This window comes from Chloroflexota bacterium (genome assembly GCA_020850535.1).
Classification (GTDB): domain Bacteria; phylum Chloroflexota; class UBA6077; order UBA6077; family JACCZL01; genus JADZEM01.
In genome coordinates this window covers 57,672-115,342 of record JADZEM010000135.1, presented here as the reverse complement: position 1 = coordinate 115,342, position 57,671 = coordinate 57,672, and the positions used below count along the sequence as shown (strand labels likewise).

General features: G+C 69.8%; 43 protein-coding genes (2 of these 43 cut by a window edge). 22 read left to right on the top strand and 21 right to left on the bottom strand.

The features are described from left to right. Nucleotides 1-770: the 3' portion of an urea ABC transporter ATP-binding protein UrtD gene (urtD, locus tag IT306_20065; GenBank protein MCC7370727.1), read on the top strand. The gene continues 130 nt to the left of window position 1, outside the view; the window shows 770 of its 900 coding nt (coding positions 131-900); its start codon lies beyond the left edge, outside the window; its stop codon occupies nt 768-770. Then, nucleotides 770-1,504 carry an urea ABC transporter ATP-binding subunit UrtE gene (gene urtE / locus IT306_20060; GenBank protein ID MCC7370726.1) on the top strand — a complete coding sequence of 245 codons (735 nt, stop codon included), beginning with the start codon at nt 770-772 and terminating at the stop codon, nt 1,502-1,504. The genes urtD and urtE overlap by 1 nt, the downstream gene beginning before the upstream one ends. Nucleotides 1,505-1,756: 252 nt before the next feature. On the opposite strand, the gene IT306_20055 is transcribed toward urtE, so the two are convergent. Next, the gene (locus IT306_20055) at nt 1,757-2,896 is read right to left on the bottom strand and encodes an SMP-30/gluconolactonase/LRE family protein (GenBank protein MCC7370725.1); all 1,140 of its coding nucleotides are present in this window, start codon (nt 2,894-2,896) and stop codon (nt 1,757-1,759) included. Between the two features lie 843 nt (nt 2,897-3,739). On the opposite strand from IT306_20055, the gene IT306_20050 reads away from it, so the two are divergent. Further along, nucleotides 3,740-5,566 (top strand): EAL domain-containing protein, encoded by a 1,827-nt coding sequence (locus IT306_20050; GenBank protein ID MCC7370724.1) that lies wholly within the window; start codon nt 3,740-3,742, stop codon nt 5,564-5,566. 1 nt (nt 5,567) lies between these two features. Here IT306_20050 and mutS read toward each other — a convergent pair whose 3' ends face one another. The 6 genes from mutS to IT306_20020 all read right to left on the bottom strand — a co-directional run bounded on the left by mutS (nt 5,568) and on the right by IT306_20020 (nt 14,102). Then, nucleotides 5,568-8,213, bottom strand: a complete 2,646-nt coding sequence (gene mutS / locus IT306_20045; GenBank protein ID MCC7370723.1) for a DNA mismatch repair protein MutS — start codon at nt 8,211-8,213, stop codon at nt 5,568-5,570. A 2-nt stretch (nt 8,214-8,215) separates the two neighbouring features. After that, the gene (locus tag IT306_20040; protein ID MCC7370722.1) at nt 8,216-10,903 is read right to left on the bottom strand and encodes an AAA family ATPase; all 2,688 of its coding nucleotides are present in this window, start codon (nt 10,901-10,903) and stop codon (nt 8,216-8,218) included. A 237-nt stretch (nt 10,904-11,140) separates the two neighbouring features. Then, nucleotides 11,141-11,863, bottom strand: a complete 723-nt coding sequence (locus IT306_20035) for a hypothetical protein (protein ID MCC7370721.1) — start codon at nt 11,861-11,863, stop codon at nt 11,141-11,143. A gap of 122 nt (nt 11,864-11,985) precedes the next feature. Then, on the bottom strand, nt 11,986-12,165 hold the full coding sequence (locus IT306_20030; protein MCC7370720.1) for a hypothetical protein: 180 nt from the start codon (nt 12,163-12,165) through the stop codon (nt 11,986-11,988). 58 nt (nt 12,166-12,223) lie between these two features. Beyond that, nucleotides 12,224-13,261, bottom strand: coding sequence for a Gfo/Idh/MocA family oxidoreductase (locus tag IT306_20025; protein ID MCC7370719.1), 1,038 nt, complete (start codon nt 13,259-13,261; stop codon nt 12,224-12,226). Beyond that, complete coding sequence (locus IT306_20020) at nt 13,245-14,102, bottom strand: IclR family transcriptional regulator (GenBank protein MCC7370718.1); 858 nt, start codon at nt 14,100-14,102, stop codon at nt 13,245-13,247. Before IT306_20020 ends, IT306_20025 begins: the two co-directional genes overlap by 17 nt. Before the next feature lie 273 nt (nt 14,103-14,375). On the opposite strand from IT306_20020, the gene IT306_20015 reads away from it, so the two are divergent. The 4 genes from IT306_20015 to IT306_20000 are packed head-to-tail and all read left to right on the top strand — an operon-like array spanning nt 14,376 to nt 19,102. After that, complete coding sequence (locus IT306_20015; protein MCC7370717.1) at nt 14,376-16,145, top strand: ABC transporter substrate-binding protein; 1,770 nt, start codon at nt 14,376-14,378, stop codon at nt 16,143-16,145. Between the two features lie 9 nt (nt 16,146-16,154). Continuing rightward, a complete protein-coding gene (locus IT306_20010; GenBank protein MCC7370716.1) occupies nt 16,155-17,051 on the top strand; it encodes an ABC transporter permease in 897 nt (298 codons plus the stop codon). An 18-nt stretch (nt 17,052-17,069) separates the two neighbouring features. After that, nucleotides 17,070-18,020: an ABC transporter permease gene (locus tag IT306_20005; protein ID MCC7370715.1), complete on the top strand. Its 951-nt coding sequence runs from the start codon at nt 17,070-17,072 to the stop codon at nt 18,018-18,020. 41 nt (nt 18,021-18,061) lie between these two features. Continuing rightward, nucleotides 18,062-19,102, top strand: coding sequence for a PD40 domain-containing protein (locus IT306_20000; GenBank protein MCC7370714.1), 1,041 nt, complete (start codon nt 18,062-18,064; stop codon nt 19,100-19,102). Between the two features lie 47 nt (nt 19,103-19,149). Here the strand turns inward: IT306_20000 and IT306_19995 are convergent, their stop codons facing one another. Together IT306_19995 and IT306_19990 are read right to left on the bottom strand one after the other, a co-directional pair. Further along, nucleotides 19,150-20,076, bottom strand: coding sequence for a class I SAM-dependent methyltransferase (locus tag IT306_19995; protein MCC7370713.1), 927 nt, complete (start codon nt 20,074-20,076; stop codon nt 19,150-19,152). Nucleotides 20,077-20,326: 250 nt separating this feature from the next. Further along, nucleotides 20,327-20,974 carry a RidA family protein gene (locus tag IT306_19990; GenBank protein MCC7370712.1) on the bottom strand — a complete coding sequence of 216 codons (648 nt, stop codon included), beginning with the start codon at nt 20,972-20,974 and terminating at the stop codon, nt 20,327-20,329. A gap of 465 nt (nt 20,975-21,439) precedes the next feature. Here IT306_19990 and IT306_19985 point away from each other — a divergent pair, with 465 nt between their 5' ends. The 3 genes from IT306_19985 to IT306_19975 all read left to right on the top strand — a co-directional run bounded on the left by IT306_19985 (nt 21,440) and on the right by IT306_19975 (nt 25,066). Then, nucleotides 21,440-22,411, top strand: coding sequence for a mannonate dehydratase (locus IT306_19985; GenBank protein MCC7370711.1), 972 nt, complete (start codon nt 21,440-21,442; stop codon nt 22,409-22,411). 160 nt (nt 22,412-22,571) lie between these two features. Further along, the gene (locus IT306_19980) at nt 22,572-23,540 is read left to right on the top strand and encodes an LLM class flavin-dependent oxidoreductase (GenBank protein MCC7370710.1); all 969 of its coding nucleotides are present in this window, start codon (nt 22,572-22,574) and stop codon (nt 23,538-23,540) included. A 95-nt stretch (nt 23,541-23,635) separates the two neighbouring features. Then, a complete protein-coding gene (locus IT306_19975) occupies nt 23,636-25,066 on the top strand; it encodes a beta-lactamase family protein (protein MCC7370709.1) in 1,431 nt (476 codons plus the stop codon). Between the two features lie 79 nt (nt 25,067-25,145). Here the strand turns inward: IT306_19975 and pucL are convergent, their stop codons facing one another. Beyond that, complete coding sequence (gene pucL / locus IT306_19970; GenBank protein ID MCC7370708.1) at nt 25,146-26,108, bottom strand: urate oxidase; 963 nt, start codon at nt 26,106-26,108, stop codon at nt 25,146-25,148. A 229-nt stretch (nt 26,109-26,337) separates the two neighbouring features. On the opposite strand from pucL, the gene IT306_19965 reads away from it, so the two are divergent. Further along, nucleotides 26,338-27,273 (top strand): nucleoside hydrolase, encoded by a 936-nt coding sequence (locus IT306_19965; protein ID MCC7370707.1) that lies wholly within the window; start codon nt 26,338-26,340, stop codon nt 27,271-27,273. 629 nt (nt 27,274-27,902) lie between these two features. Here the strand turns inward: IT306_19965 and IT306_19960 are convergent. The 5 genes from IT306_19960 to IT306_19940 form a co-directional block, all read right to left on the bottom strand. Next, the gene (locus IT306_19960) at nt 27,903-28,700 is read right to left on the bottom strand and encodes an inositol monophosphatase (GenBank protein ID MCC7370706.1); all 798 of its coding nucleotides are present in this window, start codon (nt 28,698-28,700) and stop codon (nt 27,903-27,905) included. Between the two features lie 111 nt (nt 28,701-28,811). After that, nucleotides 28,812-29,264 (bottom strand): 4Fe-4S binding protein, encoded by a 453-nt coding sequence (locus IT306_19955; protein ID MCC7370705.1) that lies wholly within the window; start codon nt 29,262-29,264, stop codon nt 28,812-28,814. 86 nt (nt 29,265-29,350) lie between these two features. Further along, nucleotides 29,351-30,793 (bottom strand): amidase, encoded by a 1,443-nt coding sequence (locus IT306_19950; GenBank protein ID MCC7370704.1) that lies wholly within the window; start codon nt 30,791-30,793, stop codon nt 29,351-29,353. Nucleotides 30,794-30,944: 151 nt separating this feature from the next. Further along, the gene (locus IT306_19945) at nt 30,945-32,219 is read right to left on the bottom strand and encodes a Gfo/Idh/MocA family oxidoreductase (GenBank protein ID MCC7370703.1); all 1,275 of its coding nucleotides are present in this window, start codon (nt 32,217-32,219) and stop codon (nt 30,945-30,947) included. A 128-nt stretch (nt 32,220-32,347) separates the two neighbouring features. After that, the gene (locus IT306_19940) at nt 32,348-33,148 is read right to left on the bottom strand and encodes an IclR family transcriptional regulator (GenBank protein MCC7370702.1); all 801 of its coding nucleotides are present in this window, start codon (nt 33,146-33,148) and stop codon (nt 32,348-32,350) included. Between the two features lie 589 nt (nt 33,149-33,737). Here IT306_19940 and IT306_19935 point away from each other — a divergent pair. From IT306_19935 to IT306_19915, 5 genes are all read left to right on the top strand, one after another. Further along, nucleotides 33,738-35,228 (top strand): extracellular solute-binding protein, encoded by a 1,491-nt coding sequence (locus IT306_19935; protein MCC7370701.1) that lies wholly within the window; start codon nt 33,738-33,740, stop codon nt 35,226-35,228. Between the two features lie 3 nt (nt 35,229-35,231). After that, a complete protein-coding gene (locus tag IT306_19930) occupies nt 35,232-36,137 on the top strand; it encodes a sugar ABC transporter permease (protein MCC7370700.1) in 906 nt (301 codons plus the stop codon). Then, nucleotides 36,137-37,048, top strand: coding sequence for a carbohydrate ABC transporter permease (locus tag IT306_19925; protein MCC7370699.1), 912 nt, complete (start codon nt 36,137-36,139; stop codon nt 37,046-37,048). The genes IT306_19930 and IT306_19925 overlap by 1 nt, the downstream gene beginning before the upstream one ends. 22 nt (nt 37,049-37,070) lie before the next feature. After that, nucleotides 37,071-38,573 (top strand): CoA-acylating methylmalonate-semialdehyde dehydrogenase, encoded by a 1,503-nt coding sequence (locus IT306_19920; GenBank protein ID MCC7370698.1) that lies wholly within the window; start codon nt 37,071-37,073, stop codon nt 38,571-38,573. Nucleotides 38,574-39,359: 786 nt separating this feature from the next. Further along, nucleotides 39,360-40,577 (top strand): cysteine desulfurase-like protein, encoded by a 1,218-nt coding sequence (locus IT306_19915; protein MCC7370697.1) that lies wholly within the window; start codon nt 39,360-39,362, stop codon nt 40,575-40,577. A 299-nt stretch (nt 40,578-40,876) separates the two neighbouring features. Here the strand turns inward: IT306_19915 and IT306_19910 are convergent, their stop codons facing one another. Beyond that, nucleotides 40,877-41,524 (bottom strand): DUF2306 domain-containing protein, encoded by a 648-nt coding sequence (locus IT306_19910; protein MCC7370696.1) that lies wholly within the window; start codon nt 41,522-41,524, stop codon nt 40,877-40,879. Nucleotides 41,525-42,182: 658 nt separating this feature from the next. Here IT306_19910 and IT306_19905 point away from each other — a divergent pair. From IT306_19905 to IT306_19895, 3 genes are all read left to right on the top strand, one after another. Further along, complete coding sequence (locus IT306_19905) at nt 42,183-42,905, top strand: uridine kinase (protein MCC7370695.1); 723 nt, start codon at nt 42,183-42,185, stop codon at nt 42,903-42,905. Further along, nucleotides 42,905-43,564 (top strand): HAD family phosphatase, encoded by a 660-nt coding sequence (locus IT306_19900; protein ID MCC7370694.1) that lies wholly within the window; start codon nt 42,905-42,907, stop codon nt 43,562-43,564. Before IT306_19905 ends, IT306_19900 begins: the two co-directional genes overlap by 1 nt. 132 nt (nt 43,565-43,696) lie before the next feature. Continuing rightward, a complete protein-coding gene (locus IT306_19895) occupies nt 43,697-45,073 on the top strand; it encodes a TrpB-like pyridoxal phosphate-dependent enzyme (GenBank protein ID MCC7370693.1) in 1,377 nt (458 codons plus the stop codon). 186 nt (nt 45,074-45,259) lie between these two features. Here the strand turns inward: IT306_19895 and IT306_19890 are convergent, their stop codons facing one another. The 5 genes from IT306_19890 to IT306_19870 form a co-directional block, all read right to left on the bottom strand. Next, nucleotides 45,260-46,975: an alpha/beta hydrolase fold domain-containing protein gene (locus tag IT306_19890; GenBank protein ID MCC7370692.1), complete on the bottom strand. Its 1,716-nt coding sequence runs from the start codon at nt 46,973-46,975 to the stop codon at nt 45,260-45,262. Nucleotides 46,976-47,198: 223 nt separating this feature from the next. Continuing rightward, complete coding sequence (locus tag IT306_19885; GenBank protein ID MCC7370691.1) at nt 47,199-49,280, bottom strand: methyl-accepting chemotaxis protein; 2,082 nt, start codon at nt 49,278-49,280, stop codon at nt 47,199-47,201. A 229-nt stretch (nt 49,281-49,509) separates the two neighbouring features. Next, the gene (locus IT306_19880; protein MCC7370690.1) at nt 49,510-51,597 is read right to left on the bottom strand and encodes a methyl-accepting chemotaxis protein; all 2,088 of its coding nucleotides are present in this window, start codon (nt 51,595-51,597) and stop codon (nt 49,510-49,512) included. A gap of 674 nt (nt 51,598-52,271) precedes the next feature. Further along, nucleotides 52,272-52,493, bottom strand: coding sequence for a hypothetical protein (locus IT306_19875; GenBank protein MCC7370689.1), 222 nt, complete (start codon nt 52,491-52,493; stop codon nt 52,272-52,274). An 82-nt stretch (nt 52,494-52,575) separates the two neighbouring features. Continuing rightward, complete coding sequence (locus IT306_19870; protein ID MCC7370688.1) at nt 52,576-53,367, bottom strand: SDR family oxidoreductase; 792 nt, start codon at nt 53,365-53,367, stop codon at nt 52,576-52,578. A 320-nt stretch (nt 53,368-53,687) separates the two neighbouring features. Between IT306_19870 and cysD the strand changes: the two genes are divergently transcribed. From cysD to IT306_19855, 3 genes are all read left to right on the top strand, one after another. After that, on the top strand, nt 53,688-54,614 hold the full coding sequence (gene cysD / locus IT306_19865; protein ID MCC7370687.1) for a sulfate adenylyltransferase subunit CysD: 927 nt from the start codon (nt 53,688-53,690) through the stop codon (nt 54,612-54,614). A gap of 224 nt (nt 54,615-54,838) precedes the next feature. Then, nucleotides 54,839-56,191 (top strand): 50S ribosome-binding GTPase, encoded by a 1,353-nt coding sequence (locus IT306_19860; protein MCC7370686.1) that lies wholly within the window; start codon nt 54,839-54,841, stop codon nt 56,189-56,191. 237 nt (nt 56,192-56,428) lie between these two features. Then, nucleotides 56,429-57,671: the 5' portion of a universal stress protein gene (locus IT306_19855; GenBank protein ID MCC7370685.1), read on the top strand. Its footprint extends 218 nt past the window's final position; 1,243 of the gene's 1,461 nt are visible here — the first part of the coding sequence; the start codon lies at nt 56,429-56,431; its stop codon lies beyond the right edge, outside the window.

The following is a 57,671-nucleotide window of genomic DNA, read 5'->3' as shown; positions in this document are numbered from 1 at the left end:
TCGAGACGCCGGAGGGCGTCCGCCTGGAGCTGCGCGAGATCACCGTCAGCTTCGACGGCCTGACCGTGCTGGATCACCTGACGCTGACCCTCGCGCGCGGCGAGATGCGCTTTCTGATCGGGCCGAACGGGGCCGGCAAGACGACGCTGCTCGACGTGATCACCGGGAAGACGCAGCCCCGCGGCGGGACGGTGCTGTTTGAGGGGTACGACCTGGCCGGCTGGCAGGAGCACGACATCGCCCAGCGGGGCATCGGGCGCAAGTTCCAGACGCCGACAGTCTTCCCCAGCCTGACGGCGCGGCAGAACATGGAGATCGCCGTTGGGGCGAAGGCAGGATTTCTGGCGGCGATGAAGCGGATGGCCGCGCCGGATCGGGAGCTTGTCGGCGAGACGCTCCAACTGATCGGGCTGGAGGGCCGTGCGAGCCAGCAGGCCGGGCAGCTCTCGCACGGCGAGAAGCAGTGGCTGGAGATCGGCATGCTGATCGTGCAAGAGCCGAAGGTCCTGCTGCTGGACGAGCCGGTTGCCGGGATGACGCGCGGCGAGCGCGACCGGACCGTCGCGCTGCTCGGGCGCATGCAGGCGGCCCACCCCGACCGCACCACGCTGATCGTCGAGCACGACATGGCGTTCGTGCGGCAGCTTGCGAAGACCGTCACGGTCCTGCATCTCGGCAGCGTCCTCAGCGAGGGCACGATGGAGGAGGTCCAGAGCGACCCGCGCGTGATCGAGGTCTACCTCGGACACGGCAAGAAGAAGGTGGCCTGATGAGCGCAGGGGAAGCCAGCGGACAGTCGCTGCTGTCCGTCGAGTCGCTGACGGCCGGCTACGGCGAGAGCCAGATCCTGACCGAGCTGACGTTCAGCGTCCCGGCGGCCGGGGCGGTCTGCCTGCTCGGGCGGAACGGCGTCGGCAAGACGACGACCCTCAAGAGCATCGTCGGGCTGATCCGCCCCCGCTCCGGCCGGGTGCTGTTCGACGGCAAGGACGTCACGACGAAGGGGCCGCACGAGCGGGCGCGGTTGGGCATCGGCTATGTGCCGCAGGGCCGAGGCATCTTCCCGCACCTGTCGGTCTTCGAGAACCTGCTGATGGGCTTCGAGGCGAATCCGAAGATGTCGGCGGGCAACCGCGGCACGACGCTCGACGAGATGTACACGCTGTTCCCGGTCCTGGCCGAGATGCGCGGCCGGGCGGGCGGCATGCTCAGCGGCGGCCAGCAGCAGCAACTGGCCATCGCGCGGGCGCTCGTGGCCCGACCGAAGCTCCTGCTCCTCGATGAGCCGGCCGAGGGCATCCAGCCGAACATCGTGCACCTGATCGAGGAGGCGGTGGCGGCGCTCCCGGCGCGGGGCGTGGCGGTGCTGCTGGTGGAGCAGTTCGTCGATTTCGCGGTAGCCGTCTGCGACCAGTACTACATGGTCGAGCGCGGGACGGTTGTGGCACAGGGCCCGACGACGGCGCTCGGACAAGAGGTCATCGACGAGTACCTGGCGGTGTGACGGCGAGGGTTCTGGGGAAAGGCCCTCACCCCCGGGGAAAGGCCCTCACCCCCCGACCCCCTCTCCCGCGCACAGGGAGAGGGGGAGTCCGCACAGGTGTGCGCCACCCTACCCAACCCGGCAGCGCGGTGAATTGCCGTCAAGCAGCAATCTGGCTCCCCCTCTCCCGCGCACAGGGAGAGGGGGTCGGGGGGTGAGGGCCATTCCCCGGGGGTGAGGGCCATTCCCCGGGGGTGAGGGCCTTCTGCGCCGTCAGCTTGGGGCGGCGCCCTGCGTGTTCGTGTACACCGCATACAGCGACTGGCTGGCCGCCATGAACAGGCGGTTTCGCTTTGGCCCGCCGAACGTGATGTTCCCGACGACCTCCGGAATGCGGATCCGGCCGATCAACTGCCCCTGCGGGTTCCAGCAGGTCGCGCCGCTGTAGCCGACGTTCCGCCCGGCGTTGCTGGACGCCCAGACGTTGCCGTACACGTCGCAGCGCAGGCCGTCAGGACCGCAGCGCACGCCGTTGACCATGCAGTCCGTGAAGACCTGCTGGTTGACGACCTTGTTGTCCGCCGTCACGTCGAAGCTGTTGATGAACCCGCCGCCGTTGACGACGTACAGCTTCTTGTAGTCTGGCGAGAAGCAGATGCCGTTGGGGTTCGGGATCTGATCCTCGTTGATGACGAGGTCGAGCCGACCGCTTGGATCGAGCCGGTAGACGTTCGTCGGCAGCTCGCGGGTGTACGAGCCAAGCTCCGGCGGCTGCCCCACGCGCGGGTTGAGCGCCCCGGTCGGGTTGGTCCGGCCGCCCGGTGCGTCCACCGTGCCCTCGTAGAGCTGGCCGCCCCATGGGGGGTCCGTGAACCAGATGCTGCCGTCCGGGTGGTGGGCCATGTCGTTCGGGGAGTTCAGCCGCTTGCCGTCGTAGTGACTCGCGAGCACGGTGATGGTGCCGTCGTGCTCGTAGCGGACCAGCCGGCGGGTGACGTGCTCGGCCGAGACCTGCCGCCCCTGAAAGTCGAACGAGTTGCCGTTGCTGTTGTTGGACGGATCGCGGAAGACGGTGACCTCGCCATCGTCTTCCAGCCAGCGCATCTGCTTGTTGCTGGCGATGTCGCTGAAGATCAGGAAGCGCCCAACGCTGTTCCAGGCCGGCCCCTCGGCCCAGAGCGCGCCGGTCCAGAGGCGCTTGATCGAGGTGTTGCCGACCCGCAGGTTGTTGAACGACGGGTCCATCGTGATGATGTCTGGGTCCGCGAAGTAGGTGGTCGGCGCGCCGTCCGGCCCGAAGTCACGCGGGGGGTTTGTGACGGTGGTCGGCGGCTGGACCGGCGGCTCGTTGCCGGTCGATCCGGGGGTCTGAGCGTGGGCGGCCCCCGGCAGCAGCGCCGGGGCAACGGTCATCGCGCCGGCGACGGCGATGATACCCTTGATCAGGGAGCGGCGGGACACCGGGCCGTTGCCCGCGAGATTGTCCGCGTTCCGTGTCATGCCATGAGCCTCGCTTTACACAAACGTCTGGGGTGTGGTGTGCGCTCAGGCGTCACAGGGACGCCCGTCGCGGCAGACGGTCCTGGAGGGCGGCCGGCCAGATGGTGGTCTGGCGGCGTGCCGGAACGACGGGAGAAGGTGACGGTCACGGCGGACGCCAGGGCTGGCCGACCAGCGATCCTCGGCTGGCGTTGCGGCGCGCGCGGCGGCGAGTCGACGCGGCGTTGGGCAGGGGCGCACGACCGGGAGCGCGGCACGGCGAGGTCGCCGGTCGTCGCGTCGCCATGCCAGTATCCGCTGCGGGCCGCATCTGCCAGTTCCTCGTCGTCGAGATCCCGCTCAGGCGTCGAGCGGACCTGCGCCGTCAGTCGATCGTCACGAGAGCGCTACGTCATGTCGCGCTGCCGTGGCCTGCCAGCCTCGCCAGTACACACGAGTCGTCGCGACTTGTCAATCCCTGTGATGGGACTGTGCGCGCAAAGGGTGCATGCGGCTGGCCGTCCGGCACTGATGCAGTGGCGCGCACGCCGGCGGATCGGGCAATGAGATGGTCGGCAGCGGGCGAAACCGGCCGACGATGGCCTCTGAAACTGTCACCCTGGCCGCGATCAATGCGTTGCACTAGGTAAGCTGATCGCAGCAGCGCAACGCCCGACGAGTCGCGGCACGGGACATCCAGCCGGCTCGAAGGGCAGCGCGGCGCCGGCGTGACCGGGGCAGCGGCGGCGCAACACGGGGGAGAGGGATCTGCTGGCGATGACGTCACGGCCGCCGCACGATCTGTTGCAGTCAACAACGTCCAGGACCGGCGCGGCCGACGACGCTCCGGGACGGATCGCCGCCTTGCAGGAGGAGCGCCGGCAGCTGCAAGCTGCGCTGCGGAGCGCCTCGCGCGAGCTGATCCAGACCAGGGCGGAGCTGCGCGCCCTGGCATCGGCCTTCCCCGACCTGCTGATTCGCCTCGACCAGTTCGGGACCGTGCTCGAATGCCGGGTGGGCGAGGCGGCCAGCCCCTACGCCATGATGACCTCGGCGGTCGGGCAGCGGCTCTCCGATTTCCCGCACCGCTCGATCCCGGCGAGCATCGAGACGGCCAGCGGACGCGCCAGGCAACTCGGGACGATGGTGTCCGTCGAGTGTGCCCTGATGACCCACGAGGGCGAGCGCTTCGCCGAGGTGCGCGTGCTGCCGCTGCCCAACGGTCAGCTGATCGTGATCGTGCGGGACATCAGCGAGCGTAAGCGGTCCGAGGAGGAGCTGACGCGGCTGGCGTTCCACGACACGCTGACCGGTTTGCCGAACCGGGCGCGCTTCATCGTGCGGCTTCAGGAAGCGCTCTCGCAGGCCGGGACGGACGGTCGCCCGCTGGCGGTGATGTTCCTGGATCTCGACAACTTCAAGGTGGTGAACGACAGCATCGGGCACGAGGCCGGCGACCAGCTCCTGATCGCCGTGGCCGAGCGGTTGCAGACCAGCCTGCGGCCAGGAGACACCATCGCGCGGTTTGGCGGCGATGAGCTGGCGGTCCTGGTGGAGGGGCTGGCCGATCCCGGCGAGGCCGTGCGGGTGGCCGAGCGCATTCGGAAGGTGCTCCGGCCGCCGATCAGCCTGTCCGGCCACGAGGTGTTCGTGACGGCGAGCGTGGGCATCGCCATCGGCACGCCCGGCGAAGAAGAGCCGGCCGGCCTGTTGCGGAAGGCTGACCTTGCGATGTACCGCTCGAAGGCGGCGGGCAAGGCCCAGTACACCGTCTACGACCCGAGCATGAACGCGGCGGCGCTGGAGCGGCTGCAACTGGGCAGCGACCTCCACCTCGCTATCGAGCGGGGCGAGATGTCGGTGATGTACCAGCCGATTGTCACGCTCAGCACCGGTGTGATCGAGGAGCTGGAGGCGCTGGTGCGCTGGCAGCACCCCATCCTCGGGACGATCTCGCCGGCGCGGTTCATCCCGATCGCCGAGGAGAACGGGCTGATCGTGCCAGTCGGGCGCTGGGTGCTGCGTGAGGCGTGCCGTCAGCTCGGGCTGTGGCGGGATGCCGTCCCCGACCTTGACGATCTGGTCATCAGCGTCAACCTGTCGGCGAAGCAGCTCAACGACCATGAGCTGGTGCCGGCCATCGCGCAGATCCTGGATGAGTCGCGGCTGGACCCCACCTGCTTGAAGCTGGAGCTGACCGAGAGCACGGTCATGACCGACGTCGCGACGACAGCCGGCCGCCTCCGCGATCTGAAGGCGCTCGGGCTGTCGCTGGCCATCGACGACTTTGGGACCGGCTACTCGTCGTTGAGCTATCTGAAGCGTTTGCCGCTCGACACGCTCAAGGTGGATCGTTCGTTTGTGGACGGGCTGGGGACCGATCCGCAGGATACGGCCATCGTGCGGACCGTCATCACGCTGGCGAAGAGCCTGCACCTGAAGACGACGGGCGAGGGCATCGAGACCGCCGAGCAGGCCGATCATCTGCGCGACCTCGGCTGCGACCGTGGCCAGGGCTACCTGTTCTCGCCGCCGTTGCCGCCGGCCGCGCTCGGGACGTTGCTCACGGGTGGCAGCAGCGGGGGCCTGCGGGCGGCGGGCTGACCTACGTCGAGGTCTGAGGTCCGCCGGGCGGTGACGCTCGACTGAGGCGGCTGGCGACTTCCGCGCTCAGCGGCTCGACGGCGTCCGCGACCTCACGTGCGCGCGCCAGCAGCGCCGGGGGCAGGCCGGCCAGCCGGGCCACCTCGATGCCGAAGCTGCGGTCCGCCGCGCCCGCCTCCACGACGTGCGGGAAGGCGATGCCCTCAGGCCGCTCCTCGACCGTCGCGCGCAGCAGCGTCACCTGGGGGTGCACGTCTGCGAGCGCGGCAAGCTCGTGGTAGTGGGTGGCTACCACGGCGCGCGGGCGGACCGGGCCGGTCGCCAGGTACTCGGCTACCGACCACGCGATGGCCATGCCGTCGTGGGTGCTGGTCCCGCGCCCGATCTCGTCCAGCACCAGCAGGCTGCGGTCGGTGGCGGCCCGGAGGACGGTGGCCGTCTCCTCCATCTCGACCATGAACGTCGAGCGCCCGCCGGCCAGGTCGTCTACGGCCCCGATGCGGGTGTAGATGCCGTCCACCAGCCCGATCCGGGCCGCCCGCGCCGGCACGAACGAGCCAGCCTGGGCCAGCAGCACGATCAGCGCCAGTTGGCGCATCCAGGTGCTCTTGCCGGCCATGTTCGGGCCGGTCAGGATGACGAGCTGGTCCCCGTCGCCGCGCGCGACGAGCCGGGCGTCGTTCGGCTGGAACGGCCCGAGCGCCTCGACGACCGGGTGCCGCCCGCCGACGATCTCGATCAGGTCGCCGGCGTCGATGGTCGGCTGGACCCAGCCACGCTCGGCGGCCACCAGCGCCAGCGCCAGCAGGGCGTCGGCGGCGGCCAGATGGCGTGCAAGATCGCGGGCCGCGCCGGCCGTGGCAGCGGCAGCCTCGCGCAGATCGGCCAGCAGCACGCGCGTCTCGGCGGCCACCAGCGATTCAGCATCGCTCAACTCCTGGGCGTGCGCGTCAAGCTCCGCCGTCGAGTACCGCTCGACCTTCTGGAGGCCGCCCCGCCGGATCCAGTCGGCGGGGACGCGGGTGTTGAGGGGAACCTCCAGGAAGAGGCCCTGCGTGCTGTTCTGGTCGAGCTTGACCCGGGCCAGCCCCGGCAGCCGCCGCAGTCGCTCGACATAACTCCCCTGCCAGCGTCGCGCGCGGCGAAGCTCGCCGAGTGCCTCCGCCAGGGCCGGGCTGGCCGAGGCGCGGAACGGCCCGTCCCCGTTGTCTCCTCGGTCGCCGCGGGCGTCGACGTCGGCTGGCCCGGCCGCCAGCGTCGTTCGCGCCTGCTCCGCGAACCGGGCCAGCGCCGGCCGCGCCCGCCCGAGCGCCCGCAGGAACGGGCTTCGGCAGGCGGCCGTCGTCTCGGCCAGCAGGGGCAGGGCGCCGGCCGCCTCGCCCAGGGTGCGGAGATCGTCGAGGGTCGCTTTGCGTGCGCTCGCGCGCCCGGCCAGCCGTTCGAGATCGGCGACGGCGGCCAGTCGCTCGGCCAGCGACGCGCGCAGGGCCGGATCGCCCACCAGCTCTGCCACGATGGCCTGCCGGACGGCGATCTTCCGCACGTCCACCAGCGGCCGGAGCAGCCAGCCGCGCAGCATCCGCCGGCCCATCGGCGTCACGGTCCGGTCGAGCGTCCCGAGCAGGCTGCCGGTGCGCTCGCGCGCGCGCTCCGTCTCGACCAGCTCCAGGTGGCGCTGGGTCACAGCATCCAGGCGCATCGTCTCGTCGGCGGCGGCCGGGGTGGGCGGGTCGAGCACGGGGACATCCGCGCCCTGGGTCTCCTCCAGGTAGCCGACGATCAGCCCGGCTGCGATCTCGGCGGCCGGCAGCTTCGTCAGGTCGGCTTCGGGGAACGCCCGCTGGAGTGCGCCCACGGCGCTCTCGCTGGGGCCGACGGGCGTCACGGATCGCTGCGCCAGGAGGCCGTCGGGGGCTGGCCGGTCGACCGAGACGATCACCTCGGCCGGCTCCAGCCGCTGCAGTTCGGCGGCGGCCTCTTCGAGGCTCAGCTCGGCGGCCTTGAACTCGCCGGCCGCCACGTCGGTCCAGGCCAGCCCGAGCCGGTCGTCCAGGGGCGCGACGGCCACGAGGTAGGTCGGACGGTCCTCGCGGAGCAGGCGCGGATCGGTGACGGTGCCCGGCGTGAGCGTCCGCACGATGTCGCGCTGGCGGACGCCGCCGCTGCTGCTACCGGGGCCGGGTCCGCTGCTGGCGGGTGGGCTGCCGCCCGCGTTGCCCATCGGCGGCTCGTCGTCGGCGGCGTCAGGAGACGGCGTGGCGGGTGGCCGCGGCTCGTCTTCCCGCTCTTCGCAGACGGCCACGCGGTAGCCGCGGGCCAGCAGCCGCGTCAGGAAGGTGTCGAGGGCGTGGTGCGCGAAGCCGCACTGCGAGACCGGCGGCGCGGCCCCGCCGGACGGCCGCTCGGTCAGCTTCAGGCCAAGCTCGCGCGAGACCAGCTCGGCGTCTTCGAACAGCACCTCGTAGAACGAGCCGACCCTGAACAGGATCAGCACGCCCAGATGGTTGTCGCGCAGGTCAAGGTACTGGCTGACCAGCTCGCCGTAGAGCGGCCGGCGGGGCGTCGGCGGTGGGGCCGACGGGGCAGTGGCCGGGCGGCCCCTGGCGCTGCTGCGTGCCTGGGCGCGTGGTTGTCGCGGTTCGGCCATCGTCAGTCGTCCGGCCAGTCGTCGGGCATCGGCTCATAGGGGGCGTCGTCGCCGAAGACGGGAGCGTAGCGGCCGGCGTACGGATCGTCGGGCGGCTCGGTGGGCGGATCCATTGGCGGACCAGCGCCCGCCGCTCCGCTCACCCCTCTGCGCGCCCTGGGGAGGCCCGAAGGGTTGTCGGCACTGCCGATGGTCGTGCCGCGCAACGGGGGCCTCGGCGCTGGCCGGGCAGAAGGGGGGCGAGGGGGTGAGGCCCTCTCCTGCACCTGCTCCGGCGCGGAGAGGGGGGCGTCAATGCCGGAAGCGGACGCCGTTGCGCCGGCACGGAGGAGCACCGGCAGCCCGGTCACCCGTTCCTGGTCGCGCGTCCTGCCCACCGCTCCGATCACCGCCGCCTCGTCCCCGACGATCACCACGGCTTTCCGCGCCCGGGTGATCGCCGTGTAGAGCAGGTTGCGGCTGAGGATCGGGCCGTACGAGGACGACGCCAGCACCACCACGCCCGGCCACTCGCTGCCCTGGGCGCGGTGGACGGTCAGCCCGTAGGCGTGGTCGAGGTCGAGCAGGTCGGCTGGACCGAACGTGACCGTCCGTCCGTCGCCAAAATCGACCGTCAAGCCGCCGTTCGCCTCCATCTCAAGGATGGTACCGGTGTCGCCGTTGAAGACGCCGAGCTGGTAGTTGTTGTGGGTCTGGATGACGCGGTCGCCGACGCGCAGCGCGAGTGCGCCGTGTGGGCGCTCTGGCTGGCCGCGCCCGGGGTTCAGCCGCTGCTGCAACGCCTCGTTCAGGGTCTGGCAGACTCGTACCAGGGGCGCGATGGCCTGGATCTCGCCCGGCGGCGCTCCGAGCAGGCGCGGCAGCCGCTCGGCCGCCCACTCCGTGGCGACGGCGGCCACCCGGGCCGGCGGGGCCGGCACGAAGATGCAGTCCGATGGGGCCGGGCCGCTCGCGCCAGGCGCGCCCTTCCCGAACAGCCGGTAGAGGTCGGCAGGCGCGCCCAGATCCGGCCGCAGGCCTTGCCGAATGCGGTGCGCATTGGTCACGATCTGGCTCTGGGCGGCCTGCCTGAACACCGTTTCGAGGCGCGTCGACGGGATCCGTCCGCTCGCCAGCACGTCGCGGAGCACCTGTCCGGGACCGACGCTCGGGAGCTGATCGGCGTCGCCCACCAGGATCAGCTGCGCGCCGGGGCCGATGGCCCGGACAACCGCCCTGGCGAGCTGCGTGTCAAGCATGCTGGCCTCGTCCACGATCACCACGTCGAACGGGAGCGGATCGTCGGGACCGTGCCGGAAACCGCCCGGCCCGGCCCCGAGCAGTCGGTGAAGCGTCCGCGCCTCCAGCCCGACCACCTCGCCCAGCCGTCTGGCGGCCTTGCCGGTCGGGGCGGCCAGCGTGACCGAGCGCCCGAGGGCTTTCAGGCAGCGGACCAGCGCCCGCGTGGTGGTGGTCTTGCCGACGCCCGGCCCGCCCGTCAGCACGAAGCAGCCGCTGGTGGCCGCCGTGGCGACGGCCTGCCGCTGCTCGTCCGAGAGCGTCTGCGCCTCGCGGTCGGCGGCCAGCCAGCGCTCGACGTGGGCGGCGGGCAGGCCCGGCCGCCGTGACAGCCCGAGGAGCCGCCGCGCGAGGTCTTCCTCGGCCCGCACCAGCCCCGACAGCCCGATCCCGAGGCCGGCGTCTGGGGCATCGTCGGTTGGTGCAGCCGGCGGCTCGGGCAGTCCCGGCGTGAAGATCCGCACCCGGCCGACGCGCTGCTCGGCGGGCGCGGGGGCGACCGGCTGTCCGCCGCCCAGTGCGCTGCCCGACTGCGGCGCGTCCATCCGTCGCACGGCGATGCTGCCCGACGCCAGCAGCTGGGTCACGCCGTCCTCGATCAGCTCAGGCTCGACCTCGGCGACGGCTGCTGCTGCGGCCAGGAGCATCGGGCGGTGCTGTCGAGTGTGGCCGTTCTGGCCGGCGTTGATCAGCGCGGCCTGCACGGCAGCCTGCAAGCGCGACGGGGCAGTGTGGCGGACGCCACGGTCCTTGCCGATGCGGTCCGCCGAGGGGAAACCCAGGCCCGGCACGTCGGCGACCAGCCGGTAGGGGTTGGCCCCGAGGATCTGGGGCGCGTCCGCGCCGTATGCGGCGACCAGCCGTGGCGCGAAGCGGGTGTCCAGCCCATGCTCGGCCAGGAACGCCATGATCTCGCGGAGGGCGCGGTGCTCGGCCCAGGCCGCCGCGATGCCCTGCGCCCGCTGCGGCCCGATCCCGGGCACCTCGCGGACGCGCTCCGGCGTGGCATCGAGCACGTCCAGGGTGCGCTCGCCAAAGACCCCCACGATGCGCTTCGCCAGCACCGGCCCGATCTGCCGGACCAGCCCGGACCCGAGGTAGCGCATGATGCCGTCGGCGTCAGACGGGGGCCGGACCTCGGCGGAGGTTGGGCGGAACTGCGCGCCGTGGCGTGGGTCGGTCTGCCAGCGGCCCCGCAGCGCCAGCACCTCGCCGGGCTGGGCGGCGGGCAGCGTCCCGACGACGGGGATCGGGTCGCGCCGGCCACGCACGCGCAGGCGCACCACGCTGAACCCGTTCGTCGGGTTGTAGAACGTCACCCGCTCGACGACGCCGTCCAGGGCGATGTCTGCGCCGGCCGGGCCGCGGCCGGCCGGGCCGCCCTGCGATGCTGCTGGAACGTCTGAGGGCACGATGAGATCCGGGCGAAATGTGGTTTCCCTAAGGGTAGCGCAGGTTGTATCGCCAGAGATGTATGTGCTGCGAACCGACCCCGGACCGGGGCGATCGCATGCTGGTTGGTGTTCCCGCAACGCCATGAAACGTGCGGTCAGGGACTGATGCAGATTGACGAGTTGCTGCGGTCATAGCCCCTCACCCCCCGACCCAGTCGGGGGGTGAGGGCCTGCGGTTCTCAAGTTGGGCCTGGGTTAGCGCCGCCTGCTGACCTCGATCTGCTCCGCGATGAAGCGGCCCTGCTCCTCGCGACCGCCCTGCTCGCCGTCGGCCGTCAGGTAGTCACCCACCCGCGGCTCGGGGCAGTCCGGCGGCGAGCCGCGGTACTCGACCACCAGCGTCTCGCCCCGCCCCAGCGCGAGCGTGATCAGCAGCGCCGCGCCGTCCGCCGACCGCTCGATGGCCGCGATGTTCCCCTCGGTGTGGTACTGGTCCAGGTTCGACTGGTTGGTGTGCTGCTGTTGCTGCTGTTGCAACTGGCTCGGCGGCTTCTGGGCGTCGCTGTCCTTGTTCTTGCCGCTGCTACGGCCCCCGCCGCTGTCGTCCGGCGTCGAGACCGGGGCCGCGTCGTCGTTCTTGATCGTGCCGGCGCCGGCCGCCGTGCGGCACAGCGAGAACTCGGAGGTCTGGTTGCTCGGGTTGGTGTCGGTCGCCGTGGTGCTGGCGCCGACGGCCCCGCCGGTCACGTCAAACGAGAACGCCCCGTCGTTGCCGACGGTCGTCACCGCCGCCGAGCCGAGGAGGGTCCGCCCTTCGCCGTAGCCGGTGGCATCGCAGGCTGGGTTGCTGTAGACGTCCACGGTGAAGGTGGTGTCGGCGAGGCTGTTGAGCGTCCCCGTCACCCGGGTGGCCCCGCCGAAGGCGATGGCCTGGGTCAGGACCGGGAGATTCTGGCGGTTGTCGGCGTCATTCGTCACGACGCCGTTGGTATTCGTCGCGCTCGACCCGCCGCCGCAGTCCCTGGCTCACGAGCGTCGTGGGAACACCGACGAACAGGCAATCGCGCTGCCGTCAGCGGTCAGCCGCCAGCGCCTGTCGGTCAGCGCCGCTTCCGCCGCTTCGTCAGCTTCGCGACGCGCTCGACCGTCACGGGCCGGAGTGTGTCCGGCCGCGCGCCGACGCGCATCCCATGCTGCGCCTTCCGCCGCTGCTGCTCGCGGCGGTCGGATCGGCGCAGGCCGGGATGCTGATCTTCGTCTCGGGAGCGTTCGTCTCGCATGGCATATGTTGTAACGTCCGCCAGACGAGGAATGTTCCCGGCCGCCCCGCTCCCGCGTTCAGGCCAGCACGACCTCCCGGCCCGTCCGCGCCGACTCGTAGATTGCCAGTACCACTTCCAGCGATGCCCGGCCCTCCTCGCCGCTCACGGCCGGCGGCCGGCCGTCCCGGATCGCCTCGATCATGTCCGCGATCTGTGCGTTGTGGCCGATGGTCTCCAGGTTGCCAGCGCCCGGCAGCAGCCGCTGCTCCTCGGCCTCGACCTCGGCTGGCCAGCCCTCAGCGCCCGGCACACTCCAACTGGCGATCCGGTAGCTCGACAACTGCACCGAGCCCTTCGTGCCGTGGAACTCCAGCCGGTCCGGCAGGCGCGGCTCGACGGAGGTCGTCGCCTGCATCACCCCCATCGCGCCGTTGGTGAAGCGGGCCACCGCTGCCGTCGTGTCGTCGGCCTCGATGTCGCGCCGCAGGTGATCGGCGTACCCGAAGATCCGCGCCACCGGCCCGGCGATCCACCGCACCAGGTCGACGCCGTGGATGCCCTGGTTGATCAGCGCCGCGCCGCCCTCCTGCTCCCAGGTGCCGCGCCAGCCAGAATCGTCGTAGTACTCCTGCGAGCGGTAGCTCTTGTAGTACATGTCCGCCACCAGCAGCTCGCCGAGCAGCCCCTCCTCCATCGCCCGCTTCGTCGCCTTGAGGGCCGGGATGAAGCGGCGATTGAAGATCGCAGCGACCTGCACCTTGTGCTCGCGGGCCACCTTGAGCAGCCGGTCGGCCCGCTCCAGGCTCAGCTCCAGCGGCTTCTCGATGACGAGATGCTTGCCGGCCGCCGCCACCCGCTCGGCCACCTCCAGGTGCAGGCGCGTCGGCAGGCAGACCGAGACGATCTGCACATCCTTCCGCTCCAGGATGGCGTCCACGTCCGTGACCGGGATCGCCCCGAACTGCTCGGCCAGCGCCTCGGCCCGGTCCGCCCGCTGGTCGCAGACGGCCACCAGCTGGCCGCCCGGCGTCCTGGCGGCGGCAGCGGCATGGCGCGGCCCCACCAGCCCCGCCCCAATCACGGCATACCCAATCGTCTCAGTCGTGCTCGGCACGTGTCACTCCCAGTATCGTCGTCTCTGGAACCATCGGTTGACAGACCCCCGCCGCTGCCGCCGGCCGCTGCCGCTGCGCCCCAAGCGCCTCGGACAGCTCCCGGGCGATCTCCTGCACCTGCGGCAGCCAGGCGTCTGCGCGTTCGCGGGTCAGGCGGCTCGTCGGGCCGGAGATGCTCAGCGCCGCCACGACCCGCTGGGTGCCGTCCCGGACCGGGACCGCGATGCAGTGCGCCCCTTCCTCAAACTCGCCGTCGTCGTGGGCGTGGCCCCGCCGGCGGATCTTCGCCAGCTCGGCCAGCAGCCCCTCACGAGTGGTCAGCGTCGTCGGCGTGTAGGCCCGCAGCTCCAAGCGGCCCAGGATCGCGTCCAGGCGGACCGGTTCGAGGTGCGCCAGCAGCACCTTGCCGGTCCCGGTGGCGTACAGCGGCGCGCGATTCCCGACCTCCGTGAACATCCTGATCGTGCGGGGCGGGGCAGCATGTACCAGGTAAACCGCCTGGGAGCCGTCCAGGGCCGCCAGGTTGGCGCTCTCGCCCGTGAGCTGCGCCAGCCGGCGAAGAAACGGCTCTGCCCGCGACGGCAGATCGTCCCGCGCCAGGATGCGCCGCGCAAGCTCGAGGGCGTTCGGGCCAACCGTGTAGCGGCGCGTCGCCGGGTTCTGGCGCGCGTACCCCCGCTCCACCAGCGACCCGAGCAGGCGGTGGACCGTGCCGACCGGCAGCGCGCAGGCCTCGCCCAGGTCGCGCAGGCCAAGCTCGCGCTCCGCGCTCACAAGACGCTCGAACAGGTCCAGCGCCCGGCCAACCGACTGCACCCCCTCGCGCAACCTCCGCGCCATTGAGGCCCTTCCAGGCACCACAGGGGTGCAAAGAGCGTCCAGCGTTCCGCCATGCGGAACAACTTGATCCACATCATAGAGCAAAGGTACCATTCCCGCGCCACCGGTGTGGCGGCGGCGTTGCCATTCTCTCCACGGGATGACAGCGCTGTCAACATCCAGTCGGCGTCGCGCGCTCGCCCTGTTGAGCGCCGCGGCATGCGGGACTCGGGCGGGGCCTTGAGCGACGGGTGGCTCAGTGCTCCGCACCACTGAAGGGTGAGGGGAAGAACCATGCAGGTTCGCAGAACGTCCCGGCGGACTTTCCTGTCCTTTGTCGTGATGTCGGGCAGCGCCGCGCTGCTCGCGGCGTGTGGACAGCAGCAGGCCGCGCCGCCGGCCGCCAGCAATCAGGGCGCGGGCGCGGCCTCGAAGCCGGCGCCGGCCGCCACGACCGCGCCAGCAGCGCCAGCGGCCACCACTGCGCCGGCGGCCGGGGCGGCCAGCAACCCGCCGGCTGCGCCCGCCGCGGCGGCTACGACCGCTCCCGCCGCTTCCAAGCCGGCCGCCGCTGCTGCCCCGGCCGGCTCCCCGAAGCGCGGCGGCGCGCTGGTGATGGGGCATCAGAACCCCACCCAGACCTTCGATCCGCACCGCTCTACGGGCACCCCGCCATCGCAGAACCTGATCTACAACACCCTGGTGCGCTGGACGATCCAGCCGGACGGCACCATGAAGGCCGAGCCGGAGCTCGCGACCGAGTGGAAGCTCGAAGGCAGCACGGCCACCTTCAAGCTGCGCCAGGGCGTCAAGTTCCACGACGGCACCGACTGGAACGCCGAGGTCGCCAAGTTCAACCTCGAGCGCATGAACGACAGCAAGTCCCAGGCGCGCGCCTTCGTCACCGGCATCACCTCCACCGAGGTGGTGGACCCGTACACCCTCAAGCTCAACCTGACCGGGCCGCAGGGCTCGCTGTTGAGCAACCTCTCGCAGGCGGCGGATGGCCGCCCCTTCATGATCTCGAAGGCGATGGCCGAGAAGGCTGGCGACAACTACGGCACCTCGCCCGAGACCACCGCCGGCACCGGCCCGATGAAGCTCACCGAGTGGGTCTCCGGCAGCCACAGCGTCTACACCAAGACCGGCTCATACTACGACAAGGGCGCTGACGGGCAGCCGCTCCCTTACTTCGAGTCGTTCCGGGCCCGCTTCATCTCCGACGACTCGGTCCGCCTCACCGAGCTGCGCTCCAGCAACGTCCACCTGATCGACAACGTCCAGGCCAAGGACATCCCCGTTGCGCGGCAGGACGCCAACCTGGAAGTCGTCGAGAACAAGTACCAGAAGAACCAGTACCAGTTCACCTTCAGCGCCAAGAGCGGCCCGTTCGCCAAGGAGCAGCTCCGCAAGGCCGTCCACTACGCCATCGACCGCGAGGCGGCGGCCAAGGTGCTCGGGCAGGGCGTTGGCGAGGCCCAGTACTGGTTCCTGACCCCGGGCTACCTCGGCTACGACGAGAAGCTGCCGAAGTTCTCCTTCGATCAGGCCAAGGCGAAGCAGCTGGTGGCCGAAGCCGGCTTCAAGGACGGCGTGGATGTCGGCCTGCTGATCATCAACCGGCCCGTCGATCAGCAGCTGGCCCAGATGGTCAAGCAGATGCTCGGCGACGTCGGCATCCGCGCGAACATCGAGGTGCTGGAGCGGCTGGCGTTCCTCGCCAAGACCCAGACCCTCGAATTCGACATGAACCTCTACCAGACCAGCGTCCGCCCGGACCCGGACAGCATCCTGGCCGGCCGCTTCCAGACCGGCGAGGGCAAGAACACCGGCGGCATGTCCGACCCGACGATGGACGACCTCCTCGCCAAGGGCCGCAGCTCGTTCGACGACAAGGTGCGCGCCCAGGCCTACGCCGAGGTCCAGAAGCGGATCTACGAGACCGGCTGGTACGGCACCATCTGGATGAAGCAGTGGTTCGATGCCCGGACCAAGAAGCTCCAGGGCATCGCGCCGACCCAGGAGCCCGGCTTCGATCTGCGCGCCGCGTGGCTGGAAGCCTAGCCCGACCTGATGCAGGCCACAACCGCATTCAAGGGCGCTGCGCCGCTGCCGACCGTGCGTCGGCAGCGGCGGGCGGCCACCCTCATCTTTCTCCTGCGGCAGCGGCTGGCGGTCCCGGCGACCGCCGTGCTGCTCGTCGTCGTCTTCTGCGCGATGTTCGCCAACGTCATCGCGCCGTACGACCCCGAGCGCCAGGACTACGCCCACGTCATGGAGGGGCCGTCGCGGGCGCACCTGCTCGGCACCGACGACATCGGGCGCGACGTGCTGAGCCGCATCATCTACGGCTCGCGGACCTCCGTCAGCGTCGGGCTGGTGGCCGTCGCCATCTCGATCGCGTTCGGGGTGGGCCTGGGCCTCGTCGCAGCCTACCTGCGCGGCTGGGTTGACGACATCATCATGCGGATCATGGACGCCCTGGCGGCGTTCCCGGCCCTGGTGCTGGCGCTCGGGATCACGGCGGCGCTCAAGCCGGGCCTGCTCAACGTGATGGTCGCCATCGGTATCATCTTCATGCCGCAGTTTGCCCGGCTGGCGCGCGGCGAGGCCCTCTCGGTCCGCGAGCTGGAGTACGTAACGGCCGCCAGGGTGATCGGCGCTGGCGCGGCCCGCACGATCTTCTGGCACATCTGGCCGAACATCACCGCGCCGATCATCGTGCAGGCCTCGTTGCGGGTGGCTGCCGCCATCGTCACCGAGGCGAGCCTCAGCTTCCTGGGCGCGGGCGTCCCGCCGCCAACGGCCAGCTGGGGTGGGATGCTGCGGTCGAGCTACCAGTTCACCGAGACCGCGCCCTGGCTGGCGCTCTTCCCAGGCGCGGCGATCTTCCTGACCGTCCTGGCGACCAACCTGTTCGGCGACGCCTTGCGGGCGGCGCTCGATCCGCGCATGCGCGGTCGGGTCTAGGAAGGAGGGCCGGACTCGATGCTTCGCTACGTGACCGTGCGCATCGTCCAGATGATTCCCGTCCTCTTCCTGGTCAGCCTCGCCTCGTTCGCGCTGACCTACGTGCTGCCCGGCGACCCTGCCCTCGCCATCATCGGCGAGCAGAACGCCCGCGACCCGATCCTCTACGCCCAGCTACGCCAGGACATGGGGCTGGACCGCCCGTTGCTGGTCCAGTACTTCGACTGGGCCGGCCGCCTGCTGCGCGGCGACCTCGGCATCTCCACGTCCACGCGGCAGCCGGTCAGCACGCTGCTCGGGCAGCGCCTCTGGCCCACGCTCCAGCTTGGCACTCTGGGGATGGCGCTGTCGCTGGTCATCGCCATCCCCATCGGGATCATGTCGGCCACGCGCCCCGGCTCCAAACTGGACCTGATCGGTACGGTGGCGTCGATGGTCGCCACCTGCATCCCGCACTTCTGGCTCGGGCTGCTGTTGATCCTGCTGTTCGGGCTGTACCTGCGCTGGCTGCCGCCGTCCGGGTACATCTCGCCGTCGGAAGACCTGCTCGGGAACCTCCGGCTCATGATCATGCCGACGCTCGTCGTCAGCGGCGGGACGGCCGCCGTGATGATGCGGCAGGTCCGCTCGTCGATGCTGGAGATCCTCGGGCGCGAGTACATCACGACAGCCCGCGCAAAGGGTCTCAAGTCGTCCGGGGTGGTGATCGGGCACGCCCTCAAGAACGCGCTGATCCCCGTGCTCACGGTGATCGGCTTGCAGCTGGGCGTGCTGATCGGCGGCGCGGTGGTGACCGAGAGCGTCTTCTCGATCCCCGGGATCGGCAGGCTCGCGGCGGACAGCATCTTCAACCGCGATTTCCCGGTGCTGCAGGCCATCGTGCTGGTCATGGCGTTTGCCGTCCTGCTCGCCAACCTGTTCACCGACATCGCCTACGCCTGGCTCGACCCGCGCATTCGCTACCAGTAGCCCCCAGAACCCGGCACCCATGTATTGAAGAGAGGCTTTCCATGCCGAACGCCCGCTATGACGGTCCGCACGTCCTCGACAACCCGCCGCCGTTTCACCAGAAGCTCCTGGACTACGGCGAGCGCCCGTACTGGTCTCCGGACGGCAAGCGCATCACCTTCATCGAGACCAACTACGGCGAGGCCTGCGAGCTTGACCTGGAGACGCGCACCGTCCGCAACCTGACGAAGGGGCTGGGCGATCATCACAGCTTCCTGCGCGTCCTGTTCATGTACGACGGCAGCTACATCCTGATCGGCCCGAAGGCGTTCAAGGACCGGCACACCAGCCGGCGCGTCGAGTCCGAGATGTGGTGGATGGACCGCGAGGCCAGCCGCCCGCCGGTCCCCCTCGGGCGGACCTTCTTCGAGGGCATGGGCGTCTCGTGGATCGCGCCGCGCATCACCTACGCCGTCAACGACCTGCAGGAGCCGTCCCTCGGGGAGGGTGTCTCAGAGTGCTACGTCTCCGAGGTCGACACCAGCGACGAGCGCCAGCCGCGCCTGGTCAATACCCGGCGCATCTATCGTGTCGAGGATGGCCGCCGGCCCGAGCCGCAGGACTTCCGCCACGACGACCGCGAGGTGCTGCTGGCCGAGTACTCCGCGGAGTCCACCCGCAAGACGCCCCGCTGGAAGTGCACCGTCAAGGGTGTGGACGTCGCCACGCAGGCCGTCCGCTACTACGTCAACGAGCGCGGCGTGCACAACGAGTGCGAGGGCGTCTTCCCGGGCGGGGAGTCCATGTGCCTGGAATCTGGCGTGGACTCCGACGCCGACAACCCGCTGCCCATCGACCTCTGGAAGCTGGCCCTGGACGGCTCCGGCCGCCGCGCCCGCATGACCCGCATGTGCGATCGCAAGCCCTGGCGCGCCACCAACTCCAACGTCAGCCCTGACGGCCGCTGGCTGGCGTTCATGACCAACATCCAGGGCGACGAGGCTGGCTACGGCCGAGGTCTGGGCCTGCTGGACCTCGCGGCCTGGGAGGCGTCACCCGAGGGGCAGCGCTGGGAGACGGCGCCCGTCCTCGACGAGGATTGACGGCCCCATTCCCACCGGCAGGGGCGGAGGCAGGGGCGCGGCCTCCGCTACCGCAGACCCACCACCGCCGCCTCGTCAAAGGCTCGCCAGCCCACGGCTGCGTCGGCAAAGCCGGCCCGCCGGAGCGCCCGCACGTGCGCCTCGGCCGAGAGCCGTGGCCCGGCCCCGTGCATGCGCTCGCGGAGCGTCTCGCGCTCCGCCACCGCCTCGGCCAGGGCCGGGTTCTCCCCGATGGCCTCCCAGAAGCCGTCAGCCGGCGGCGAGCGGCGCCGCCGGATCTCGTTGAAGCGCGTCGAGAGCGGCGCATCCGGTCGGCCGGCCGCCAGTCCCTCGGCGTTGACCAGGATGCCGCCCGCGCGGATCAGGCCCGCCAGCGACGTGTAGATGCCGCCAAGCTCGCGACTGCTGAAGTGGTGGAGCGTCGCCAGGGAGACGACGGCGTCGAACGGCCCATCAGCCGCCAGTTGCTCCGGCCAGCCATCCGCGCGCAGATCGACCTGTCGCCACGCCAGCCGACCGCCGCCGTCGCCCAGCACGCCCCGCCCGATGGCCATCAGGACCGGGTCCAGGTCGAGCGCCACGACCGTCGCCTGCGGGAAGCGTTCGAGGATCGGGCCGGCGAGGCTGCCCGTCCCCGCCCCGATGTCCAGGACGCGCAGCGGGCCGTCTGGCAGCAGTTCGGCCAGCAGGTCGAGGATCGCCGCGATGCAGGCCGACCGCCGCGCGAAGAACGCCTGCATGCGCCCTTCCCAGATGGCAGCCCAGCCCGCCCAATCGTCGCTGGCCGGCCAGACCCTCGGCTCGGCCGTCCGGCTGGCCTCCGCGCCACCGTTATCGTGCCCGCCACCGTGTCCCTGCCCGTGCCCATGGCCGCCGCCGCGCCTGTGTCCGCCACCGCGCCGACCCGTCTGCCGGCCCGGCTGCCCGCCTGCCGCCACGTCCCGCCCTGCCGCCATGTCCCGCCCTGCCGCCATCCGCGCTCCACCCCTACAGACTGAGACCCGAGATCGAGATCAGGCGTGGTTGTACCATCCTGCGTCGTCAATGCATCCTGCCTGGAGGCTCGCTGCGCCGTGAGATGCGGTCGATCGCGTAGGCGAGCGCAAGGAAGCCGGCCCCTCTGCCTGCCTCGGTGATGGGCATCAGGAGTTCGTGGCTCGGTGAGCACGTAGAACTCACGCAGCCCTCTGCTGCCCTCTACTGACCATCGCGAAGCCTGTTGGGCTACAGGCGGAACTCCCGGCGGATGGCGCGGACATCCACCTCAAATTCCAGCCCCACGATCGGCGGCGGGCCGTAGTACCAGTGAAGGCCGTGGACGGCGTTCGGCCCCAGTGACGCCATGATCTCCGCGTCGAGGAACGCGTGGATGTCGTGGTGTGTGTAGATACTGAGCGCCGTCACGTCCGACCAGCCCACTTCGAGCGCGGTGAGGCCGCTGTCCATCGACCGCATGGCGCTCGCCGCCTTCTCGCGCAGGGCGTCGGGGGTCGTCTCGCCGGGGCGCACATCGGCCTTCTCAGGGGCAGCCGAGACAAAGAAGCTCGGCGCTGTTACGTCGGACAGAGCGACATACGAGAAGCCATACAGCGAGATCTCAGCGGGTGGGCTGCCGAGCGGTGCAACGTTGCTCCGAGCGATGGGGACTTGCCCATCCACGAGGACGCCCCATTCACCGAGCAATGCGATGTAGTCGGCATTGAACGAGACGAATTCGTCCATCGTCAGCGGCCTGGGTACTCGAATCTCAACGGCGCAGAGCGCCGTGCGCGGTCTCCCGACGGCTTCCAGGTAGCGCGCGGCGGCGGCGAAGCCCATGAGATACGGCAGCGGGACCTGGAATGTCGTGCGGACAAGCTCGTAGCCCGCCATCGCGCGCACACCACTGGAGAAGGGGGCGGCGCCCGTGATCCTCGGGGCTCTGGCGATAGGCAAGAACTGATAGTTGCCGGTCGGATGATCCGTGAGTGGCATGGTGGAGTCTTTCTTTTCGTTCCCTGTTCTCATCGTGGGGAGCCTTTCCGGCTCTGCCCACTCAGCGGGGAGGGTTGTTACGCGCTCAGCACCGGGATCACAATGGAGCATGTAGCTCAATATTCCCCCGGCCCACGACCTGATCAACCCCTCTACAAAGAGCTCGTCGCACAGGATACCGTCGGTGCCGTTTGCGCCGGGCGTCGTTGGCGTTGCACTACCAGAAGAAGGTGGCGCATGCTGTCAACAGTCAGGTTTGTCGGAGGGCGGGGGGGATCCGGCCCGCGCCGCGCGCTATCCTTCCCCGTCAACCGTCCTGGCCGGGCACTGCCGCCGGCTCGGCCGGCCACGAAGGAGGGGACTGTGCCGGACACCATGCGGATCGCCATCGGCCTCCCGCGCGACGTTACCGACGAGCACCTGATCTACGCCAAGCAGCTCGGCTGCGATGGCGTCGTGCTGGCCACGCCCGAACGGCTCCCAGGAGACACGCTCTGGGAGTACGATGACCTCGTCAAGCTCCGCGAGTGGGTCGAGAGCTACGGCCTCAAGATCGAGTCGATCCAGAACACGCCGCACGAGTTCTGGATGAAGGTCCGCCTCGGCGAGACCGGCCGCGAAGAGCAGCTTGAGAACTACTGCCAGACCATCCGCAACATCGGCAAGGCCGGCATCCCCGTCCTCGGCTACAACTTCCGCCCGCACCCGCTCTACCGCACCGGCCACCGCCAGGGTCGCGGCGGCGCGGTCATGACCGAGTACCGCCGCGCCGACCTCAAGCCAGAGCTGACCTTCGGCCGCGAGATCTCCGCTGACGAGATGTGGGAAGCCCACCAGTACTTCGTCAGCAAGGCCGTCCCCGCCGCCGAAGAGGCCGGCATCCGCCTCGCCTTGCACCCCGACGATCCCAACGACGGCCCCATCGGCGGCGTCGCACGGATCTTCTCCAGCTTCGAGGGCTTCGAGCGTGCTTCCCAGGCCATCAAGAGCCCGGCCTGGGGCCTCCTGCTCTGCATCGGCTGCTGGACCGAGATGGGCGGCACCGCCAACGTCCTGCGCGGCATCCAGCACTTCGGGCCGCAGAACCGCATCGTCTACGTCCACTTCCGAGACATCGCCGGCACCGCCAGCGACTTCTCCGAGTGCTTCGTCGGGACCGGCGACCTGGACGTGACCGCTGCGATGGTTGCGCTGAAGAAGTCCGGGTTCAGCGGCGCGATCATCGACGACCACGCCCCCGCGATGATCGGCGATTCCGGCTGGAACTTCCGTGCACGCGGCTACCAGACCGGCTACATCCAGGGACTGCTGCGCGCCATCAACGACCTCACGTAGAGCATTTCCACGACCCACGACCCACGACCCACGACCCACGACCCACGACCCACGACCCACGACCCACGACCCACCATCGACGGGTCTGCTACGATGCCGCCGGCCTGTCGGGCGTCCGTCGAGTGGGCGCGGCGCGGCTCGGAGAGGAGTGGGGACACCAATGGCGAACGGGAACACGCGGGGCGGGCGGGGCCGCTTGCAGATCGGCCTCATGATGCGGAGCGGCGATCATCTCGTGCCGGGCGCCGGGCGGATCGTGCCCTGGACCGAGCTGCGGGAGATCGCCGTCGCGGCCGAAGAGGCGGGCGTGGATACGCTCTTCGCGCCAGACCACCTGATCTTCCGCAAGTACGGCAGCTTCGACAACATCCCGGCCGGCGAGGAGCGCGGCTGCTGGGAAGTCTGGACCGTCCTCAGCGCCATCGCCAGCATCACCAGCCGCGTGACGCTCGGGCCGTTCGTCGCCTGCACCAGCTTCCGCGAGCCCGCCCTGCTCGCCAAGATGGCCGACACCCTGGACGAGGTCAGCGGCGGCCGGCTGCTGCTCGGGCTGGGGGCCGGCTACCACCAGCCCGAGTACTCGGCGTTCGGCTTCCCGTTCGATCGCCTGGCTGGCCGCTTCGAGGAGGCGTTGCAGATCATCCTGCCGCTGCTCAAGGGTGAGCGCGTCACCTTCCACGGCACCTACTATCAGGTCGAAGACTCGGTGCTGCACCCGCACGGCCCGCGTCCGGCCGGCCCGCCGATCTGGATCGGTGCGAAGCAGCCCCGCATGCTGCGGCTCGTGGCGAAGTACGCCGACGCCTACAACGTCGTCGGCGGGAACAGCCCCGAGGCGTTCGCGGAGCAGCTTGCCGCGCTCGACACCGCTTGCGCCGAGGTCGGGCGCGACCCGGCCTCGCTTCAGAAGACCATCGCCTGCTTCGTGGCGTTCCCCGGCTCGGACGAGTGCCCGGGCGGCATCCATGCCAACGCGCTGGTCGGCACGCCCGACGAGGCAGCCCGGCGCTTCAAGGCGTTCTACGACGCCGGCGTGGATCACATCACCCTGTTCGCCAGCCCGTGGGGACTGAAGGCCGTGGCCGCGCTCGGCCAGACGATCCGCATCCTACGCGACATGGGCATCTGACGAGTCATCAGTCTTCAGTGGTCAGGCGGCCCTCACCCCCCAGCCCAGTGGGCCATATCCGAGTTGCGCGCCCGACGACAAAGGAGCATCCACCGATGACCGCATCCTCCTGGCAGCCGTTGCTCGCCGACATCCTCCGACGGCAGGCCGCCGATCTCGTCGTCGAGCACGGGCTGCCGGGGGCGGTTGTCGGCGTCGTGGCCGGCCGCGAGCCTGACGCCGCCCTGGCCTGGAGCTACGCCTTCGGGCCGCAGGGCGGCCCGGCCGGTCCGAACCAGCACGGCCACACCATCGGCCCGGACACCCTGTTCCGCGTCGCCTCGATCACCAAGACGTTCACGGCAACGGCCATCGTCCAGTTGCGTGACGCCGGCAAGCTCCACCTCGACGATCCGCTCGTCAAGCACGTGCCGGAGTTCGCCGCCGTCGAGAACCCGTTCGGCCCCATCGAGGAGGTGACCCTTCGACGGCTGGCGTCGCACTCCTCGGGCCTGATGGGCGAGCCGCCGCTCGATCACTGGATCTCGCTCCGCTTCCCCACCCGTGACGAGTGGCTGGCCGTGCTGCCCCAGGTCAAGGTGGCGATTCAGCCCGGCTCGGCGTTCAAGTACTCCAACCTGGCGTACACGCTGCTCGGCGAGGTGATCGAGCGCGTCTCGGGCGAGTCCTATCCCGCCTACATGCAGCGCATGGTCTTCGAGCCGCTCGGCCTCGCCTCCACGGGCTACGAGCTGACCGACGCCCTGGCCGGGCGCGCTGCCACCGGCCACCTGCCGCACCCCTACGCCGACGAAGCCGCCATCGCGCCGCCCTCGCCGCTGAACGGCATGGCGGCGGCCGGGCAGCTCTGGACGACGGTCCGCGATCTCAGCCGCTGGGTCTCGGCCCATTTTCGAGTAGACGTGCAGGAGGCGGGCGGCGTCCAACTGCTGGCCGGCCGCTCGCTGGCCGAGATGCAGCGGGCCGTCTACGTCGAGCCGAGCTGGGCCGGCGGCTACGGCTTCGGCTGGCGCATCGTGCGGCACGGCGAGCGGATCTACCACGGGCACGGCGGCAGCGTCCCCGGCTACCGCTCGCAGATCCTCTTCGACGCCTCGCTGAAGGTCGGGCTGGTGTTCCTGATCGACGGCGTCGGGGCTGCCGACGCGATCGCCGGCGAGCTGATGGACACGCTGACGGCGGGCGTGGCCGCTGCCGAGCGGACGCGCCCCGTCGGGCCGCTGCCGGCCACGCCGGCCGACTACCGCCGCTTCCTGGGGCTGTACCGCATGCGGCACATCGGGGACATCCTGTTGCGCGTCGAGTACCGCGACGGCCAGCTCCTGCTCAAGGAGGGCGCGTCGATCTTCCCCACGCCGCCCATCGCCCTCGAACCGACCGCTGACCCGCTGGCCTTCATGGTGCGTGGTGGCCGCTACGCCGGCGAGCTGCTGACGTTCAGCCTCGCCGCCGACGGCGGCGCGAGCGGCTTCCGCGCCTCCGGCTTCAGCTTCGTGCGCCTCACCGACCCCGACCGCAACCCGTAGGGCTTCGTCTTCGAAGAGACACGAACTCCCCCTCACCCCGCGCGGGGTGAGGGGGAGGCCGATTCGCTGGCAGCAGGGGCTACGAGCGCTTCAGCGTCAGGTGAAGGCTGCCGTACGGCGGGTGCGGATCGCAGTACGACTTGATCTTGTCGTTCTCCTGCGACACGACCACCGTGTCCCAGAGCCGGTTCTGCCCGTCGAACCAGACCTCCGAGAGCCGCGGGAAGCGCGCCAGCATCCGCTGCCCCATCTCGTGCATCAGGTGCTGGATCGACATGCTCACGAACTCGTGGAAGACGGTGGCGAGCAGGTCGCGCACCTGCTCGGCGGCCACGTAGCGGCTGTGGTCCGACGACACGGCGTCGGCGGCGTCCGCGTACTTCCAGAAGGCGTCGAGGTAGATGTAGAGCGGCCGATCCTTGACCGACGGCAGCGTGGTGTACTGGTCGCGCACGAAGTCTGCGAACGCGCTGCCCGTCACTTTGATCAGGTGCAGCCCCTCGCGGCCCCCCTGGTGCGCCACGATGCGGGGCGTCGTGCTGGCGCCATCCCGGACGACCTCCAGCATGGCCGAGCCGTAGTCCGCGCGCTGCTCGCCGAAGAGGGCGCCGCTCGGACCAAAGCCCCCCTCCTGCGCCACGATGGCGGCCGGGAACGGCAGCTCCCTGCCCAGCAGACGCAGGCTCGTGACGTGGTCCCAGGTCTCGAAGAAGCGGCGGCCCAGGAACAGCAGGTACTCCTCCAGGGTCGAGCCATCGAACTCGACGGCCACCTGGTGGATGAAGTTCTTCATGGTGTCCGTGGCCACCACCATCGAGTTGTCGCCCACGGTGTAGGCCGGCGCGAGCGACTGATCCAGCACCTGGACTTCCGCGTCATAGGCGAACAGCGTGTTGGACCGCCCCACGAACGCCGACTCAGGGATCGGGGTCAGGCCAGTCAGTGGGCGGGCGTAGGTGCGATAGAACGAGACGTTCGCCTTGCCGTACTTGATGAACGCGATGGAGCCGGGCAGCTCCGTCGATCCAGACGCGTCGCTCATAGCTTCACGATCCTCGCTTGTGGGGCAGGCCGCCCCGGACGTCGGGCCACCCGAAGACGCCGTTGTCACGATGCGCGCGCCGTGCGCGGCCCGATGATGGCAGATCGGCGGCAGACGGCGCACCGGCGCGGCGGGATCGAGGGTCGTGGGTTGTCCTGAAGGCTGTCCCGTTGAGCGACAGCCCCGGTGAGGCATACTCAGCCAGTTTGCAGCCGGATGGAGGGCGACGATGCCTACGCCGATCATCATCGATTGCGACCCTGGCCATGACGACGTCGTGGCGATCCTGCTGGCGGCTCGCGCACCCGAGCTCAAGCTGCTGGCGATCACCTGTGTGGCCGGCAACCAGACGCTTGACAAGACCTCGCTGAACGCCCGCCGGGCGCTGACCGTCGGCAAGATCCACGGCGTGCCGGTCGCTGCCGGGATGGCAACCCCACTGGTCCGCCCGCTGGTCACCGCCCCCTACGCGCACGGCGAGAGCGGCCTCGACGGCTACGATTTCGGCCCGCCGACCGTCGATCTGGTGTCCGAGCACGGCGTTGACCTGCTGATCCGTACTGTCAGGGAGTCGCCGGAGCCGGTCACGCTGGTGCCCGTCGGCCCGATGACCAACGTCGCGATGGCGTTCCTGCGTGCTCCCGAGATCAAGCAGAATATCAGCCGCATCGTGCTGATGGGCGGCTCGGCCCACCTGGGAAACGTCACGCCGGCCGCCGAGTTCAACCTGTACGTCGATCCCGAGGCCGCATCTGTCGTGTTCGAGTCCGGCGTGCCGGTCACCATGGTCGGGCTGGATGTGACCTACCAGGCCCGCATCATGACCGCCGACCGCGAGCGGATCCGTGCGCTCGGCTCGACCGTCAGTACGATGGTCGCGGATCTGCTGACCTGGTTCGCCATCGGGTCTGAGCGGCGCTTTGGCTGGGAAGGCGTGCCCGTCCACGACGCGCTGGCCGTGGCGGCAGTGATCCGCCCGGACCTGCTCCAGACCAGGCACGTCAACGTGGTGATGGAGCTGGGCGGCACGTACACGGCCGGCCGCACCGTCTGCGACATCTGGGGGATGACCGACCGGACGCCGAATGCCGACGTGGCGCTCGGGGTCAATCGCGAGGCGTTCGTCGAGCTGCTGATCGAAGGGCTGTCGCGCTACCCCGACTGAGCCACAGGCGAAACGCCCGCTCACCCCTGCCCGCCTCTCCTGTGGACCGGGCGGGGGACAAGCCCCGCGCTACAGTGCTGCGCTTCTTGAGATGGTCCCGTAGGCGCAGGCTGTGGGCGGGCAGGTTCGGGCAGTGACACGCCGTCATCTCATGCAATGCGCGCGCGAAGCCATGTCATGCTGAGTGCAGCGAAGGACCTCACCCGCTGACCGTCAAGCTCGTGTCATCCGCCGACCGTCATCGTGCGCCCCACCCGCTGACCGTCACCGACCGTTGCCGTGTCATCCTGACTGCAGCGACGAGGCGCCGGCCGAGACGCCGCCGCCCACGCCCGTCACCGACCGTTGCCGTGTCATCCTGAATGCAGCGACGAGGCGCCGGCCGAGACGCCGCCACCCACGCCCGTCACCGACCGTTGCCGTGTCATCCTGAATGCAGCGAGCCTGCGAGCGCAATGAAGGATCTCACCCGCTGACCGTCAACCCCGCGTCAGCGCGTGAGGTCCTTCGCTACGCTCAGGATGACAATTGGAACTCGCAGCGTTGCATCCCTGCTGTCGGTTCATGGCGCGCGACAGGCTGCATCCTTCCACGCTCCACGCTCCACGCTCCACGCCCCACGCCCCAGACTATGCCTCGCGGCTGGCTTCCGTGACCGTCGCAAGGATCTGCCCGTGCAGGGCCGGGTTCGCCACCAGGATGCTGCCCGAGTCCACCCGGAACGGGTTGCCCTTGACGTCGGTGATCGCGGCGCCGGCCTCGATGGCGATCAGCGCGCCGGCCGCGACGTCCCAGGCGTTGACGACGTTCTCCCAGTAGCCGTCGAAGCGGCCGGCCGCCACCCAGCAGCAGTCCAGCGCCGCCGACCCGACGCGCCGCACGGCCTGCACCTGCATGCTGACGGCCGAGAACTGGCGCAGCGCTATCGGCATCAGGGCGCGGTCGTACGGGAAGCCGGTCCCGAGCAGCGCCCGCAGCATCGTGTCGGTCTTCGAGACGCGGATCGGCTGGCCGTTGACCGTCGCGCCGCCGCCGGCCGTGGCCTGGAACAGCTCGTCCTGAGACGGATCGTAGACGGCCCCGGCCGCCAGCGTGCCGTCGCGCTCGTACCCGACCGACACCGAGAAGACCCGCAGCCCGTGGGCGAAGTTGGTGGTGCCGTCCAGCGGATCGACGATCCAGCGGTGGCGCGGGTCGTCGCCGCCCACGGAGCCTTCCTCGGCCAGGATCTGGTGGGTCGGGAAGCGCTCCTGGAGCAGCGCGACGATGGCGTGCTCGGCCCGCACGTCGACCTCGGTCACGAGGTCGGTCGCACCCTTGAAGCGGACGGACTGGACCCGCCCGTACGAGTCGCGGAGGATCTGGCCGCCGGCGCGCGCGGCCTCGGCGGCCACCTCGGCGATCTGCGAGAGGGAGGGATCAGACATCACGGCAGGCCCTTCCAGGAGTCAGGAGAAACGCACAGACGGCACATGAGAAAGGCCCGCCGGGTTTCGGCGGGCCCTCGCAGCAACCGTGCGCCTGAACGGAATCGTGAGCTACTTGTTGAAGCGCGCCGAGGCGGCTGCCTTGACGTTCTCCGGGGCCATCAGCACGATCGCGCCCTTGTCGCACGAGGCCTCGCAGAGGTAGCACGAGACGCACGCCTTCGGGTTGGTCAGTTTCGCCACCGAGGCCCACGGCTGGCCGTTCACGTCCTCCAGACTGAGGCAGTCGAACGGGCAGATGTCGATGCAGTACTTGCAGCCCGAGCAGATCTCTTCGGTGACTTCCGGCTTCGGCCACTCGGTGCGGCGGATCTTCACCGCGAGATCGCCGTAGGTGTCGAGGATGGCATCGTAGGGGCAGGCCCGGCCACAGGCGCCACAGTCGATGCAGATCTTCGGGTCGATGAAGTAGAAGGCCTTCTTGACGCCCGTGATGGCCGTGACGGGGCACACCAGCTCGCAGGCGCTACAGCCAACACACTTGTCAGTGATGAAAAATGCCACGGCGAGAGCACCTCGTCGTCAATACACTGGAAAAACGCAAGCGGGGACGTGTTCGAGTATACCACCATCCTGCTGTGGCGTCCCCGTCAGCCGTGGACCAGTGGCGGGCGTTTCTGATGGTGCGGATGCGCGTCCTCGTAGGCGGCGGCTGCGCGGAGCACGTCGGCCTCGCGCCGCCAGCGTCCGACAAGCTGCACCCCGACCGGCAGCCCCGCGTCGGTGAACCCGCACGGCAGCACCAGGGCCGGCAGCCCGGTGATGCTGATCGCGTAGGTCGTCAGCGACGATTCGAGCGGATCGGCGAACTGGTGACCGTCGATGCTGGTGAGCCGGTCGATCTCCTTCGGGAAGGCGGCTGTCTGGGTGGCCGGCAGGATCAGCAGTTGATACGGCTCGAAGAAGGCGCGCACCCGCTCCCAGAGGGCGGAGCGGCGGGCCTCGGCCCGGCCGATGTCGAGCGCGCCGAGCCGCTCGGCCCGCCCGGCGAACTGCTTGAGAAACGGGTTCTCGACCTCGTCCAGGCGAGCCAGCTCTTTCTGGTGGACGGCCCCCGTCCGCATCGCGCGGAGCGGCCCGACGATCTCCAGGGCGTCGTGCAGATCGGGGCTGGCCTGCTCGACCTCGCAGCCGAGGTCGGCGAACTGGCGGGCCGTTCTCTCGATCAGCCGGCGGACGGCGGGATCGACCCGCAGCAGGCCGCCGAGATCGGGCGTCCAGGCGACCCGCCAGCCTTTGATGCCGTCCGGCCCGGCCTCGCAGGCCTGGGCGAGCGGTGCGCCCGGCTCCGAGATCGAGATCGGGACGCGGTCGTCTGGCCCAGCCATGACGGAGAGCATCAGGGCGGCGTCGCGGACGGTGCGGGCCATCGGGCCGTGGACACTGAAAGGGTCGTAGACCCACGGTGAGGGGTACGCGGGGATGCGGCCGGCGCTGACGCGGAACCCGACGACGTTGCAGTAGGAGGCCGGGTTCCGGAGCGAGCCGCCGTGATCGCTGCCCTCGGCCAGCGCGCACATGCCGGTCGCCAGGGCCACCGCCGAGCCGCCGCTGGAGCCGCCAGGGTTAAGCGCGAGGTTCCAGGGGTTGAGGGTGTGACCGAAGACGGGGTTGTGGGTGTTGCTGCCGGCCGCGAACTCGGGGGTGTTGGTCTTGCCGATGATGATGCCGCCGGCCCCCTTGAGCCGCGTGACCAGCAGGGCATCCTGGTCGGGGACGTTGTGTTCGTACAGCTTCGAGCCGTAGGTGGTGCGGATGCCGGCCGTCTCGGTCATGTCCTTGAGGCCGATGGGCAGCCCGTGGAGCGGCCCGAAGTCGTCGCCGCGCAGGACGGCGGCTTCGGCCTCGTCAGCCTGGATCAGGGCCTGCTCGTAGGTGGGCGTGACGACGGCGTTGACGGCAGGATTGTGCGCCTGATACTGATCGTAGGCGGCCTGGACGGCCTCGCGCGGGGAGATCTCGCGGCGGCGGATGCGGGCGGCCAGCTCGACGGCCGGCAGCAAGGCGATCTCAGTCGACGACGTGGGCGGCATCGGCGGGCACCTCCCGGTGATCGGCAGTATGCACCGGGCGGGAAGCACAAGGTTGGCCCCTCACCCCCCTCTCCCGCGCCCGGCCGCCCCGCGTGATAGTTGGGGTGAGGCGGCCCGCCGGCGAATCAGGCGGGCCGCTGCTCCGCTTGCCTCAGGCCGAGGCCGGCGTCGCCACCAGCCCGAGCAGGGCGTCGACCTCGTTCAGGTAGTCGCAGACGCGCCCGCTGACCAGGTCGTCCAGGCTGACGGGGCCGCCGCGCCGCCCGGACTCGATGGGGGCGTAGGCCAGCGCCACGTCGGCGCGGGCCTCCTCGCCGGTGACCTCCGGCTGCGCGCCCGTCAGCGAGCACGTGCCCAGCTCGTAGTACTCCAGGGCCAGGATGCGGCTGTCGGTGTCGTTGAAGTCGAAGCTGTAGGTCCAGACCCGCTCGCCGCCGAACAGCTCGGCCGCCAGCGGCTCCAGCTGGTAGCTCGGCGCGTACTCCAGGATCTGCTCGTCGGCGATGACCGTGCCATCGTCCAGGTGCAGCTTGACCGGGCGGCCGTTGCGGTCGCCGGGGCACTCCAGGGAACCGGTCGCACCGTAGACGTGCCGCGCCTGGTTGCGGAGACCGTGGCCGGCGTGATCCTGGATCCACTGCCCGGACGCGCCGCTCTCGAAGCCGACGTAGGCGTACATGGCGTCCTGGCCGGTCGGCTCGATGGTGTCCGGGTAGTTGGCGGACCAGCGACCGTAGAAGCCGCCAGGGCCGGTCGAGCCGGTGTTGCGGCGGGTCTTCTCGTGCTGCTGCGAGACGCCGAAGACGGTCTTGAACTCGCCCATGTAGTAGCGGAGGATGTCGGCGTTGTGGACGCCCACGTCCAGGGTGATCGACCCGGTGTGCTTCATGTGCCGCCACGGGGTGATCAGGATGTTGTCGCGCCCGCCGATGCTGGTCTCGATCATCAGGCGCGGCGTGCCGATGGCCCCGTCCGTCAGCAGCGCCTTGATCAGCCGGTTGATCGGATCGCGGCGGAAGTTCTCGGCCACCGAGAGCACTCGGCCGGCCTTCCTGGCGGCGTCGATGATCAGATTCGCGCCGCGCATCGTCACGGCGATGGGCTTCTCGCACTGGACGTTCAGCCCCAGCTCCAGGGCGGCCGTCGCCACCTTATGATGGGACTGCGCGTCCGTCGTGACGCTGGCGGCCCCGAGGTCTGGGATCTCGCGGACCATCGTCTCCATATCGTTGAAGACGCGCGGGCGCGTGCCCAGCAGCTCCTGTGCCTCGTCGGCCAGGTACTGGGCGTTCTCGTCGTTCAGGTCGCAGACGGCGACAAGCTCCAGGTTCGCCATCGACGACTTCGAGAGCCGGGTGATGCCGCGCAGGTGCCGGCGGCCCATCCCGCCACACCCGATCAGGGCCAGCTTGACGCGTTCTGTCATCGATATCCTCCCTGGCGGCCATCCGTGGCCGCGCTCCGCTGTTCTGTACCGGCGGTGAAGGGCTCACCAGCAGTGAGGGTGAGCCTTCCCCGGGCTGCAATCACGATCCTGCTGGTTGAGGGCGGGGGCTACCGCTCCTGGTAGCCAAGGCGGCGCGACAGCTCGCGGGCCGCCGCCAGGACTGCCTCGGCCAACTCCTGGAGGCGGATGTCATTCACCCGCATGGCCGGCGCGAGCAGGCTGACGCCCCCGGCCAGCCGCCCATCCAGATTGAAGACGGGCGCGGCGGCGCACCGCACGTCCTCCAGGTTCTCCTCGTCGTCCAGGGCGTACCCGCACTGTGTCACTTCCCACAACTGCGCCTTGAAGCGGTGCGGATCGGTGATCGTCTTCGGCGTGCGGGCCGGCATGCCCCGCGCCAGGATCCGGTCGACCTCTGGCAGCGGCAAGTAGGCGAGCATCGCCTTGCCGGCCGCCGAGCAGTAGGCCGGCCGCCGCGCCCCGATGTAGGTGCGGAGGGCGATGGGGTGCTCGGCCTCGATGCGGTCCACCGTGACGACCTCCCCCTGGTCGAGCATCACCAGGTGGACGGTCTCATGGGTCTCCGCGCTGAGCGTCTCCAGCACCGGCATGCCGACGTCGCGAAACGAGAGGCCGGCCATCGTCGAGGAGGCCAGCCCGAGCACCTTGAGGCCCACCCGGTAGCGGTCGCTGTTGGCGATCTGCTCGGCGTAGCCGCGCCGGGCGAGCGTCTGCAGAAAGCGGTGGACGGTGGTGCGATGCAGCCCCAGGCGGCGGCCAAGCTCGGCGGTCGTCGCGCCCTGCCGCCCGATGTCGGCCAGCCCTTCGAGGACAGTCAGCCCCTTGTCAAAGGTGCGGAGCGGCGCTTCGTCGAGATCGGCGGCGGAGGCGCGCGGCGAAGAGGTCATGCATGGTCCTGGCACGAAATACGGCGGCGGGCGGCCGATGCAACGCCCGAACACGGGCGCCCACTGGCGCGATTTGGTGCGGATACTGCACAGGCACGGTAGCATCCGCACCGGAAGCCCGTCAACCTGCCCGATAGTTGGACACGGCGTGCACCCCGCTGCCCCGAGATGCGTGCGGGATGCTGGCGAGCCTCGCCTCGTAGGGGCCGCCCTCCCCGCGGCTCGGCCCCCTGTGAGCACGTCACCCCAAGAGAGGGGGCGCTGATTCGTATCAGCACGGACATTCGTTGCGCGAAAGCCTCCGCCACTCGCCTTGACGCCTGCCTGTGCGGATGTTACCGTGTCCGTGCAGCATCCGCACGCCGAGGCGCTGTGCGTGAGGGCCATCGGGCCACGACGGGGAGGCCGTAGACGCCGCCGGAGAGGCCTGGCGGCGTGCGGGCAAAAGGTTTTGGCTGCTGGTGCGTCCGCGCACACGATCTGCGGTGCGCGTCTGCGTCTGCGCACAGCAGTTGGGTGGTTCCTGGGTCGTACCGGGGCATCCGCTCACGTCGTTGGGGCGGATGCCGATCTCCAGGGAAGGGGAATCGTGATGGGTCAAGGGATGGATCAGCGGGAACAGCCACGGACATGGTCGCGCCGGACACTCTTGAAGCTCGGGGCTGGCGGAGCCGGCGCGCTGGTGCTGGCCGCCTGTGGGCAGTCCGCCTCCGCGCCGGCCAGCGGCCCGGCGCCCAGCAAGCCGGCCGAGTCGAAGCCGGCCGAGACCAAGCCGGCCGAGACCAAGCCGGCCGGTGCGGCCCCCGCTGCGCCGGCCGCCGCCCAGGCTGCCAAGCCGGCCGCCGGGGCCTTGACCTCGGACAACATCACCCTGACGTTCATGCACCATGTCGCGGGGGACAAGGAGCAGGCCGCGTACGATCAGATCTACGAGGCCTGGAACAAGAAGTACGCCAACATCAAGATGGAGTCGATGGTCGTCGCGGACCAGGACCGGCTGCCGAAGGCCCAGGCGATGGTCGCGGCGGACCAGGCCCCGGACATGTGGCGGCACGGCAGCAACACGATCCGGCTCTGGGCCTATCAGGGGCATCTGCTGGACCTGACGGACATGCTGCCGGCCGACTACGGCAAGAACTTCCTGCCGGCCCTGGCGGCCTACTGCCAGTTCAAGGGGCGGTTCTTCGGCCTGCCGCACACCACCGACACCTCGGCCCTGTTCTACCGGGTGGACGCCCTCGACGCCATCGGCGTGAAGCCGCCCACCGAGCTGAAGGACTCCTGGACGTTCCAGCAGTTCGGGGAGATCAACGAGAAGCTGTTGGCCGCCAAGCAGCAGCAGTACGCCTTCACCCACAACCAGGGCTACAGCGGGCGCTGGATGCCGAGCTTCCTCTACAGCACGGGCGGCAAGCTGGTGAACGACGACTTCACCAAGATTGCGATCAACAACCCGGAGGGCATCGCCGCCCTCAAGTTCCTGAAGGACTGGACCGAGAAGAAGTGGGCGCCGCCGGCGATCTGGACCACCAAGGTGCCGAACGAGGAGTGCGACCAGTTCATCCGGGGCACCGCCTCGATGGCGATCCTCGGCCAGTGGAACATCAACTACCTGGACTCGAACATCAAGGACAAGTTCAAGTGGGGGGTGACGTTCATCCCCAAGGACAAGACCCAGACGACCTCGCTGGGCGGCACGCCGATTGTGGCCTGGAAGAAGACGAAGTATCCGAAAGAGGCGGCGGCGTTCTTCGAGTTCTTCACGTCGGTGGAGATGCTCAAGCTGTTTGACGAGACGGCGAACTTCATGCCGGTCCGCTCGGACATGATGGCCGGCCAGCAGATGAAGTTCCAGGTCCGTGACGACCTGATGCAGACGTTCCACAAGCAGATCCAGACGATGCCGCCGGCCTACGCCGGCTACGTGGCGCGGTCCTACTCGGCGGGCGTCACCCCGATCGTCCTCGAAGAGACCTCGAAGATGATGCTGGAGAACCAGTCGCCGGAGGACACGGCGAAGCGGCTGGAGGAGCGCGGCAACCAGTACATCCAGGAGAACCCGGACGTCGAGTCGAGGTAACCGATGGCGACCCAGAGCATGGCGCTGCCGCGCGCGCGACGTCGCGTGCGGCAGCGCGACATCGTGCCCTACCTGTTCATCCTCCCGAACCTGCTGCTGTTCATGGTGTTCGTCTTCGGCCCGATGCTCTTCTCCTTCGGGATGAGCTTCACGCGCTGGGACGGCCTGGGCACGCCCGAGCCCAACGGCGTCCGCAACTACCTGAACCTGCTGCGCGACGACCTGTTCATGACCTCGGTGCGGAACACGGTGGTCTACAGCCTGGGGACGGTGCTGCCGTTGCTGGCGTTTTCGCTTGGGCTGGCGCTGGTGCTGGACTCGCCGTTGCGGGGGCGCACGTTCTTCCGCGCGATGATCTACCTGCCGGTCGTGATCTCCTGGGTGGCCGGCGCGCTGGTCTGGCGGCTGATGTTCATCCACCCGGACGGGATCATCAACTCGTTCCTGACCGACTTCGGGCTGCCGGCTCAGCTCTGGACGAGCGATCCGGTCCTGGCGCTGCCGGCCATCGTCTTCATGTCGCTCTGGAAGAACCTCGGCTTCTACACCGTGATCTTCCTGGCCGGCCTCCAGACGATCCCGATCACGGTGTACGAGGCCGGCAAGATCGACGGCGCGAATCGCTGGCAGCTGTTCTGGTCGATCACGCTGCCGCTGCTGCGCCCGACGACCCTCTTCGCGCTGGTGATCGGCATCATCGGCTCGTTCGAGGTGTTCGTGCCGGTCTACCTGATGACGAACGGTGGCCCCGGCTACTCCTCGATGGTCATGGTGATGGCGATCTACCGCGCCGCGTTCCAGCAGTACCAGATGGGGTACGCCTCGGCGATGGCGGTGATCCTGTTCCTGGCGATCTTCGCGATCTCCTGGCTGCAGTTCAAGTTCTTCGGGCGTGAGGTGGAGTACTGATGGCTGCCGATCAGACCTCCGCCACGACGCTCGACGCCGAGCTGCCGCGTGACGCTCGCGCCTACGACACCCCTGGCAAGAGCGTGGCCGCCGCCAGTGCGCTCCAGACCGCCGCGCTGTACGCCATCCTGGTCGTCGTCGCGATCCTGATGTTCTTCCCGTTCATCTGGATGATCGCGACGGCGCTCCGGCCGCAGGGGTACGAGTCCGATCTCTCGGTCATCCCGCGTCCGTACCTGGCGTTCGAGAACTTTTACCGCGCCTGGACCTACCCTCGGACGCAGTTCGCGCAGTACACCATCAACAGCTTCGTCATCGCGACGGTCTCGACGCTCCTGGCCGTGGTGCTGAACGGGCTGGCCGGCTTCGCCTTTGCCAAGTACGAGTTCCGTGGCAAGACGGTGCTGTTCTACGCGGTGCTGGCGACCATGATGGTGCCGTTCCAGATCACGATGATCCCGATCTACGTGACCATCGCCAAGCTCGGGCTGATCAACAGCTACTGGGGGGTGATCCTGCCGAGCACGGCCAGCGCGTTCGGGATCTTCCTGATCCGCCAGTTCATGCAGAGCATCCCGGATGAGCTGCTGGATGCCGCGCGGATCGACGGCGCCTCCGAGCTGGGCATCTTCGTGCGGATCGTGGTGCCGCTCTCGGGGCCGGCGCTGGCGGTCCTGGCGATCTTCACGTTCATGTGGCGGTGGAACGACTACCTGCTGCCGCTGCTGGTGATGAACCGTCAGGCGATGTACACCCTCCCGATCGGCGTCACCAACTTCATCAGCGAGTACCGGGCCGAGTGGAGTCTGGTGATGGCGGCGTCGCTGATCTCGATTGTGCCGACGGTGGCGCTGTTCCTGTTCTTCCAGCGGTACTTCGTACGCGGCATTGCGATGACCGGCATGAAGTAGCCGGTCTGAAGGGGTTACTGTCATGGCGACCACGAGCCGCACCCTGTTGCAGAACTACGTCGGCGGCCAGTGGGTCAACGCATCCGCCGCCGAGACCCGCGAGGTTCGCAACCCGGCCACCGACGAGGTATTGGCCGAGGTGCCACTGAGCAGCGCTGCCGACGTGGACGCGGCGGTCCGGGCGGCGCTGACAGCCTACCCCGGCTGGCGCTCGACGCCGCCCCAGGAGCGGGCGCGCCCGTTCTTCCGGCTGCGCCAGTTGCTGGAGGACGAGCGCGAGTCCCTGGCGCGGATGATCGTCACGGAAATGGGCAAGACGCTGGACGACGCGCGGGGGGAGGTCCAGCGGGGCATCGAGAACGTCGAGACGGCCTGCGGCACGCCGAGCCTGATGATGGGCTACGGTCTGGAGGACGGCGCGGCGCGGGGCATCGACGAGGAGGTGGTCTACCAGCCGCTGGGGGTGTTCGCGGGGATCACGCCGTTCAACTTCCCGTTCATGATCGCGTTCTGGTTCTGGCCGTACGCGGTGGCGACGGGCAACACGTTCATCCTCAAGCCGTCGGAGCAGGATCCGATGGTGCAGCGGCGGGTGTTCGAGCTGATCGAGCAGGCGGGCTTCCCACCGGGGGTGATGAACCTGGTGAACGGCGCGCACGACGCCGTCAACGCGCTGCTCGACCACCCGAAGATCAAGGGGATCTCGTTCGTCGGGGCCACGAAGACGGCCCAGTACGTCTATGCGCGGGCGGCGGCGGCCGGCAAGCGGGTCCAGGCGAGCGGCGGCGCGAAGAACGCCATCGTGGTGATGCCGGACGCGGACCTGGACGCCTACCTGCCGACGATCATGAACTCGGCGTTCGGGGCGGCGGGGCAGCGCTGTCTGGCGAACTCGCTGGTGCTGCCGGTTGGGTCGGCGCACGCGGCGGCGCGCGAGCAGATCCGGAGCGCGGCCCAGGGGTTGCGGCTGGGCAACGGCCTGGATGCGGGCGTGGACATGGGGCCGGTGGTGTCGGCGGCGGCGCGGGATCGGCTGTTCGGCGCGATCGCACGGGCGGTCGATGAGGGCGCCGATCCGGTGCTGGACGGTCGGACGGCGCACGTCCCGGAGTATCCGAAGGGCTACTTTGTGGGCCCGACGGTCCTGGACAACGTCCGCAAGGACTCGGCCACCTACCGCGAGGAGCTGTTCGGGCCGGTGTTGGGGATGTCGGCGGTCGGCAGCCTGGACGAGGCGATTGCCCAGATCAACGCGGCGGAATACGGCAACGCGGCCTCGATCTTCACGGAGAGCGGCGCGGCGGCCCGCCAGTTCCGCTACGAAGTGGAGACGGGCAACATCGGGATCAATGTGGGCGTGGCCGCTCCCGTGGCGATGTTCCCATTCAGCGGCGCGAAGCAGTCGTTCCTGGGGGTGTTGCACCCACAGGGCCGCGACGCGATCCGCTTCTTCACCGAGAGCAAGGTGGTGATCTCGCGGTGGGGTCGCGGCGACCGTGGTCCGGTGAGCGGCGTCGGCCGCTGATTCTCCGTCACCGTCATCCCGAGCGGAGTGACCCTGCACCCGAACCAGGGCGATTGCCTGTTGATGTCGTCGTGCCGCCGCGTCGGGGCTTGAAAGCCCCGCCTACCATCCTGCAGTCGCTGCGCGACGCCCCGGTCTCGCCGGACGACGCTGTTCCCGGCGTCCGTCGCGCAGCGACTGAATGCGTGTAGGCGGGGGTTTCAACCCCCGACTGCGCGTCTCGTCGCGCTTCGGGAACACCAGCGAACATGCAATCGCCCTGGCACCCGAACCTGTCATCCCGAGCGGAGTGAGCGTGCGAACGCAGTCGAGGGATCTTCCCCTTGGTGGTTACACGAGGAAGATCCCTCTCCGCTCGTTCCTCGCCGCGGTCGGGATGACGAGCGGGCGCGCGGTCCTGCTACGGTCGGGTGACGGTCCCCTCATGTCCGGTGCGGTGGACTACTCGACGATCAGGCCGGGGCCGGATCTCAGGCGGGATTCGGCCTCCGCGCCGATCTGCGCCAGCAGGTCGGCAGCCGGAGCCACCGACTCGATCAGCCCGGCGGCATCGCCGACGATCGCGGCCGCCGGCGATGCCTCCCATCGGGGCCAGCACGATCGGGTAGGTCAGGCCAAAGGCGTCAGTCAGCGCGGTGTGAATGGCCATCGTGCCCCATGATGCGGTGCGCTCCGCCGCGGCCAGGGCGATGTGGCAGCCCGGACCGTGGTGGGAGCATACGGCACCGGCCCGCCGGCGTCGCATGCTCGCTATACTCCGCGAAGCCTGAGGAGCATCGTTCACCCATGACGCTTGATGTCGCCGCCCTCCGCGCGCAGTTCCCCTCCCTGGCATCCGGCATCGCCCACTTCGACGGTCCCGGCGGCACCCAGACGCCCGCCGTCGTCGGGCAGGCCATCGCCGAGACGCTGTGCGGCCCGCTCTCCAACCGAGGCACCGTCGGCCTCTCCGAGCGTAACGCCGACGACGCCGTCAACGCCTTCCGCGCGGCCTACAGCGACCTCCTCAACGTGCCGCCCGCCGGCATCGTTTACGGGCGCAGCGCCACCCAGATCACCTACGACTTCTCCCGGCACCTCGCGAAGGCGTGGGAGCCGGGCGACGAGGTCGTCGTCAGCCAGCTCGACCACGATGCCAATGTCCGCCCGTGGATCCAGGCCGCCGAGCACGTCGGCGCGACAGTCCGCTGGCTCACCGTCGACGCCGCCACCGCCGACTTCGACCTCAGCGCCCTGGACGAGATCGTCAATCCGCGCACCCGGCTCGTCGCCGTGACCGCCGCGTCCAACCTGATCGGCACACGGCCGGCCGTCGGCCGGATCGCTGCGCGCGCCCACGCGGTCGGCGCGCTCGTCTACGTGGACGGCGTCCACTACACCCCGCACGCCAGCGTGGATGCGGGGGCGCTCGGGGCGGACTTCTACGTCTGCTCGCCGTACAAGTTCTTCGGGCCGCACTGCGCCGTGCTGGCCGCCGATCCCGCGCTGCTCGAAACCATCCTGCCCGACAAGCTGCTGCCCTCCACCAACGTCGTCCCCGAGCGGTTCGAGTTCGGCACCCTCCCCTACGAGATCATGGCCGGCGCGACGGCGGCAGTCGACTTCATCGCCAGTCTCGCGCCGCCAACGGACGGCGCCCGGCGGGACCGCCGGGCGTGGCTTGTCGCCGCCAACCACGAGATCGACGCCCACGAGACGCGGCTGCTCCACTCGGTCGAGGATGCGCTGCTCACCTGGGAGGATCGCGTCACCCTGCACTCGAAGGCGCAGGATCGCACGCCGACCCTGTTCGCGACCTTCCGCGACCGGCGCAGCGAGGACGCCTCTACCTTCCTGGCCGAGCGCAACATCCTGGCTCCGGCCGGCTCGTTCTACGCCTACGAGCCGTTCGTGCAGCTGGGTGTGGCGGACAGCGGCGGCCTGCGTATCGGCCTGGCGCCCTACAACGACGACCACGAGATCGAGCGGCTGGTGACAGCCCTCGGCGACTTCCTGAACGCCTGAGACGGCCACTGAGCCGGCCACATCTGATCCGCTCGCGCCCGCTATCATCGGGCCATTCCCCACGCCACCGGGCGCTGGCAGACCGCACGCGACAGCGTCCAGGCTGGGCCAGCCTCTTCGCGAAGCAGGGCTTCTACCGCGCCGCTGTACACCGACAGCCGCTGTACGCCGACAAGGTCAGTTCCTACCGTCAGCCATCGTTCGGCTACGGCTACGCCGAGGCCGGCAGCGCCAATCCCCGACGGCTCGTTTCGCGGCGTCGAGGGAACACCGACGCGCAGGCAATCGTTCAGGTCACCTCACCGAGTGGCCGCCGACAGTCGTGACGCTCGCCGGCGGATGGCCCATTCGGCCACGACGACGTTGATCGCCCAGCCCGCGCCCATCAGGAGCGCGCGGCTCAACGCACCGGGCGGGCCGGCGACCATCTCGCCGGCCAGCAGGGTGAGCACCTGCGTGCCCGCGCCCAGCCCGATGGCGTAGCCGCGCATCATCCAGGCACGATGGCGACGGACATCCCCGCGCCGGATCGCGGTGAAGGCGCGGACGATGGCGACGGCCATGAGTGAGCCGAACAGCAGCCGGAACCCGTACAGGAGCGGGCCATCCAGCACCGGAAGCTGATAGAAGTGCGCCATCCAGAGTCCCGACAGGGCGGCGGCGAGCCCGGAGACGACCACGAGCCTGCCGACGCGGCGGTGCCAGCCGGGCCAGCGCTGGCGGAAGCGGGGCGCGAACTGGAACGCGCCCAGGACGGCAAACACGCTCGCGCTCACGATGTGGAGCACCACCGGCAGCGGTGACGCGAAGAAGCGCGCATTGGCCGGTGTGATAGTCGCGCCTGCCGCAAGCTCGGACAGGCGGACGCCGCCAGCGATGAGCGGGATGGCGCTGAGCAGGAGCAGCCCGAGCATGAGCCACCCTGCCGAAGCCGGGTGGGCTGGCATTGTCGTCGTTCGAGATGAGACGTTCCCTGCCCCGTCAGGCCGGGGTGCGTGGGACGCCTGGCCAGCAGCGGAATCGGTCGCACGCACGTTCGGCTCCTTGGATGGGGTCAGATCAGGGCGCCTTCGCTGCTTCACCAGGACGACGCGGCCCTCGCTGGGGCACACGCCCACCGTAACCGCCCCAGCCTACCACGAGTCTGGACGTAACGGCGCGCCGCCCCGGTGAAGCAGCGATGACGGCCGACCGTCCGGTGATTCGGCTGGCTCCAGGGCGATTGCACGTTCGTTGATGTTCCCGCAACGCCATGCAACGCGCAGTGGGGGGTTGAAACCCCCGCCTACACTCACGCCGTCGCTGCGCGACGGACGCCGGGAGCAGCGGCAACAGGTGAGCCTGGAGCGTCGCGAAGCGACTGCAGGATGGTAGGCGGGGCTTTCAAGCCCCGACGGCGCTGCGCGACCCGCTCAACGTGCAATCGCCCTGCGGCTGGCTCCAGGTGCGGGCGTGGCTGGACCGATGGCTCGGTATACTCCCGCCACGCCCCACGCCCCACGCCCCACGCCCCACGCCCCACGCCCCACGCCCCACGCCCCCGTTCGAGCGGCGCCCCTCGCGAGTGAGAATTCGCGGCCTCAGCGACTCGGGACCTGCTACAGCATGTCACCACACGACGCTCGTGAAACCACCCGTCAGACACTCCTCGACTCGTTGGCCGACCGAATCGCCAGTATTCGGCGGCCACATCCGGTCCGCGTCGCGATTGACGGGGTTGATGCCGCGGGCAAGACCACACTGGCCGACGAGCTGGCCGAGGTGATCGGGTCGCGAGGACGGTCGGTCGTACGGGCATCAATCGATGGGTTCCATCGCCCTCGCGCCGAGCGCCAGCAGCGTGGCCCACTCTCGCCGGAGGGCTACTATCACGACTCCTTCGACTACTCCGCGCTGCAGGAGACTCTTCTCCTACCGTTGGGGCCGAGAGGCAGTCGTCGCTACCGCCGGGCGGTGTTCGACTCCCGAGCCGACAGGTCTGTTGAGATGCCCACCGAGATCGCAGATCCTGACGCGGTGCTCCTGTTCGACGGCGTGTTCTTGCTGCGACCGGAGCTGGTGAGCTTCTGGGATCTTCGGGTCTTTGTAGACGTGGATTTCTCCGTAGCGTACAACCGTGCCATGCTTCGCGATCTGGAGCTCTTCGGGACCGCTGCCGCCGTCCATGACCGCTACACACGGCGGTATATCCCTGGGCAGCGCCTGTACCTGGCAGCGGCTCAGCCACGAGAGCGCGCCGATATCGTCGTGACGAACGACGATTCGGCACACCCGGTTCTCATCGTTCGTCGGACTGACTCGATCTCCGACTCGGGATCGGTATGCTGATGGCGCGCTCCGAGCCGCGCGCTGTCATCTGGGACGTTGACGGCACGCTGGTCGATTCGCTCGAATGTCACTGGCAGGCTTGGTGTGAGGCGCTGGCTCATCGCGACTATGTGCTGAGTCGGGAGCGCTTCGAGTCTATCATCGGCCAGAAGATGGACACGGCGCTCCGCAGCCTGCTCGGTCCCGACCTCACGCCGGAGGAGATTCGGCGGCTCGAAGACATCAAGGAGACGAGGTGTCGGGACCTCATGCGGGCCGGAGGCATCGCGCTCCTCCCCGGCGTGACGGAGTGGCTTGACCGGCTCCGGGACGACGGCTGGCGTCAGGGCGTGGCCTCGTCGGCACCAGGGCTGAACCTCACGGTGATGCTCGGCGCCCACCGGCTCGAACGGTATTTCGGGGCCATCGTCTGCGCGGAGGACGTTGCCAGGGGAAAGCCTGACCCGGAACCGTTCGTGACGGCCGCCGAGCGGCTTGGGGTCGACGCACGCCGCTGCATCGTCGTCGAGGACGCGGCTCCCGGTATCGAGGGGGCACGCCGCGCCGGCATGCGCACGATTGGTGTCGGGCCGGGGTACGCCGCGCTCCGCGCCGACGTGACTGTGCCAACGCTCGCTGACTTGCCCGAGGGTGTCTTCGGTTCGCTGCTGGGCGCGTGACGTTTCCAGCACGCGGTGCTGGAGGTCCAGCGGGACGAGGGCTGGCTATACTCCCGCCACGATCCACGATCCACGATCCACGATCCACGATCCACGATCCACGACCCAGGCCGCGTAGCGAGGAGGCTCGGCATGCCCCTGGACGACAAGCAGACCAAGATTGTGCTCGACGAACGCGATCTGCCGACCCACTGGTACAATATCGTCCCGGACCTGTCCAGCCCGCCGGCCCCAGCCCTGCACCCGGGCACCGGACAGCCGCTCGGCCCGGCCGATCTGGCTCCCCTGTTCCCGATGGGGATCATCATGCAGGAGGTCTCGCAGGAGCCCCGCATCGAGATCCCCGACGAGGTCCGGGACATCTACCGGCTCTGGCGGCCCTCGCCGCTGTTCCGCGCCCGCCGGCTGGAGAAGGCGCTCGATACCCCTGCCCACATCTACTACAAGTACGAGGGCGTCTCGCCCTCAGGCTCGCACAAGACCAACACGGCCGTCGCCCAGGCCTACTACAACAAGCAAGAGGGCATCAAACGGCTGACCACCGAGACCGGGGCCGGCCAGTGGGGCACGGCCATCGCCCTGGCCGCCACCATGTTCGACCTCGAGTGCACGGTGTACATGGTCAAGGCGTCCTACTACCAGAAGCCGTATCGGAAGTCGTTGATCCAGGCGTACGGCGCGACCATCTACGCCAGCCCGTCAGAGCAGACCAACGCCGGCCGCAAGGTGCTGGAGGAAGCGCCCGACTCGCCAGGATCGCTCGGCATCGCCATCTCGGAGGCCGTCGAGGACGCCGCCACCCACGACGATGCCCACTACTCGCTCGGCAGCGTCCTGAACCACGTGCTGCTGCATCAGACGGTCGTCGGGCAGGAGAGCATGAAGCAGATGGAGCTGGCCGGCGAGTACCCGGACGTGGTCATCGGGTGCGTCGGCGGCGGCTCCAACTTCGCCGGGATCTCGTTCCCGTTCGTGGGGGAGCGGCTCAAGCACGGCAAGAAGACGCGCTTCGTCGCCGCCGAGCCGCTGGCCTGCCCGACCCTCACCAAGGGCGTCTACACCTACGACCTGGGCGACACCGTCGGGCTGACGCCGCTGGTCAAGATGCACACGCTCGGGCACACGTTCGTGCCGCCGTCGATCCACGCGGGCGGCCTGCGCTACCACGGCGACGCGCCCCTGGTCTGCCAGCTGGTGGACGAGGGGGTCATCGAGGCCGTCGCGCACGCCCAGACGAAGGTATTCGACGCCGCCGTGCAGTTCGCGCGGACCGAGGGGATCATGCCGGCCCCCGAGTCGGCCCACGCGATCCGCTCGGCCATCGACGAGGCGCTGGCTGCGAAGGAGGCCGGCGAGCCGCGCGTGATCCTCTTCCTGCTCTCCGGGCACGGCCACTTCGACATGGCCGCCTACGACGCCTACTTCTCGGGCCAGCTCGAAGACTACGAGTACCCGGAAGCGGCCATCCAGGAGGCGCTGGCGCATCTGCCCCAGGTGGCGGGCCGCTGACCGGCGGCCCGCCCCGCGCTGAGGCCAACACGCTGCCTCAGGGCCATCGCCTGTTCGTTGGTGTTCCCAGAACGTGGCAATACGGGCAGTCGGGGGTTGAAACCCCCGACGACCCTGCACGACGCGCTCAACATGCGATTGCCCTGCGCGCTTTGCAAGCGGCGGCGGGGGGTGAAGGGTATCCCGTCAGCGGGCGGCGACGGTCGCGAACGCCTCCTTGAAGAAGCCGAAGTGCCCGACGCCCAGCCGCACGATCTTGTCGTCGTAGGGGTGCGCCGCGCCCGGCACGATGGTGTACTCGTGCGCGATGCCCAGCTCCAGCAGCAGATCGTGGAAGCGGTCGTTGCGCTCCAGCAGCGAGTCCTGGTCCCCGCAGAAGCTCCGCACCAGCATCCGCCCCCGGATCCGGTCCGCGTTCTGCCGCACCAGCGTGGAGGGATCGTCGGCGTGGAACCGCGCGGCGTCCCCGCCCCAGACCGTCTGCAACACCCGCGACCGTCGCACGTCGTCTGACGGCCGGGCCACGGTGAAGTCGATCAGCGCGCCGGCCGAGATCGAGACCGTCCCGAACAGGTCCGGATACTTGAACCCGAGGTGGGCCGCGCCGAAGCCGCCCATCGACTGCCCTTCGATGGCCCGCCCCTCGCGACCGGCGATCGTGCGGTAGGTCGCGTCGATGTGCGGGATCAGCTCCTCGACGATGACCGTCTCAATCGGCCACTGCCCGCCGGGCCAGTCGCAGTAGAACCCGGCCGGGCCGCCGTTCGGCAGCACCGCGATGGCCGCCGGCGCGATGCCAGCGCGGATCGCCTCGTCCAGCATCCGCACGAACGTGCCGCCGCGCCGTGGGTCGCCGCCCATCCCGTGCAGCCAGTAGATGACGGGGTAGCGGGTGCTGGCGTCGGCGTCGTAGGCGGGCGGCAGGTACAGCGAGTAGCCGACTGGCCCGCCGGCGGCCCGGCTCTCGAACGTCTGGAATGTCGCCAGCGGCGGCGTGGCGTCGGGGTTGACCCACGCGCGCGAGGCGACGGTCACCAGCTGCGGCGCCGTCGGCGTGGCACGGGGCGTCGCGTCGGCCGGCGCGGGCAGCGGGGCCGGCCCGAGATGCCGGTCGAAGAACGCCTCGACGCGGCTCACCACGGCCGGGTGCTCGAAGGCTGGGCCGCCGTGCCCCGCCCCGAGCACCGTGTGGAAGATAGCGTCCCCCGAGCCTGTCGCCTGGTACATCTGCTGGCTCTGCTCGAAGGGGACGGTCATGTCCTCCGCACCGTGGAAGATCAAGAAGGGCGGCTCCGTGCCGTTCGGGTAGCTGACCGGGCTGGCCGAGCGCGCCCGCTCAGGGTGCTCGCTGACGACGCCGCCGAGCAGCTGCCCCTCGGGCGAGTCGGCGTCGTCGTGGTCGAGCGCGCTGGCCTGCCCGACCATCCCCAGCAGGTCGGATGGCCCATAGAAGTCGCAGACGGCCTGCACGCGGCTGGAGTGCTCGGCCCAGCCGCCGTTGCCCTCAAGCTCGGGCCGATCCGGCGCCACGCCGAGCATCGCCACCAGGTGCCCGCCGGCCGATGCGCCCCACGCCCCGATGCGCTCGGGATCGATGCCCAGCTCGTCGGCGTGCGCCCGCAGGTAGCGGACGGCCGCCTTGCAGTCCTCGATCTGGGCCGGCCAGACTGCCTCGCCGCTCAGCCGATACTCGATGCTGACACAGACGTAGCCGCGCCGCGCGAACGGGAACAGCTTCGGGATGCCGCTGTCCTTGCTGCCGTGGCGGAACGCGCCGCCGTGGACCCAGAGCAGGGCTGGCGCGCGGCCGGCCGGCGGCGGGGTGGCGCGGAGCAGGTGCATGATCAGGGGGCGGCCCCCACCAGAGCCGTACGCGACGGTCGAGATCACGACATCGGACATGGGGCGGTCCCCTCCTCACGCGGCAGGCGTGCGTTGCTGTCCGTCCATGATAGTGCGCGCTCCGCCACGGAGCATGGTGAGCGCCCCGGCGTCGCGGCAAAGGCCCCTCACCCCCGCCCCCCGCTCCTGCACGCGGGAGACGATGTCTGTGAAGCCGATATGTGCGCCGCGCAGCGGGGCGGGGGGTCGTCCACGGCGTCCGGACGACCCCCGGCCTCCAGAGCTACGCCGCGCGCCGCCGGCCGGCAGCCCGCTGCTGGCCCGTCTGTCGCTCGCGCTGGCCCGACTGGCGCTCACCCTGGCCGCCCACCTGGCGCGGCTCGGCGGACTGATCGAGCTGGAACTGGGCCACCAGATCCCGCAGCCCCTCGGCGGTCGATGCCAGCTCCTCGGCCTGGGCGTTCATCTCCTCCACCTGGGCCGACATCTGCTCGGCGGACGCCGATACCTCCTCGGTGGCGGCGCTGTTCGACTCCGACACGCTGGCAATCGCGTCGATCGCCGCGTTGACCTGCCCGGCCTGGGCGGCCATCTGCTCGGTCGCTGCCGAGTTCTCCTCGACCACCGCGCTGATGCTGCCCATCGAGTCGACCACCCCCCGCGCGCCGCCGGCCATCTCCTGCGCCGCCGAGGCGATCTGCGTCACCTGGCTGACCGTCGTGTCCACCGCCCGCAGGATCTCCGCCAGCGAGGAGCCGGCCTCGTCGGCCCGCGCGGAGCCCTGCTCGACACGCACCGACCCCTGCTCCATCGCGTCCACGGCCTCGCGGGTGCGCGCCTGCACCTCACGGATCAGCTCCGAGATGGCCCGCGTCTCGCGCTGGGAGCGCTCGGCCAGCTTGCGGACCTCGTCAGCCACCACCGCGAACCCCTTGCCGTGCTCGCCGGCCCGAGCCGCCTCGATGGCCGCGTTCAGGGCCAGGAGATTGGTCTGCTCGGCGATGTCGTCGATGGTCTCGACCACCGCCCCGATCTTCTCGCCCAGCCGGCCGAGGTCGCCAACGCGTGCCGCGGCCGCCGCCACGACCGTCCGGATCTCAGACATGCCGTCCACCGTCTGGCGCACGGCGCGCGCCCCGTGCTCGGCCACGTCCTTCATCTCGGCCGAGGCCTCGGCGACGTCACGCGCACGCTCTGCGACCTGCTCCACTCCGGCCGCCATCTGCATGGTGGTCGTGGAGACGGCCTGGACCTGTTGTGCCTGCTCGCCGGCCCCCCTGGCTATGCCGTCGATGGCCTGCCCGAGCTGCGTCACGGCCTCAGCCGACGCCTGGGCCGACTGGCTGGCCTCGCCCGAGCCGGCCGCCACCTGCTGGATCGCCTGGGTCACCTGCTGGACCGCGCCCGTCGTCTGCGCGGCGGCCTGCCCGAGCTGCCCGGACGTGGCCGCGACGGTATCCGAGGCCTCCTGAACCTGGCGCAGCAGGTGCTGCAGCCCCACCCGGGCCTGCTCGTAGCTGTCCACGGTCGCGATGACCTTGTCGCGCATCAGGTTGGTGATCCGCGCGGTCTCGCCGATCTCGTCGGAGCCGTAGCGGACAATCGCCGGCGTCAACGGAACCACTTTGACGGTCAGGTCGTTGTGCGCCAGCGCTTCGAGGGCACGCGAAAGCTCGCTTGCACAGCGCTCCGTGAGCGAGGTCAGCGTGGTCTGCACGTCGCGGACCCCGCGCACGATGCCCCGCGAGACGATGGCTGCCATGCCCGCGCCGAGCGCGACGGCCAGCGTCGAAATCCCCAGCAGCAGCCAGATCGAGGTTGACGCCGTCGCCCGGGTGTCGGCGTTCATCGCCGCGCCAACGTGCTGCTGCACCCTGGTCAGGTCCGTCAGGCTGTTGAGCGACTCGGTGAACAGCCGCCCGGCCTCCCCGACACGCAAGGCGTTCGCCTCGTCGCGCTTGCCCTGGTCGGACAGGTCGAGCACACGTCCGCGCGTCTGCACGTAGGCCGGGAAACTCCGCTGCCAGGCCGCCAGGTCTTCGACCTCCGCCGTCACCAGCTCGGTGGCGGCGTACTCGCGCATGCGGTCCTCAATGGTCCGGATCCACTTCGCATCGTCGGCACGGATCTTCTGGCGGCCGGCAGCATCCGCGAGATCGTAGCCGAGCGCCCCGAGGCGCAGCTCGTACAGTGCCATCTGCACATCCGAGAGTTGCAGGACGGGGACCAGCCGGTCGTCGTAGAGCGACGAGAAGTCACTGGCGAAACGAGTCGTGTTGCGATAGCCGACGAAAGCGACGAGTCCCAGCAAGACCAGAACCGTGCCAAATCCAGCGTACAGCTTGCCGCGAATCCCAAGTTGCACTCGACCCTCCCTCGATCAAGAGCGCCTGGAGCCGAGCGGGCATCGTCCTCGACGCACGCGCTCGGGGAAGCGGCCTCCGAGTCCGTTCGCTCTCCTTTCGAGCGTCTGGTAACCGCTTCCACATGAAGACATCGGAATCACACACGCAAAAGTGACGGGACATGCAGCGCGGCGATGTTCTCTCAGCGATTTCGCACCGCGATTCCACTAGGCGTTCGCCTGGATCCTGTCAGCTCGCGCGAGTCCACGCCGGCGCTGACTGGGGGAGACGGGCGCCAGCGGGCGGGAGGGCGTCGCCCTCCCGTCCGCTGACGCCCTCCGCGAGCTGGAACCGCGTCACGAGTGACCGCAGCATCTCGGCAGTGACCACCAGCTCTTCGGCCTGCGCCGTCATCTCCTCAACCTGGGCGCTCATCTCCTCGGTGGACGCCGAGACCTGCTCAGCCGAAATCGAGTTCGCCTCCGAAACGGCGGCACTGGTCCGGATCGCCTCGGTGACCTCCTCGGCGCGGGCCGCCATCTGCTCGGTCGCCGACGAGCTGCCGTCAACCTCGACCGCCAGCGTCTGCATCATCTGCACGACGCTCCGCGCCCCATCCGCCATCTCCTGGGAGGCCACGGCGATGCCGTTCACTTCGCTCACCGTCGCCGCGACCGCGTCAAGAATCTTGCCGAGGGCGGCGCCTGCCTGATCGGCTTTGGCGACCCCCGCCCCGACCCGGTCGGAGCCGGCGTGCATCGCCGCCATCGCCTGCTGGGTGCTGGCCTGCACCTGGACGATCAGCGCTGAAATCTCGCGGGTCTCCCGCTGCGAGCGCTCGGCGAGCTTGCGGACCTCGTCGGCCACCACCGCAAAGCCTGCGCCGTGCTCGCCGGCCCGGGCCGCCTCAATGGCCGCGTTCAGCGCCAGCAGATTGGTCTGCTCCGCGATCTCGTCGATGATCTCGACCACCGAGCCGATGCGTTCGCCGAGCGCTCCAAGATGCTCGACGGTCGTGGCGGCCGTCGCCACCACCGACTGGATCTCCTGCATGCCGGCGACGGTCTCTCGGATCGCCTCCGCGCCATGCTCCGCCGAGAGCCGGGCCTGCTCGCTCGTCGCCGCCACCGAGCGCGCGTTGGTTGCCACCCGCTCGATCCCCGAGACCATCCCAACCGTCGTCGTCGAAGCCTCCTGAAGCTGGCGTGCCTGTTCGCGAGCGCCGCGCGCCACGTCCTCAATGACCTGGGCAAGCTCGTCCACCGCGCGGTGCGACGACTGGGCCGCTCGACTGCTGTCCTGGGCGCCGTCGGCCACACACTGGATCGCGCCGGCGACCTGCTGAACCGCGCCGCTCGTCTGGGTCGCCGCCTGCCCGAGATCCCCGGCCGTATGGTTCAACCCATCCGCCGAGAGCTGCAGCTTCTCGACGAGCTCGTGCAACCCCTCGACCATCGCTGCGAAGGCCATCCCGAGGCGGTCCTGCTCAGAGTGCGGATCGATCTGGACCGTCAGGTCACCGTCCGCGATAGCCTGGGCTGCCACCGCCATTGACCGCTGATACGCGATCATCCGGCGAAAGTCGCGAGCAAGCTGCCCGATTTCGTTGTCGGAATCCAGCTCGATCTGCTGCTCGACGTCGCCTGCGCTCAGCCGCGACGCCACCTGCGACAGCCGGATGACTGGCGCGACGATGCCGTGCGAGAGCAGGTAGCCGGCCCCAACACCGGCTGCGACCGCCACCGCCAGCAGGGCCAGCACGAGCGCCCGCTGTCGCTCAAACTCGACCCACCCGGCATCTCTCGCAGCGGCGGCCCGCGCCTGGTGCATCGCGCTGAGCGCTTCGAGTGCGTCAATCGCCTCGGACACGCCGCTCGCATCGTGGATCTCGTCAGCCGCGTCAACCTCGCCCGCATGCGCCAGTTCGAGGATCTTCTGTTGGTTTGGCTCGAAGACGGCCCACCGCCGGTCGAACTCGGCCAGCAGGACGGCGCTCTGTGGCCCGGCCGCCTGACGGTCCTCGCGGTACTCTTGGAGCAGCTCGGCGAACGCTCGGCTCAGCTCGTCGAGGCGCTGGATGTCGTGAGCGCGCTCCTCGGGCGAGGTCGCGTTCAGAGCCTCTTCCAGCGTGGTGTTGATCCGTTCGAGCGTCAGCGTCGCCCGCGAAACGCGGTCGAGCGGCAGCAGCTCGCGCCCGTACATGCCGTCGAGACCGTCCGCCAGCCGGCCCAACGACGCGATGCTGACCCAGCCAGCCACGCCGAACAAAACCAGAATCGAGCTGATGCTGGCGATAAGTTGCCAGCGCACACGCACATGGCGTAGCCAGGATCCCATTTCTCGTACTCCACCCACACTGCCTGCACACCACACCCGCCACCATGGCGCGCGAACAGCACACCCTGGCTGCCGGCAGGCTCTTTCGAGAACAACGGCCCACCAGCGCAGCAGGATGGGGTGCTGACGGAAAAGATTTCGGAAAGAATTGAGATGAACGGGCGTCGGGACAGCCGGCCCAGGGGAGTCGGGACATCCGCCCCGTCTGCGTGTGCGCCGCTGGACGTTGAATGAGAGAGAGGAATCAGTTCAGTAGAGAGGGCCTTTGAGAACAGGTGTTGTTCGCGGGACCTCATTGAACGCGGAAAGAAGGCACGCAATGACTCAGGCATCCGTCTGGTACAACACCTGCCCGGTCTGTCACGGGCAGGGCCGCATCCCGTGTAAGTCCTGTAGCGGCGCTGGCGACGTCAGCGACATGCACCTGGGCCCTGGCAGCTCGGCGACGGCCGTCCAGAAGTCGAAGGCTGCGCCACGGTGCGCCTGCCCGGAGTGCGGTGGGAAGGGCGCCTGCTCCTGCACCGCCTGCCACGGCCACGGCATGCGCGGTACGCCAGCGTTCACGGGCACGATCTATTAGGCTCAGGTCCGACGCGACCGCGACCAACAACCGCACCTGACTCGCGCCTGACTGGGGACCGGCCGGGCGACAGCGCCTCTGTCGCCCGGCCGAATCAGGCCGCTGGCGTCGTGCGCGAGAGCGCGAGCTTCGCGAGAGCCGCGCTCTCGGCGATGTCGGTGAGCTGACCGCCCGCGTCTTCCCGGAGGAGCAACAGCGTGGCGACCACCTCAGCGCCATGCCTGTCGATCGCCTGTCGAACGATGTGCAGCGCTGCATCCTCGGTCGTATACGAGCCGAGAAGGTTCGCAGATTCCATGTCCCAGAGCTGAAACATCGTGTATCGCTCTCCCGGCGCTCACGACGGAGTGAGGTGGTGCCTCGTCACGGAGGTAGCTTGCGGAGCGTGGGCCACGCCGCTAGATGGCCGGGAACGAGCCGCCGTCCACCGCGATGGTGCTGCCCGTCACGTAGCTGGCCCGGCCGGACGCCAGGAACACCACCATGTTGGCGAACTCCTCGGGCGTGCCGAACCGCTTGAGTGGGATCGCCTGGGTGCGCTCGGCGACGGCCTCCTGCTCGGTCATGCCGACCTGCTCGGCGCGGTGGAGGGTGGCCGAGCGCAGACGGTCGGTGTAGATCGCGCCCGGGCAGACCGTGTTGACCAGGATGTTGTCGCCGGCCAGCTCGCGCGAGAGGCTCTGGGCGAGGCCGGCCACGCCGGGGCGGATCGTGTTCGACAGAATCAGGTTCTGCAGCGGCGCCTTGACCGAGGTGGACTGGATGTTCAGGATGCGCCCGCCGCCGCGCTCGCGCATCGAGGGGATGACCGAGCGGATCATCCTGATGGTGCTCAGCATGTTCAGGTTGAACGCCTCGATCCAGGCCTCGTCGTCCTGGAAGTCGGCCCAGTTGCCGTGCGGCGGCCCGCCCGCGTTGGTGACCAGGATGTCCACGCCGCCGTAGCGTGCAACCGTCTGCTCGGTCCAGGCCAGGATCTGGTCGCCCTGGGTCACGTCCGTGGGGACCGTCAGCACCTCGGTCCCAGACTCCTGCTCGATCTCGTCGGCCACCTTTGCCAGGGCCTCGGCGCTGCGCGCGGCCAGGCTCAGCTTGACGCCCTCGCGGGCCAGCCCGATGGCGCAGGCCCGCCCGAGGCCACGACTGGATGCCGCCACCATCGCCACTTTGCCCGTCAACTGCAGATCCACGAAACCCCTCCCACCTCGCTGTGATCGGCCGGCGCACGGAGCGCGGCGCTCCCATCGCGCAGCAGACGCCGCGCATGCAGGTTGTATGCAGGTGCACGGTGCGCGCGTGCACGGTGCGCGCGTGCACGGTTTGCGCTTGCCGCCCACAACGGCGACGGCGACGGTTCTATTCCGCTGCCATGCTCGTGCGTGACCGCGACACGCCCGGCCCTTGCCCGGACGACGCGATTGTGGTTAAATCCGATCATGTCCATCGGGAGCAGCCTTTTGATCCTCCACGTCGCGGCCCGCGAGCCCGCCGAACCTCGCACCACTGTCGTATGAGCGCCGCCGTGGCAGCTCGGCCCGCTGCCCGCCTCGACCATCTGGAGTGGCTCGAAGCCGAGGCCATCTACATTTTGCGCGAGGTGGCGGCCTCCGCCCAGAAGCCGGCCCTGTTGTTCTCGGGCGGCAAGGATAGCTGCGTCGTGCTGCGGCTGGCCGAGAAGGCGTTCCGGCCAGGGGCGTTCCCGTTCCCGCTGCTCCACATCGACACCGGCCACAACTTCCAGGAAGTGCTCGACTTCCGAGACGCGCGCACCCGCGACCTGAACGAGCGGCTGATCGTGCGGTCGGTCGAGGACTCGATGGCGCGCGGAACGGTCAAGCTGCGGGGCGAGCTGGACTCGCGGAACGCCGCGCAGTCGGTGACGCTGCTGGAGGCCATCGAAGAGTTCGGCTTCGACGCGCTGATCGGTGGGGCGCGCCGCGACGAGGAGAAGGCTCGCGCCAAGGAGCGGATCTTCTCCTTCCGCGACAGCTTCGGCCAGTGGGATCCGAAGAACCAGCGGCCCGAGCTGTGGGATCTGTACAACGCCCGCGTCCATCCTGGCGAGCACCTGCGGGTCTTCCCGATCTCCAACTGGACCGAGCTTGACGTCTGGCAGTACATCGAGCGGGAGCGGCTGCCGCTGCCCGAGCTGTACTTCGCCCATCAGCGCCAGGTGGTCCGCCGGCGCGGCCTGCTGGTGCCGGTCACGCCGATCACGCCGCCGCGCGCCGAGGAGACGGTCGAGACGCTGACGGTGCGCTTCCGGACGGTTGGGGACATCAGTTGCACCTGCCCGGTCGCCAGCGCTGCCGCCACCGTCGAGGACATCATCCGCGAGACGGCCGTCGAGGAGATCACCGAGCGCGGCGCGACCCGGATGGACGACCAGACCTCCGAGGCGTCGATGGAGCGCCGCAAGCGCGAGGGCTATTTCTAGACCAGGAGCCAGGACGGCCCTCACCCCCCCGACCGCTGCGCGGCGCAACTATCGACTGCGTCGACATCCCTCTCCCTGTGCGCGGGAGAGGGGGAGCATGATTGCAGCGACCAAGATAGTCCCGACCCTCGTCGCTCAGAGATGTGAAATCGGCGCCTGTACCGCCTCCCCCTCTCCCGCGCACAGGGAGAGGGGGTCGGGGGGTGAGGGGGTTTTCGCAAGCCATGACCGTGCCAACGTTACCCGAGCATCTCGATCTCCTCGGCACTCATGTCGAGGACCGGGGCGTCCTCCGCTTCATCACCGCCGGCAGCGTGGACGACGGCAAGAGCACGCTGATCGGCCGGCTGCTCTACGACACCAAGAGCATCCTGTCTGACCAGCTTGCCGCCCTGGCGCGGGCCGGCGAGCGACGCGGCACGAACTCCCCGAAGGGCGCGCTCGACCTTGCGGCGCTGACCGACGGTCTGGAGGCCGAGCGCGAGCAGGGCATCACCATCGACGTGGCCTACCGGTACTTCGCGACCGGCCGACGGAAGTTCATCATCGCGGACACGCCCGGCCACGAGCAGTACACCCGCAACATGGTGACCGGGGCCAGCACCGCCGACGCCGCTGTCATCCTGATCGACGCGACGCGGGTGGTGGACGGCCAGCTGCTGCCGCAGACCCGCCGGCACTCGGCGCTGGCGCGGCTGCTCGGGATTCGGCACATCGTCGTGGCTGTCAACAAGCTCGATCAGCTCGACTTCTCCCAGCAGACGTTTGAGACCATCGTCTCCTCGTACCGGGCGATGGCCGCCCGCCTTGGCCTGACCGAGGTCACGGCGATCCCGATCTCGGCGCTCCACGGCGACAACGTGGTGAGCCTCAGCCAGCAGACGCCCTGGTACACCGGCCCGCACTTGCTGGAGTGGCTGGAGTCCGTCCCGAGCGCGCTCGAAGAGAACCAGCAGGCGCAGGCGCCGCTCCGGTTCGCCGTGCAGTACGTGCTGCGCGGCTTCGATCCGAACGAGGGCGGCGCACGCGGGTACGCCGGGCGCGTCGGGAGCGGCACGATCCGGCCGGGGCAGACGGTCCGGGTGCTGCCGAGCGGGGCCGTGGCGCGCGTCCTGAGTGTCGGCACGTTCGACGGGCCGCTGCTGGAGGCGCAGCCCGGTCAGTCCGTGGTGGTGCGGCTCGACCGTGAGCTGGACATCTCGCGCGGCGACTGGCTGGCGCCGGAGGACGCCGCAGCCCAGCCGGTCGAGGCCCGCCAGTTCACAGCTGACCTCGCCTGGCTCGACTCCTCGCCGCTGGCGTTGCAGCGCAAGCTCTGGCTGCGGCACGGCACACGCTGGGTTCAGGCGCGCATCCGGCGCATCGACGAGGTGCTGGATCTTGGCGCGGTCGAGTGGCGTGAAAGCGAGGAGCAGAGCACGCTCGGCCCGAACGACATCGCGCGGGTGGTGGTCGAGACGCAGCAGCCGCTGGCGCTGGACCCGTACGACCGCGTGCAGACGGGCGGGGCGTTCATCCTGGCGGACGCCGCCACGAACCATACGGTGGCGGCCGGGATGGTCCGGACGGCGGGCTGACCCGGCGCGCCCCCATGCGAGTACGCCCCCTGGGAGCGCGGCAGTGGATCTCCTTGGCGCCGCCCCGGTCCGGCAACCTCGGCCGGGGCGGCGAGGCTCGCCGTGCTCCCGGGGATGGCCGGCAACCGCGCGTTCACCTCGCGCAACCTCGTCTGCTACGCCGGGGCACGACGATCCCGGTGACGGCAACTCCCTGCGCCGGGCGCGACGGAGCTTCCGGAGAGGAGGCGCACCGTGATGACCCGCCTGTTCGTTCCGCTCGACGGCTCGCCGGCGGGCGAGCTTGCGCTGCCCTGGGCGACCGCTCTGGCCCGCCGCCGCAACGCCGAGCTGGTGCTGGCGCAGACCTTTCCCTGGCCGCCGATGGTCGCCGATGGCCTGGCCGGCAGCTACGTGCCCGCCGACGTCTACGACGAGATGATCTCCGCCGAGCGTGAGTCCGCGATGGCGTACCTGCAGGACGTGCGCGCGTCGCTCGCCGCCGAGGGCCGGCCCATCGACATCGAGATCGAGATCGCCGTGCGCGAAGGCTCGCCGTACGGCGGCCTGCTCGATCTTGCCGACGAGCTGAACGCCGACACGTTCGTGATGGCGACGCACGGGCGGGGCGGTCTGCCGAGGCTGGTGCTCGGGAGCGTCGCGAACTGGATCGTGCAGCATGCGACGATCCCGGTCCTGCTGGTGCGGGCCGATGGCGGCGCGCCGAAGCCCGAGCCGAGCTTCGCACGGCTGCTGGTGCCGCTCGACGGCTCAGCGCTGGCCGAGCGCGCCTTCGAGGCAGCCGCCGAGCTGGCCGAGCCGGGCACGACGGTGGTGCTGCTCCAGGTGGTGGAGACAGCAGCCAGCGCCATGCCCGAAGGCGAGGCCGGCACCGGCGCAGGTCCTGATGGGGCAGCACCTGCTGGGGCAACCCACGCCGATGCCCCGCCTGATGGCGCGGCCACTCAGACACCGGCCCCGGCGATGCCGGCCACGCTCGCCATCGGCTACCTCCGACATCTCGGCGAGCGTCTCACCGCGCGCGGGGTCCAGGTGACCACCGAGGTTCGCCACGGACGCCCGGCCCAGGTCATCCTCGCGGCGGCGCGCGCCCACGGGAGCACGGCCATCGTCATGGCGACGCACGGACGGAGTGGGCCGGCGCGCTGGCTGCTTGGCAGCGTCGCCGACGAGGTGGTGCGCCATGCTGACCGGCCGGTGCTGCTGGTCAGCGCTCGTGCAGCCGCCCAGCGGCAGGCCGAGCCAACGGTGGGCGAGGTGATGACGGAGGTGGCGACCGTCCGCGACGATGAGTCGCTGGTGGTGGTGCTCCGCAAGCTGCTGCGCCAGCGGACCCTGATGGCGGGGGTCGTGGATGCACACGGCGACCTTGTCGGCACGATCTCCGAGCGGGAGCTGACGGACTGGTACGACGATGTCACCCACGAGCTGGGGCACGGCGAGCTGCCGGCCCCAGCGGCCTATGCCGAGCGGATCCAGC

Bases quoted from the DNA above. Each gene is read 5' to 3' on its own strand.
- urtE (MCC7370726.1), top strand. From the start codon at position 770: ATGAGCGCAGGGGAAGCCAGCGGACAGTCGCTGCTGTCCGTCGAGTCG.
- IT306_20055 (MCC7370725.1), bottom strand. From the start codon at position 2,896: ATGACCGTTGCCCCGGCGCTGCTGCCGGGGGCCGCCCACGCTCAGACC.
- IT306_20050 (MCC7370724.1), top strand. From the start codon at position 3,740: ATGACGTCACGGCCGCCGCACGATCTGTTGCAGTCAACAACGTCCAGG.
- mutS (MCC7370723.1), bottom strand. From the start codon at position 8,213: ATGGCCGAACCGCGACAACCACGCGCCCAGGCACGCAGCAGCGCCAGG.
- IT306_20030 (MCC7370720.1), bottom strand. From the start codon at position 12,165: ATGCGAGACGAACGCTCCCGAGACGAAGATCAGCATCCCGGCCTGCGC.
- IT306_20020 (MCC7370718.1), bottom strand. From the start codon at position 14,102: ATGGCGCGGAGGTTGCGCGAGGGGGTGCAGTCGGTTGGCCGGGCGCTG.
- IT306_20015 (MCC7370717.1), top strand. From the start codon at position 14,376: ATGCAGGTTCGCAGAACGTCCCGGCGGACTTTCCTGTCCTTTGTCGTG.
- IT306_20010 (MCC7370716.1), top strand. From the start codon at position 16,155: ATGCAGGCCACAACCGCATTCAAGGGCGCTGCGCCGCTGCCGACCGTG.
- IT306_20005 (MCC7370715.1), top strand. From the start codon at position 17,070: ATGCTTCGCTACGTGACCGTGCGCATCGTCCAGATGATTCCCGTCCTC.
- IT306_20000 (MCC7370714.1), top strand. From the start codon at position 18,062: ATGCCGAACGCCCGCTATGACGGTCCGCACGTCCTCGACAACCCGCCG.
- IT306_19995 (MCC7370713.1), bottom strand. From the start codon at position 20,076: ATGGCGGCAGGGCGGGACATGGCGGCAGGGCGGGACGTGGCGGCAGGC.
- IT306_19990 (MCC7370712.1), bottom strand. From the start codon at position 20,974: ATGGCGGGCTACGAGCTTGTCCGCACGACATTCCAGGTCCCGCTGCCG.
- IT306_19980 (MCC7370710.1), top strand. From the start codon at position 22,572: ATGGCGAACGGGAACACGCGGGGCGGGCGGGGCCGCTTGCAGATCGGC.
- IT306_19975 (MCC7370709.1), top strand. From the start codon at position 23,636: ATGACCGCATCCTCCTGGCAGCCGTTGCTCGCCGACATCCTCCGACGG.
- pucL (MCC7370708.1), bottom strand. From the start codon at position 26,108: ATGAGCGACGCGTCTGGATCGACGGAGCTGCCCGGCTCCATCGCGTTC.
- IT306_19965 (MCC7370707.1), top strand. From the start codon at position 26,338: ATGCCTACGCCGATCATCATCGATTGCGACCCTGGCCATGACGACGTC.
- IT306_19960 (MCC7370706.1), bottom strand. From the start codon at position 28,700: ATGTCTGATCCCTCCCTCTCGCAGATCGCCGAGGTGGCCGCCGAGGCC.
- IT306_19950 (MCC7370704.1), bottom strand. From the start codon at position 30,793: ATGCCGCCCACGTCGTCGACTGAGATCGCCTTGCTGCCGGCCGTCGAG.
- IT306_19945 (MCC7370703.1), bottom strand. From the start codon at position 32,219: ATGACAGAACGCGTCAAGCTGGCCCTGATCGGGTGTGGCGGGATGGGC.
- IT306_19940 (MCC7370702.1), bottom strand. From the start codon at position 33,148: ATGACCTCTTCGCCGCGCGCCTCCGCCGCCGATCTCGACGAAGCGCCG.
- IT306_19930 (MCC7370700.1), top strand. From the start codon at position 35,232: ATGGCGACCCAGAGCATGGCGCTGCCGCGCGCGCGACGTCGCGTGCGG.
- IT306_19925 (MCC7370699.1), top strand. From the start codon at position 36,137: ATGGCTGCCGATCAGACCTCCGCCACGACGCTCGACGCCGAGCTGCCG.
- IT306_19920 (MCC7370698.1), top strand. From the start codon at position 37,071: ATGGCGACCACGAGCCGCACCCTGTTGCAGAACTACGTCGGCGGCCAG.
- IT306_19915 (MCC7370697.1), top strand. From the start codon at position 39,360: ATGACGCTTGATGTCGCCGCCCTCCGCGCGCAGTTCCCCTCCCTGGCA.
- IT306_19910 (MCC7370696.1), bottom strand. From the start codon at position 41,524: ATGCCAGCCCACCCGGCTTCGGCAGGGTGGCTCATGCTCGGGCTGCTC.
- IT306_19905 (MCC7370695.1), top strand. From the start codon at position 42,183: ATGTCACCACACGACGCTCGTGAAACCACCCGTCAGACACTCCTCGAC.
- IT306_19900 (MCC7370694.1), top strand. From the start codon at position 42,905: ATGGCGCGCTCCGAGCCGCGCGCTGTCATCTGGGACGTTGACGGCACG.
- IT306_19895 (MCC7370693.1), top strand. From the start codon at position 43,697: ATGCCCCTGGACGACAAGCAGACCAAGATTGTGCTCGACGAACGCGAT.
- IT306_19890 (MCC7370692.1), bottom strand. From the start codon at position 46,975: ATGTCCGATGTCGTGATCTCGACCGTCGCGTACGGCTCTGGTGGGGGC.
- IT306_19880 (MCC7370690.1), bottom strand. From the start codon at position 51,597: ATGGGATCCTGGCTACGCCATGTGCGTGTGCGCTGGCAACTTATCGCC.
- IT306_19875 (MCC7370689.1), bottom strand. From the start codon at position 52,493: ATGTTTCAGCTCTGGGACATGGAATCTGCGAACCTTCTCGGCTCGTAT.
- cysD (MCC7370687.1), top strand. From the start codon at position 53,688: ATGAGCGCCGCCGTGGCAGCTCGGCCCGCTGCCCGCCTCGACCATCTG.
- IT306_19860 (MCC7370686.1), top strand. From the start codon at position 54,839: ATGACCGTGCCAACGTTACCCGAGCATCTCGATCTCCTCGGCACTCAT.